This window comes from Microbacterium sp. (assembly GCF_046295495.1).
Lineage (GTDB): Bacteria > Actinomycetota > Actinomycetes > Actinomycetales > Microbacteriaceae > Microbacterium.
The window spans coordinates 1-54,520 of the sequence record NZ_JBKBNC010000015.1; the positions used below are offsets into that span (position 1 = coordinate 1).

Sequence of the window (54,520 nt, forward strand, 5' to 3'; positions counted from 1 at the left end):
CGCCCCACCCGCGCCCCGCTCCCAGCCCCCGCTCCGCAGGCCCGACCCCGCACACGGCAGGACGCGAAGGCACCAGAACAGGGGATCTCGCCAGGACAGGCCGATCCCCCGGCATATCGCCCTGTTCTCACCGGATCGCCTGTTCTCGGCGCACCCGGCCCTACCGCCGCCGCGGGTCGGAAAACGCCGAACGCGGCGACTCCGTGGAGAGTCGCCGCGTTCGCGTCGTTCGGGATCAGCCGTCGTAACCGACGGCCACCGGCTCGTCGTCATCGCTGACGATGGGGATGGCCGTGGTGACGATGGGCACCGAGGCCGACAGCAGCGAGCCGTCCTCCCGCACCGAGCCCTCGAGCTGGCGGATCGAGGGGCGACCGGGGCGCACGGGGCCCTGGCCGTGCAGGGTCACCCGCACGGTCTCGCCGGGCTCGACGGTGTACTCGACGTCGCGGACGGAGAAGGTCACGGCGGAGCCCTCCGCGCCGGCGCGCAGCGTGAGCGCGCCGGTGGTGAGGGTGACCTCGAGTCGCGTGCCGTGCCAGTGCAGCACGTACGACAGCTCCGGCCAGTCCGCCGGGAGGCGCGGGTCGAAGGTGAGCCGACCGAAGTGGTCGCGCATGCCGCCGAAGCCGCTGACGAGCGCCGTCCACACGCCGCCGGCCGAGGCGACGTGCACTCCGTCGGAGGCGTTGTGGTGCAGGTCGCCGAGGTCGACGAACGCGGCCTGACGGAAGTACTCCAGGGCGAGGTCCTGGTAGCCCACCTCGGCGGCGAGGATGGACTGCACGACGGCCGACAGCGTCGAGTCGCCGGTGGTCAGCGGGTCGTAGTACTCGAAGTCGGCGAGCTTCTCGGCATCCGTGAAGTGGTTGCCCTGCAGGAACAGCGCCAGCACCACGTCGGCCTGCTTGAGCACCTGGTAGCGGTAGATCACCAGCGGGTGGAAGTGCAGCAGGAGCGGGCGCTGGTCGGGCGGGGTGTTCTCGAGGTCCCAGATCTCGCGCTCCAGGAACACGGCGTCCTGGGGATGGATGCCGAGGGCCTCGCTGAACGGGATGTGCATCGCCTCGGCGGCGCGCTCCCACCGCTCCGGCTCCGCGGGGTCGAGGTTCATGCGGTCGGCCATGTGGGCGTACGCGTCGGGGTCGTTCTCGGCGAGGTCGCGGACCGTGCGCGCGGCGAAGCGTAGGTTGAAGCGCGCCATGACGTTGGTGAAGAGGTTGTCGTTGACGACGGTGGTGTACTCGTCGGGCCCGGTGACGCCGTGGATGTGGAAGGAGTCGCGTTCCCCGCCGTCGGCCGCGTCGCTCGAACGCCAGAAACCGAGCGTCGACCACAGGCGTGCGGTGTCGACCGCGATGTCCACGCCCTCCCGGGCGAGGAACTCCTCGTCGCCGGTGGCACGCACGTACTTCGCCAGCGCGAAGGCGACGTCGGCGTTGATGTGGTACTGCGCGGTACCGGCGGCGTAGTAGGCCGAGGCCTCCTCGCCGCTGATCGTGCGCCACGGGAACAGGGCGCCCGCCTCGTTGAGCTGGTGGGCGCGCTTGCGGGCCGCGGGCAGCATCAGGTACCGCATGCGCAGCGCGTTGCGAGCCCAGAGCGGCGAGGTGTACGCCAGGAACGGCAGCACGTACACCTCGGTGTCCCAGAAGTAGTGGCCGCTGTAGCCGGAGCCCGTCACGCCCTTGGCCGGGACGCCCTGCCCGTCGGCGCGGGCGGCGGCCTGCGCCAGCTGGAACAGGCACCAGCGGGTGGCCTGCTGCAGGTCGCCGTGACCGCCGATGCGCACGTCGGAGCGCTCCCAGAAGTCGGCGTACCAGGCGATCTGCTCCTCGACGAGGCGGTCGACGCCCTTCTCGCGGGCGCGGTCGATCGTGCGACGGCAGCGGTCGAGCAACTCGCCCGTGGGCACCCCGCGCGAGGTGTGGTAGCTGACGAGCTTGGTGATCGTCGTGGGGACGCCGGCGCGCGCGTGCACGCGGTAGACGTTCTTCGCGATGTCGGGCTCGATGAGCTGGCGCGGCGTGTACTCGTTCTGCGTGTCGACGAGGTGGTCGGCGATCACGCCGAGGGTCATGCCCGACTCGCTCACCTCGTAGCTCAGCGCGGAGCGGTCGCCGTCCTGCCAGTACTCGCGGGGCTGCAGCACGCGGTCGCTGAGCTTCTCGGTCTTGCGGGGGTCGAAACCGGACTGCTTGGATGCCATCGGCGAGCCGCCGTAGATGCCTTCGCCGTCCTGCCGGTTCAACAGCTGACTGCTCACGGTCACCGGAGCATCGGCGTCGAGCACGGTCACCGTCAGGCGCAGCACGGCGAGGTGCTTCTCGTCGAACGAGACGAAGCGCTCGTCCTCGATGCGCACGCGCTTGCCCGACGGCGTGACCCACAGGAGGTTGCGGCGCAGGATCCCCTGGCGCATGTCGAGCACGCGCTCGTACTCGCGCACGTCGGCGACGTCGAGCGAGAGGGGCTCGTCGTCGACGTAGACGCGCATGACCTTGGCGTCGGGCGCGTTGATGATCGTCTGGCCGACCTCGGCGAAGCCGTAGGCCTGCTCGGCGTGACGGATCGGGAACGTCTCGTGGAACCCGTTGATGAACGTGCCCTGCTCGAGGGCGAAGCGACCCTCGATCGAGTTGCCCCGCAGGCCCAGGTAGCCGTTGCCCACGGCGAACAGGGTCTCGGTGACACCCACGTCGTCGAGCGAGAACTCGGTTTCGACGAGGCGCCACTCGTCGATGGGGAAACGATCGCGATCGATCATCACGGGCCTTCCGGGCAAGGGTGCGGGGCCGCGGGGGCGCGGCGGATCGGGTGCGTCGCGCGCAGGCGACGGCTCAGTCTACGAACGCGGCGAGGTCGTCGACGACCACGGTGGCCCCGGCGGCCGTGAGGTCGTCGGCGCCGACGCCCCGATCGACCCCCACCACGACCCCGTAGCCGGCGGCCGCGGCGGAGCGCACGCCGCTCAGCGCGTCTTCGACGGCGACCGAGCGCGCCGGGTCGACGCCGAGCAGACGGGCGGCCTCGGCGAACACGTCGGGGGCGGGCTTGGATGCCAGGTGGTCTCGCTCGGCGATGACACCGTCCATCACGACCGGGAAGCGGTCGCGGATGCCGGCGGCCTCGAGCACCTCGACGGCGTTCTTCGAGCTCGACACCACGGCGATGGGGGTGCCGGCCTTCTGCAGCACGTCGAGCAGCGCGACCGAGCCCGGGTAGGGCTGGATGCCCTCGCTGCGCAGGATGCGGGAGAACACGACGTTCTTGCGATTGCCGACGCCGCAGACGGTGTCTTCGGACGGGTCGTCGCCGGGGTCGCCCCAGGGCACCTCCACGTCGCGGCTGCGCAGCAGGCTCGCGACGCCGTCGTAGCGCTTCTTGCCGTCGACGTACTCGAAGTAGTCGCGATCGGTGTACGCCGGCTCGATCTTCCACGCGGCGAACAGCTCGTCGAACATCGTCTTCCACGCCCGCATGTGCACCTCGGCGGTGGGGGTCAGCACGCCGTCGAGGTCGAACAGCACTCCATCGAACGATGAGAGGTCGGGAAGGTCGGCGGTGTCGGTCACGGCGGGCTCCAGATCGGGTGGGGCGGCTCGGGTGTGGCGCTCGGACGGGGTGGTTGAGGTGCCCGGGCGTCCGACTCGGTGCGATGGCGCCGCGGTGATGAGCGTAGTGCGGGGAGGTGTCTCAGGAGGTGACCGACAGCGTCTGCCGTGCGATCTCGAGCTCCTCGTCGGTGGGCACCACGAGCACCTCGACGCGGGAGGCGTCAGTGGAGATGCGACGGATGCCGCGCTCTCGCGCGGCGTTGCGCTCCGGGTCGATCTCGACGCCGGCGAAGCCGAGGGTGGCCATCGCCTCTTCTCGGACGCTCGCGGCGTTCTCGCCCACCCCCGCGGTGAACGAGATGACGTCGACGCCGTCGAGCTGCGCGAGGTAGGCCCCCGCGTAGGCGCGGAGGCGGTGGATGTAGACGTCGAACGCGAGCTGCGCCGCGGGGTCGCCGGCCTCCCGCCGCTCGCCGATGTCGCGCATGTCGGACACGCCCGCCAGGCCCAGCAGGCCGGAGCGCTTGTTGAGCAGCGTGTCGAGATCGGCGATCGACATGTCGGCGCGACGGGCCAGCTGCAGCAGCACCGCGGGGTCGAGGTCGCCGGAGCGCGTGCCCATGACGAGGCCCTCGAGCGGTGTGAGTCCCATCGAGGTGTCGACCGAGCGACCGCCCTCGATCGCGGCGACGGAAGCGCCGTTGCCGAGGTGGAACACGATCTGCTTGAGCTCGCCGAGAGGGCGACCCACGAACGCGGCGGCGGCCTCGCTGACGAACTTGTGACTCGTGCCGTGGAAGCCGTAGCGGCGGATGCGGTGGGCCTCGGCGACCTCGCGGTCGATCGCGTAGGTGTAGGCCTCGGGCGCGAGCGACTGGTGGAAGGCGGTGTCGAACACCGCGACGTGCGCGACGTCGGGGAAGGCCTTCTTCGCCGCGACGATCCCGGCGAGGTTCGCGGGGTTGTGCAGGGGCGCGAGCACCGAGAGCTCGTCGATGTTGATCTCGACCAGCGGCGTCACCACGGTGGGGGCGAAGAAACGCGCCCCGCCGTGCACGACGCGGTGACCGACGGCCACCGGCGCGTACCGCTCGAGCGACGGCCCGTGCGCGGCGAAGGCCTCGAGCATGACGCCGAAGCCCGCGGTGTGGTCGGGGATCTCGCGTTCGATCGTGGACGTGGCATCCGTCACCGCGGGAGCGGGGCCGTCGGCGGGCGCCAGGACCGCCGCCTTCACCGTGTGGCGGGCGATGCCGACGGGCTCGCCGATGCGCTCGACGAGGCCCGAGGCGAGGACCTGCTCGCGGGTCATGTCGAGCAGCTGGTACTTGAACGATGACGATCCGCTGTTGACGACGAGGACGACGCTCACTGGGCACTCCCCTGCGCCTGGATGGCGGTGATGGCGATGGTGTTGACGATGTCGTCGACGAGGGCGCCGCGCGACAGGTCGTTGATGGGCTTGTTCAGGCCCTGCAGCACCGGCCCGATGGCCACGGCCCCGGCCGAGCGCTGCACGGCCTTGTAGGTGTTGTTGCCCGTGTTCAGGTCGGGGAAAACGAACACCGTTGCGCGACCCGCGACCTCGGAGCCGGGCATCTTGGCCTTGGCCACCGCGGCGTCGGCGGCGGCGTCGTACTGGATCGGTCCCTCCACCAGCAGCTCGGGAGCGCGTTCGCGCACGAGCGCCGTGGCCGTGCGCACCTTCTCGACGTCGGCGCCGGTGCCCGACTCCCCCGTGGAGTACGACAGCATCGCCACGCGCGGCTCGATGCCGAACTGCTCGGCCGTGGCGGCCGACGACACGGCGATGTCGGCGAGCTGCTCGCTGGTGGGGTCGGGGATGACGGCGCAGTCGCCGTAGACCAGCACGCGGTCGGCGAGGGCCATGAGGAAGACGCTCGAGACGACCGAGACGCCGGGTGCGGTCTTGATGATCTCGAACGCGGGGCGGATGGTGTGCGCCGTCGTGTGAGCGGCACCCGAGACCATGCCGTCGGCCAGGCCCAGGTGCACCATGAGGGTGCCGAAGTACGACACGTCGGTGACGGTGTCGGCGGCCTGCGCGTAGGTGACGCCCTTGTGGGCGCGGAGGCGCGCGTACTCGGTGGCGAACTTGTCGACGTGCACGGCGTCGAACGGGCTGAGCACCTCGGCGTCGCGGATGTCGATACCCAGCTCGATCGCGCGGCCGCGCACCTCGATGGGCTCGCCGAGGATCGTGAGGTCGGCGATGCCGCGCGAGAGCACGGTGGCGGCGGCGCGCAGCACGCGGTCGTCGGTGCCCTCGGGCAGCACGATGCGACGGCGGTCGCTGCGCGCGCGGTCGACGAGGCCGTACTCGAACATCAGCGGGGTGACGACGCTGGGACGCGCCACACCGAGTTCGCGCGTGAGCAGCTCGGTGTCGACGTGGCGCTCGAACATCGCCAGCGCGGTGTCGTAGCGACGCTGCGAGTCGGCGGCCAAGCGCCCGCGGGTGTTCATGATGCGCACCGCGGTGTCGTAGGTGCCGAGGTCGGTGGCGATGATGGGCAGCGACGAACCGAGGCCGTCGATGAGGCGCACGATGGCGTCGGGCAGTTCGAACCCGCCGTTGAGGACCACGCCGGCCAGCGACGGGAAGGTGCCCGACGCGTTCGCCAGCAGCGTCGCCAGCAGCACCTCGGTGCGGTCGGCGGGGATGACGATCACCGCGGACTCCTTCAGTCGCGGCAGCACGTTGACCATCGACATCCCGGCGACCACGACCCCCAGCACCTCGCGGGTGAGCAGCTCCGGGTCGCCCTTGACGAGCTCGCCCTCGACCGAGCGGAGCACCCCGCGCATGGAGGGGGCGATGAGGAAGCGGTCTTCGGGCAGCGCCCACACGGGGACCGCCCGGCGCTCGCCCGTCGTGCGCACGGGCGCGGCGTCGATGATGTGGCGCACGGATGCCACGACCTCGTCGAGCTGATCGGGATCGGCGCGGTTGACGATCGCGGCGAAGACCTCGGCGCGCTCGTGCAGCAGCTCGGACACGGCGAGGGTGGCGATCTGCCCGACCTCCTGCGGCGTGCGGGCGACCGAGAGCCCCAGGGTCTCGCCCTGGCCCTGCTGGGCGCGGCCGCCGAGCACGAGGAGCACCGGGGCGCCGAGGTTCGCCGCGATCCTCGCGTTGTACGCGAGTTCGGCGGGGCTGCCGACGTCGGTGTAGTCGCTGCCGATGACGACCACCGCGTCGCACTGCGCCTCGACGGCCTTGTACCGCTCGACGATGCGCCCGAGGGCGGCATCGGCGTCGTCGCGGACGTCGTCGTAGGTCACGCCCACGCACTCGTCGTAGTCGAGGTCGACGCCGTCGTGATCGAGCAGCATCTCGAGCACGTAGTCGCGCTCGGCGGTGGACCGCGAGATCGGGCGGAAGACGCCCACGCGCGGCGTGACCCGACTCAGGGCGTCGAGGACGCCCAGGGCCACGGTGGACTTGCCCGAATGACCTTCGGCCGACGTGATGTAGATGCTCTGCGTCACGCGTTCAGCCTATTGCGGGGCTCCGACATCGCTCCGGGGTTGCTTCGGCGTCGAGTGATCAGGAGTGATCCGCGTTTCACCGGGGGCCGCCGCCCGGGGGCGGCGAGGGTCGACGCCGCGTCGCCGCGGGCAGCAGCCGGGCCCCGGCGGCGCGCAACTCCTCGGCCAGCGGAGCGGCCGGATCGAGGTCGGCGACCACGCCGGTCACGGCCTCGAGCGGCAGGATGCCGAAGCGGGAGGCCGCGCCCAGCTTCTCGTCGCTCGCGAGCACGTACGTCTCCGCGGCCCGGGCGGCGAGCGCGCGCTTCATCGCCGCCTCCTCGGCATCCCCCGTGGTCAGGCCGGTGGCGGGATGCACGCCCGTGACGCCGAGGAAGAAGACGTCGGCGCGCACGTTCTGCGCGGCTTCGACGGCCGCAGCTCCGCACGCGACCGCGGAGTGCTTGAACAGGCGCCCGCCGATGACGATGACCTCGGCGTCGTGGTGCAGCAGCGCGGCGGCGATCGTCGGCGAGTGGGTGATCACCGTCCCCGCGAACGACCGGGGCAGGGCCTCGACGAGCGCGAGAGTGGTGGTGCCGCCGTCGAGCAGCACCGTCGATCCGGGTTCAATCAGCGCGAGGGCGGCGGCGGCGACGCGTCGCTTGCTGGCCTGGGCGACCTCGCCGCGCGCGGCGTAGTCGGCCACGGCGGGCGACGCCGGCAGAGCGCCCCCGTAGACGCGCACGGCGAGGCCGGCGGCATCCAGATCTCTCAGGTCGCGTCGGATGCTGTCCTCGGAGAGGCCCAGCTCGGCGGCGACGTCTTTGACGACGAGGCGTCCGTCGCGCCGGAGTCGATCGAGGAGGGCGTCTTTCCGGGCGGCGGCGAGCATCATGCTTCGCATTCTTGCACGTTTCTGCCTTATTGTTCCGACTATGACCGACACCCCCTCTCGCCCGGGCACCACCTCGCCCGACCATCGCGGCCGCACCGGCCTCCACCTCACCGGACGCGACCTCGACCGCAATCCCCGCGTGCGCGTGGACGACGTCGACCTCCTCGCGGCGGGGTGGCACGTCCTGCGCGCGACGACGTTCCGGTACCGCGGAGACGACGGGACGTGGACGACTCAGACGCGCGAGACCTACGACCGCGGCAACGGCGCGACGATCCTGCTGTACGACCCGGTGCGACGCACCGTGCTGCTCACGCGGCAGTTCCGCTACCCGGTCTACGTCAACGATCACCCCGACGGCATGCTGATCGAGACGGCCGCGGGGCTGCTCGACGACGACGACCCCGTCACCGCGATCCGTCGCGAGGCCGAGGAGGAGACGGGCGTGCGGGTCGACGAGGTGCAGCACGTGTTCGACGCGTACATGAGCCCCGGATCCGTGACCGAGCGCCTGCACTTCTTCTCCGCCGCCTACGACGGATCGGCGGGCGTGGGCGAGCGGGGAGGCCTGGCCGAGGAGGACGAGGAGATCGAGATCCTCGAGTACCCCGTCGACGAGGCTGTGGCCATGATCCGCGACGGATCGATCCAGGATGCCAAGACCATCATGCTGCTGCAGTGGGCGGTGCTCGACGGGCCCTTCGCCCGCGGCTGAGGGGCGGCCTCGGGGTTTCCGGGCAAAGAAAAGACCCTCCGCGCACCCGGTAGAGCCTGGTTACCCTTGCTACGTTTCCGTCCTGGGGGAGTTGGCCGGGATACCGCCACGCGGAGAGCCGTGTACAGCTTACCGGACGCGCGCGCGGGGGCCGACCGGGGTCAGCCCACGAGGGGGGCGAGGGCCCGCGCCGCGGGGTCGAGCAGGCGGATCACCTCGGCGGGGTCGTCGACGCGGTGACGCGCGCCGGAGAAGCCCAGCGCCCCGACGGTGCCGCCGGTGTCATCGCGCAGCGGGAGCGCGAGGCATCCCGTCGTCGCCGTCACCTCGCCGCTCTGGCGCGTGACGCCGAGCCGTCGATAGTCGGCCGCGACGCGCGCATCGACGCCGTCGCCGCGCGTCACGAGCCACAGGCGCCCCAGCGCGTAGCGCGCGGGCTCGCGCACCATCCGGGCCTCGTCGGAGAACGGGAAGTCGGGGTCGGCGTCGACCACCACGAAGCGGTGGTCGGGGAAGAGCACCACGTGGACGCCCCCGCGGACCGCGCGACGGGCGTCGGCGAGCACCGCGCGGGCGGCCGACGGCAGCCGCACGGGCGCCGCGACCACCCCGGCGAGGTGTGCGACGCGCGCCCCGAGGGCGAAACCGGTGAGGTCGGGCGTGCGCACGAGGTACTCGTCCTCGACCAGGAGATTGAGCAGGCGGTACGTCGTCGCGCGGGCAAGCCCCAGCTCGGTCGAGATGCGCTGCGCGCTGACGCCGGCGCCCAGGTGCGCGACGGCCTCCAGCACCGCCAACGCCGACCGGACCGCACCGGGTTGGCGTGCCGCGAGCCCCGCGCGCTCAGTCACCGCTCCCCCGTTCCGGCGGCGAGATCCCCCCGAGCACCTGCGCCGCGACGGGCTCGTCGTACGCCCCGAGAGCGAGCGGGCGCCGGCGACGCCCGACCAGGACGACCACCACCGTCGCGACGAGGGTCACCCCCGCGACGCTCAGGAGCCCGGCGCGGTCGGAACCGACCGTGAGGAAGGCGATGAGGGCCGCGGCCAGGGCCAGGGCCGACACGACCGCGGTGACCGCGGGCCACAGGGTGAACTCCCCGATACGCCGCAGGAACACGGGGGCGGCGACGCACACGAGCACGTAGGCGACGATGTAGCCCGTGGCCCCGACCGCCAGGGTGATCTGCATCCCCTCCCGCGGGTCGATCCCCCCGATCGACATCAGCACGGGTACGCCCCCGATGACCGGCAGCGCGGCCGCGGTCGCGGCGACCGGCGTGCGCCACCGCGCGTGCGTGCGTCCGAGCCGGGCGGGGAGCACGCCGTCGCGGCTCATCGCGAAGAGCACCCGGGTGAGCGCCGTGAGGGATCCGATCGCGCACGCGAGGAACGAGGCGGCGATGCCCACGTCGGCCACGACGCCCCACGGCCCCCACCCGAACGCACCCGCGAGGTCGTTCACCGGAGAGGCGCTGTCGGCGAGGTCGAGACCGAGAGCGTGGAAGCCGGAGACCTGGGTGAGCGCAGCGAGCACGTAGACCGCCCCGGAGAGCACGACCGTGCCCGTGATCGCGCGGGGGACGTTGCGAAGCGGCGCGACGGACTCCACTCCCAGCGTCGCCGCCGACTCGAAGCCGACGAAGGCCGTGAGCGCGACGACGGCACCGGCCGCCAACGCGACCGGATCGACCCGACCGGGGGTCACCGCCGCGACGACGTCGACCGGGCCGATGAACACCAGCAGCACCCCCAGCAGGGCCACGATGAGGGCCACCGAGACGGCCTCGACCACGAGCGCCACACGCGCCGAGAGACGGATGCCGGCCACCAGCACCGCCGCGACCGCCACGGCCTCGGCGACCAGCGCCACCGTGACCGTCGTCCCGCGATCGAGAGCGGGCCACAGCCCCCCGAGCAGGTACGAGAGGTAGTAGGCGCAGCCGAGCAGGGCGAACATCGCGATGGCCCCGTACCCGACCACGATGGCGGCCCCCGCCGCCAGCCCGGCGCGGGCGCCCAGCCCCCGCGCGGTGTAGGTGTACAGCGCGCCGGCGGCGGCGAAACGGCGGGCGAACTGCGACATCGTCCGCGCGACGCCGAGGCTGAGCACCGCGGCCGCGATGATCGCGGCGACCGTGGCATCCGGGGCGACCCCGCTGACCAGCAGCACGACGGTCGTCGCCGCCGCGGCGGGCGCGACGGCGGCGACCGACTGCGCGGCCACGTCGACGAGGCCGATGGAACGGCGCTCCAGGCCGTGCAGCGGCGATCGCGCGCCGAAACCGGCGACGGGTGTGGGCCGGGCGATGGCGCGGGCAAGTGCGGTCATGGTGCTCCCCGTGGACTCGGTGCGACCGTACGCCGCGACCGTTGCACCGCCGCGACACCGATGTTTCGCGCGCGTATCCGCGACTGGGACACCCCGCGTCGGCCCTGTCTCAGTCGGCGTGCGGGCACTTTCACCTGCGTCACATCGCGGGGCAACGCCGCGGGAGCAGTCTCGGTCGCACACCCGCAACCGAAAGGCTCCGACATGACCCAGCTCGAATCGAAGGGGACCGCGGCCGCCCCCTCGCGGACACTCCGCGGCTCCCTGGGCGTCACGGCGATCGTCTTCATGGTGGTCGCCGCCGCCTCCCCCCTCACCGTCGTCGGCGGGGCCGCGCCGCTCGGCATCCTGATCGGCAACGGCGTGGGGTACCCCGCCCTGTACGCCGTCAGCGCCGTCATCCTGCTCCTGTTCGCGGTGGGCCTGGCGGCCATGACGCGCCACGTGCCCCGCCCCGGCGCGTTCTTCACCTACATCGGCTACGGCCTGGGGCGCCCGTCGGGTCTCGCCGCCGCGTGGACCGCGATGCTGACGTACACGACCATCCAGGTCGCCGTCTACGGCTACATCGGCTACCTGCTGGGCATCACGGTCGTCTCGGTCGGCGGACCCGATCTGCCGTGGTGGCTCTACGCCCTGGCCGCCGTCGCGCTCGTGGGCGTGCTGGGTTACCGGCACATCGACCTGTCGAGCAAGGTGCTCGGCGTGCTGTTGATCGCCGAGGTGGCGATCGTGCTCGTGCTCGTGGCCGCCGTCGTCGTCGACGGCGGGCCCGAGGGCCTGAGCCTCGCCCCGTTCGAGCCGAGCAACGTGATCAGCGGCTCACCGGGGGTGGGCCTCATGTTCGCGATCGCGGCCTTCATCGGGTTCGAGGCCACCGCGATCTTCCGCGACGAAGCGCGCGACCCCGACCGCACGATCCCCCGCGCCACCTACGGAGCGGTCATCGGCATCGGCGTCTTCTACACGCTGTCGGCCTGGGGGCTGATCATGGCCTGGGGGCCGGCGGGGATCATGGATGCCGCCGCCGAGAACCCCGGGACGCTCATGCTCCGCACGGTCGCGATCTACTTGGGCGCGGTGGGCGAGGTGCTCGTGAACGTGCTGCTGCTGACGTCGATGTTCGCGTGCGTGCTGTCGTTCCACAACGTGCTCACCCGCTACCAGCACGCCATGTCGGCCGCGGGCGTGCTGCCCGACCGCCTGTCGGGCGTGCACGCGCGTCACCTCTCCCCGCACGTGTCCTCGATCGTGCAGACCGCGACCGCGGGCGTGCTCCTCGCCGTGTTCGCGGTGCTCGGGCTCGACCCGCTGCTGCAGGTGTTCACCTGGTTCTCGGGAGTCGCGACCGTGGCGATCGTGGCCCTCATGGCCGTCACCTCCATCGCGGTGATCGTCTACTTCGCGCGCAACCGCGCCGATCGCCGGGCGTGGAACACCGTCGTGGCGCCCGCCCTCGGCTTCGCCGGCCTGGCCGCCTGCGCCGTCGTGATCGTGGCGTACTTCCCGGTCATGGTCGGCGACGTCGACGCCGACGGCGCCCCGGTCTTCGGCGCCGTGACCTGGTCGCTGCTGGCGCTGGCCGTCGTCGTCCCGGCGTTCGGGTACGTCCAGGGCGCCTGGATCCGCCGCCGACGACCCGCCGCGTACGCCAAGCTCACCGACGCGATCGCCGGCTGACCTCCCCCTCCCCACCCGTTCCACCCAGGAAAGACACCATGACCCTCACCGATCCCACCGTCTCCGACTTCACCGCCCCCGCCGCGCCGGCCCACCCGCTCGCCTCCCTCACCCCGTCCGAGATCACCGCCGTCCGCGCGATCGTCGCCGGCCTCGAGGGCGTCGACGAGGCGACCCGATTCGCCTACGTCGGCCTGGAGGAGGCGCCCAAGGGCGACGTCCTCGCCTGGGAACGCGGCGAGACCGCCGCACCTGAGCGTCGTGCCCGCGTGCAGCTGCTGAACCTGCGCACCGCGCACTCGCTCGACCTCGTCGTCTCGCTCGCGACCGGGGCCGTGCTGCGAGCGACCGAGCTCGACGGCTCCGACGGGCAGTTGCCGATCCTCGACGCGGAGTTCGAGGAGGTCGGGGTGATCGCCGGCGACAGCGCCGAGTGGGTGGCCGCCCTCGCCGCGCGCGGCCTCACCACCGCCGACGTCGTGCTCGTGCCGCTGTCGGCCGGTCACTACGGATACGAGAACGAGGTGGGCCGTCGCGTGCTGCGCACCTTCGCCTTCCGGCAGGACCACCCCGCCGACCACCCCTGGGCGCACCCGGTCGACGGCCTCACCGCCTACATCGACGTCGCCGACCGCCGCATCATCGAGATCGTCGACACCCCCGGCTTCGCCGTGCCCGAGACCAGCGGCAACTTCGACGACCCCGCCCTGCAGGGACCACCCCTCGAGGGACTGAAGCCGATCGTCATCACGCAGCCCGAGGGGTCGAGCTTCACCGTCGACGGCGAACACGTCACGTGGGGCGAGTGGGACCTGCGCATCGGCTTCGACACCCGCGAGGGGCTCATCCTGCGCCAGCTGTCGTTCGCGGGCCGCCCCGTGATGTATCGCGGCTCGATCAGCGAGATGGTCGTGCCCTACGCCGACCCCGCCCCCAACCGGTTCTGGCAGAACTACTTCGACACGGGCGAGTACCTCTTCGGCCGCTACACGAACGAGCTCGAACTCGGATGCGACTGCGTCGGCGACATCACCTACGTCGACGCCGTGCTGGCCGACGAGAACGGGATGCCGCGCACCATCCGCAACGCGGTCTGCATGCACGAGGAGGACTTCGGCTCCCTGTGGAAGCACACCGACATCTTCACCGGCTCCAGCGAGGTCCGCCGCGCCCGCCGGCTCGTGATCTCGTTCTTCACCACGGTCGGGAACTACGACTACGGCTTCTACTGGTACCTCTACCTCGACGGCACGATCGAGTGCGAGGCCAAGCTCACCGGCATCCTGTTCACCTCCGCCTATCCGGGCGAGGGGTATCCCTTCGCGTCCGAGGTCGCCCCGGGCCTGGGCGCGCCGTACCACCAGCACCTCTTCTCGGCGCGGCTGGACATGACCGTCGACGGCGTCGCCAACGTCGTCAACGAGATCGACGCGGTGCGGATGCCGATCTCGGCCACCAACCCCGCCGGCAATGCCTTCACCAAGAAGGTGACGCCGATCACGTCGGAGAAGGTGTCGGGACGCATCGCCGACGGCGCCGTGAACCGGGTCTGGCAGATCGCGTCGACCGAGAAGACCACCGAGCGCGGGCAGGCGACCTCGTACGTCCTGTTCCCGACCGAGACGCCCGTGCTCCTCGCCGACGACTCCTCCTCCATCGCGGCGCGCGCCGCCTTCGCGACGAAGAACCTCTTCGTCACCAAGTACGACCCCGACGAGCGGTACGCGGCCGGGGACTTCGTCAACCAGCACCCCGGCGGCGCCGGAATCCCCGCGTTCATCGCGGGAGACGAGCACCTCGTGGGCGAGGACGTGGTGCTCTGGCACACGTTCGGCCTCACGCACTTCCCGCGCAACGAGGACTGGCCCGTCATGCCGATGGACTACGCGAAGTTCACGCTCAAGCCGTACAACTTCTTCGAGCGCAGCCCCGTGCTGAACGTCCCTGCGCCGGCGGACACGCACTGCGCTCCGGCACCCGGCGCACACGGTCACGACGGTGGCGCGCACGGTCACGACGGGCACGGCGCCGGGCACCACTGCTGACCCGATGAGCGAGATCCTCCACGCTGCCGCGGTCGCCCCCGCCGCGGTCGGTGCCTGCTGTCTGGCCGCCGACCGCGCGCGGGTGCGACCGCCCGAGGTCATGGCATCCGTGCTCATGCTGCTGGCGATGCTCGATGCGGGACTCCTCGGCGCGATCGCCCCGGTGTGGTGGACCGCACTGCTGCTCGGGGCGGCGGTGATCCTGGCGTTCTGGCGACGCCCGCGCCAGCGGCGCCTGCCGCAGGTGCCGCCGCTCATGACGCTGCACACGACGCTCGGCATGGTCGTGATGGCCGCGCTGCAGCTCGGCATGGGCGGTCACGCCGCGGGGGCCGCGCACGCGCACGGCGTGGGCCTGGCGCCCGTGCTGGTGGGCGCGGTGGTCGGTCACGCGGCCGTGTCGATCTTCGCCCTGCGTCGCATGCCGGCTCCCCTGGACCGCGCGCAGATCATCGCGATGACGGTGTCGGTGGTGCTGATGGCGGCCGCCGCGCTCCCGCTCGCGTGACCGCCGGTCGACGCCGGACGCTCCCTGCGCTCACGCCCGAAGGGCCAGGGCCGCGGCGCCGAGCAGGGGACCGTCGCCGTCGAGACCGGACCCGACGACGCGGCAGCGCCGTGCGTAGGCGTGCAGGGACGCCGCCTGTGCGGCGGCGCGCACCTGGTCGATGTAGTCGGGGGCGACCTGCGAGAAGCCGCCGGCGATGGCGACCGCCTCGAGGTCGCAAAGGGTCGCGGCGGCGGCGATGGCCTGCCCGACCGCGGTGGCCGAGCGGGTGACGGCCGCGATCGCGATCGGGTCTCCGGCCGCGTGCGAGGCGGCGAGGTCGAGGCCCGTCTCGCCCTCCCATCCCTGCGCGCGAGCCCATGCCACGGTGCCGGGGCCCGCGGCGACGGCCTCGAGGGTGGATGCCGCGACCTCGTCGCCCTCGATCGTGCGCACGAAGATCTGGCCCAGGTGCCCCGCGTTACCGCTGGCGCCCGAGACGGGGTGGCCGCCCATCACGAAGCCGCCGCCCACGCCCGTCGAGACGACGATGGCCAGGGCGTCGTCGCAGCCCACCAGGGCGCCGCGCCAGTGCTCGGCGAGGGCGATGCAGGTGCCGTCGAGGGCCAGGTGGATCGGGCCGTCGACGAGGCCTCCCAGCACATCGTCGATCGGCAGGCCCGCGGCCAGCGGGAGGTTCAGCGGCGACACCGAGCGCGACGGCAGGTCGACCGGCCCGGCGCTGCCCACCCCGATCGCGCCGACGCGGGCCCCGGGCGCGGCGGCGAGCGCGGCCTGGGCGGCCCCGCGCACGTTGCGGGCGATCTCGTCGCGACCGGCCTCGCGCCCGGTGGGGCGGCGCGTCACGCTGGAGCGGACGACCTCGCCCTCGAGGGACACCACCGCCGCATCCACCTTCGTGCCGCCGATGTCGACGGCGAGCACGTGCGTGAAGGCGGGAAGGGACAGGGGGGCATCGGACATGCGCGGGCTCCTCGGGTGGACCAACGCTCCCCGATCCTAGGGCGGACGCACACGACCCGAGCGACGCCTGTGCACCGGGCGGTTTCCGGCCCCCGCGCCCGCGGCGCAGGTTACGATCGGGTCACGGCGGCGACGATGCGCCTCCACCCCGCGACTCAAGGGATGCCATGGACGAGACGGTCACGCCCGAGGCGGCATCACGGATGCGCCGCACCGACACCGCCCGCCCGGCGGCCGACGCCGCCCTCGACGAGGCGTCGTTCGCACGGTTGACCGGCGACATCCTGGCATCCGTGTCGCGCGTGATCGACGGCAAGCCCGAGGCGGTCGAGAGCGCCCTGATCGCCCTCCTGGCCGAGGGGCACCTGCTCATCGAAGACGTGCCGGGCGTGGGCAAGACCATGCTGGCGCGGGCGCTCGCCGCCACGATCGACGCCGACGTGCGCCGCATCCAGTTCACCCCCGATCTGCTGCCCGGCGACATCACGGGCGTGTCGGTGTTCAACCCGGTGCAGCGGCAGTTCGAGTTCACCCCGGGAGCGGTGTTCGCGCACATCGTCATCGCCGACGAGATCAACCGCTCCTCGCCCAAGACGCAGTCCTCGCTGCTCGAGGCGATGGAGGAGCGTCAGGTCACCGTCGACGGCCGCACCCACGTGCTGCCCTCGCCGTTCCTCGTCGTGGCGACGCAGAACCCTCTCGAGATGGAGGGCACGTACGCGCTCCCCGAAGCCCAGCGCGACCGGTTCCTGATGCGCGTGTCGATGGGATACCCGGATGCCGCCGCCGAGGCGCTCATGCTCCGTCAGCGCGACACGGTGAATCCGCTCGACGCTCTGACGCCGGTCGTCACCGCGCGTCAGGTCACCGCCATGATCGCCTGGGCCCGCGGCGTCCACGTCGCGCCCGCTCTCGAGGAGTACGTCGTCGCCCTCGCCCGGGCGACGCGCAGCCACCCCGACATCCGCCTCGGTGCCAGCCCGCGCGCGACGTTGCAGCTCGTGCGCGCCGCGAAGGTGCGGGCCTCGCTCGACGGCCGCTCCTACGTGATCCCCGACGACATCACCGCGCTGCTCTCACCCGTGTTCGCCCACCGTCTGATCGCCAACCGGTCCGCCGCGGGAGGTCGGGCCGGAGCCGCCGTGGTGGTCGACGCCCTCGAGCGCATCGCCGCGAGCGTGCGGGTGCCCCTCGCCTCCCGCGCGTGAGGTCGGGCGTGAGACGCGGACGCCGAGCCGCCGGTGAGCGCCGGAGCACGGCCGGAGTGACGGCCCTGTGGCCGTTCACCCTGCGCGGGACGGGGGCCGTGCTGCTGGCGGCCGCGTCGTTCCTGATCGCCCAGCGAGCCGGCATCCCCGAGCTGCTCTACTTCGGCACGTTGCTGGTGGCCCTGCTGGGGGCGTCCGCCGTCGTGCTGCTGCTCACCCGCGCCGCGGGGGCGGTGACCCGGGTCGTCTCACCCGACGTGCCCGAGGTGGGGGGACCGGCCACCGTCGTCGTGCGGGCGGGGATACGCAGCGCTCTGCCGACCGCCCCCGGCCGGTGGCGCGACATCCTCCCCGCGGGCCTCTCGGGCCACGCGGAGGGCGTCTCGCCGGCGGCGGCGGCCTCGCTCACGGGCACCGGAGGCGCGATCGAGGTGCGGTACGACGTCGTCGGCGCTTCGCGCGGCATCCACGCCCTGGGGCCCTTCGAGGTCACCACGACCGACCCGTTCGGCCTGCTGCGCCGACGCATCGCCCTCGGGCGCACGACGAGCGTCACGGTCGCGCCGACGGTCCGCGAGCTGACCGCCCTGCCCCCCGCGTCGGGCGAGGCCGGTGGCACCCGCCAGACCACCACGCTGCAGCTCGGTCAAGGCGCCGACAACCTCGTCGCCCGCCCGTACGCGCCCGGCGATTCCATGCGCCGCATCCACTGGAGGGCAAGCGCGCATCGCGACATGCTGATGGTGCGCCAGGAGGAGCAGGAATCGAGCCCCGCGGCCACCGTCGTGCTCGACCGCGCCGTCTCGCGCTGGTCGCCGATGGCCACCCACGCCGCCGGCAGCGACCCGGCGTTCGAGACGGCCGTCACGGCCTGCGTCTCGGCGATGGCGCGGCTCGTGCACGAGGGCTACACCGTCGACGTGATCGACAGCGACGGAAGCCTCCTCGCCGATCCCGTCGCGGGCGGAGACGACGTGGAGGCTCGCGCGACCGCCGCGGGCTTCGCGGCCCTGCGCGCCCGCCCCGACGACGAGTCCCGACGGATCGTGCCGGCCTCGGCCTCGGCGCTGATGGGGCCCGTCGTGGTGATCACGGGTGGGCTGCAGGCCGATGACCGCGCGTCGCTCGGGGCGGTCGCGCAACGCTCCGCCCTTCCCGTCCTGCTGGTGGTGGCCGACGACGTCGAGCTCGGCCGGCTGCGTGCCGGGGGCTGGCGCGCGGGGCACGTCGTCCCGGGCGGCGACATCGCCGCTGCCTGGGATGACGCGATCGAGGGAGGGTACGCGCGTGTCGACCGGTGATGTGACGCAGCTGCGCACGCCCCGACGTCGGCGCGACGCGACACTGCTGACGGGGGGACTCTACGTCGCGATCATCGCGGCGCTCCTCCCGGCGTTCTCGGTGATCGCCCCCGGCCCCTGGGTGGCGGGCGCGGCGGGCCTGGCCGCGGCCGTGCTGGCCGCGGGCCTGTTCGTGCGGCTCGCGCGCCTGCCCGCGCTGGTGGCGAGCGTCGTCGAGGCGGTCGTCTGGGTCGCCGTGCTCACCGCGCTGTTCGGTCGCTCGACGGCCCTGCTCGGCGTCATCCCCACACCCGCCACCTTCGCCGCGGTTCCGGGACTGTTCGCCGGGGCGTCGGAGGAGATCCGGCTCGGCATCGCCCCCGTTGCGCCCGACACGGGGTTGGCGTTCCTGCTCGTCGCCGCCGTGGGCGCCCTGGCGCTGGTGCTCGATCACGTCGTGCTGACGGCGCGGATGCCGCTGCTGGCCGGCGTGGGGCTGGTCGCGGTCTCGCTGATCCCCACGATCGCGATCCCCTCCGACGTCGACATCGTCGGGTTCGTGCTGCTGGCCGCGGCCCTGCTCTTCCTGTTGCGCATCGACACGCGGGCACGGGCGGCCACCCGGGGCCACCGGGTGCCGTCGCGGCGCACCGGTGCCTCGGTGACGGCCCTCGCCGTGGCGGTGGTGGCGGTCATCGTCGCGGTGGTCGCCACTCCCCTCCTGCCGCAACCGGGCCTGCGCTTCGCCACGGGCGGGTCGGGCGGCAGCGGCACCACGATCAACCCCAACCTCGAGCTCGGCAACGACCTCCGCCAGCCGCGCGAGGTCGACGTCCTCACCGTCCGCACGACCGCCGCCACCGCGCCGTACCTGCGCGCCGTGACGCTTTCGCGTTTCGACGGCGCGGTGTGGTCGCCCGACAGCTCCGACACCGTGCCCGTCCCCGCCGACGCGCCCGTGTTCGGTCCGGTCGGCGCCGACGGCGACGTCGCGCTGGCCGACGCGACCACCGATGTCACCGTCCTCGACCTCGACAGCCCCTGGCTGCCCGTGCCCTACCCGGCCTCCACCGTCACCGGGCTCGACGGCGACTGGCTCGGTATGCCGCAGAACCGCACGATCGTCACGCGCGCGGGGTCGACGCGCGATCAGCAGTACGAGGTGCAGGCGAGCGTGCCCCGGCCCACGCTGGAACAGATCCGCAGCCGCCCCGTGGGCGACCCCGGTCTGGGCGCCGACGTCACGGCCCTCCCGGCCGACGTCCCCGCGGTGATCGGCGACACCGCGAGAGAGGTGACCGCGGGCACCACCTCGCCTTACGACGCCCTCCTCGCCCTGCAGACGTGGTTCCGTAGCAGCGCGTTCCGCTACTCGCTGGACGCCCCCGTCGACGCCGGATTCGACGGAGCGGGACTGGATGCCGTGGCCCAGTTCCTGCAGGTGCGGTCGGGGTACTGCGTGCACTACGCCTCCGCGTTCGCCGTGATGGCGCGATCGCTCGGGATGCCCGCCCGCATCGTCGTCGGCTATCTGCCCGGCTCCGCCTCGCGGATCGCCCAGCAGGGCGGCACCGAGTACACCGTCACCTCCAGCCAACTGCACGCGTGGCCCGAGGTGTATTTCCAGGGCGTCGGGTGGGTGCCGTTCGAGCCCACGAACAGTCTCGGCGTGCCCACGAACTTCGCCTCGGGCTCGACCTCGGGAGGCAGCACGACCCCGACCACTCCCGAAGAGGATGCCGCCGCCCCCGAGGCGCAGCCGTCGGCGGCGCCCTCGCAGGCCGATCGCGGCGACCCCGACGCCCCGCAGGCCACGGGCGTCGGCGGGAGCGGCCGCGGCGCGACGGCCTGGATCCCGGCGCTGCTCGCCGTGCTCGCCCTGCTGTCCATCACCGGCGCCCCCGCCGTCGTTCGGCTCGTGCTCCGCCGTCGACGTCTGCGCGCCGCAAGCGGCGGGGATGCGGTGGCGGCCTGGACGGCGATGCAGGAGGACGCGGTGGATCTCGGCATCCCCGCTCCCGGCGCCGAGTCGCCGCGCGCGTTCGCCGCGCGCCTGGTCGCGGAGCACGGCGCCCCCGCCGACGACGTGGACCTGCTGCGTGTCGACCTCGAGCGCGTCAGCTACGCCGGGGACGCCCTCGACCCGCAGCGGGGCCCGGCCCTCGTGGCGGCCGTGGAGCGCGTGCGCACGCGCCTGTCCTCCGGTGTGCGCCCGGTGCGTCGCGTGATCTCGCGGGTGCTCCCCCGTTCGCTCGTGGTGCGCCCCGGCGCGGGGGACAGCACTCGCGAACGCGAGCCGGTGGGCTGAACCGCGAAGAGCGCCACCCTGTCGGGTGACGCTCTTCGTGTGGCGGAAGTGACAGGATTTGAACCTGCGAGGCGAGTTACCCCGCCTACATGGATTCCAGCCATGCTCCTTAGGCCGCTCGGACACACTTCCAACAGACGATCTTACACGGCGCAGGCCGCTCCCCCGCCGCGGCCGCCGCGGGGCGGTTCCGACGGCGCCGAGGTGTTCACTCGCTCAGGCGCCGCTCGAGACCCGCGCGCACCGCGGGCCACTCCTCGCGAAGGATCGAGAAGTACAGGGTGTCGCCCACCGAGCCGTCCGGGGCGATGCGGTGCCGGCGCAGGCATCCCTCGCGCGTCGCGCCGAGGCGCTCGATGGCTCGCGCGCTGCGCTCGTTGCGCGCATCGCACCGCAACGCCACGCGGTTCACGCTCCACACGTCGAACGCGTGCGCGAGCAGCAGCAGCTTCGCCGCGGGGTTCGTGCGGCCGCCCTGGAACGCCCGGCCGTACCAGGTCGTGCCGATCTCCACGCGCTTCTGCGCGGGCACGTGCTCGGAGAACGTCGTCGACCCGCGCACCTCCCCTGTGGCGGCATCCCGGACCGTGAACGCGTACAGACCCGGCGTCTGCCGCTGCTGCGCGACGCGCGCGGCGTAGGCTTCGACGGACTCCGCCCAGGGCGTGGTCATCCAGCGCCACAGCTCGGCGTCGGTGAGCGGCCAGGCCGCGGGCGCGTCGGCGGGATCGGCCGGGGCGAGACGGATGCCGAAACCCTCGAGCGAGAGGTCGTGCGCGGTCATCGCGCTGCCAGCTGCGCGACGAACTCGTCGGCCGCCTCGAGTTTGCGCCGCAGGTCGTCGCGGCGCTGGTGCGCCTCGTCGCGGATCTCGGCGAGGCGGGCGCGCAGCGCCTCGTCTGCGGGGTGCGCGGTGAGCCCGTCCACGACGGTGAGCAGCTCGCCCATCTGTTCCAGCGTGTAGCCGAGCGGCTTCATCCGGCGGATGAGCAGCAGGCGGGACTCGTCGTCGCGCGTGTAGAGGCGGAAGCCGCCCTCGGTGCGGGCCGAGGGGCGCAGCAGGCCGATCTCGTCGTAGTGGCGCAGCGTGCGGATGGACAGGCCCGTCCGTTCCGCGAGCTCGCCGATCTGCATCGATCGCTCCTCTGTCATGGCATCCCCCGAATCCCGCAACCCTCTCGTTACGGTAGAGTGTGAACATCGGTCGCTGGTGCGACCCCCCATTCTCCCCCGACGAGCGTCGGGTTCCCCCTCCCCCTAGGAGCACCGTCATGACAGACGTCTTCGCGCGCCCGCGCCCCGAACCCACCGTGCTGCAGGCCCTGCGCTCACCACGCCTTCTCACCCGCGAGGCCCTCGCCGGCCTCGTCGTCGCCATCGCCCTGATTCCCGAGGCGATCGCGTTCTCGATCATCGCGGGGGTCGACCCGCGCCTGGGCCTGTTCTCGTCGTTCATCATGGCGGTGTCCATCGCCTTCCTCGGCGGGCGCCCGGCGATGATCACCGCCGCCACCGGGGCGATCGCGCTGGTCATCGCCCCCGTCGCCCGCGAGCACGGCGTCGACTACTTCCTCGCCACCGTGATCCTCGGTGGCATCCTGCAGGTGGTGCTGGGCCTGCTCGGGGTGGCCAAGCTCATGCGCTACATCCCGCGCAGCGTCATGGTCGGGTTCGTCAACGCCCTCGCGATCCTCATCTTCACCGCGCAGGTCCCGCAGCTGATCGGCGTCCCGTGGGCGGTCTATCCGATCGCCGCGGCGGGCCTGGCGATCATGTACCTGCTCCCGCGGGTCACCAAGGTCGTCCCCGCGCCGCTCGTGGCGATCGTGCTGCTCACCGGCGCCGCCGTGGTGTTCGGCATCACCGTTCCGACCGTCGGCGACCAGGGCGCCCTCCCGGAGAGCCTGCCCGCGCTGCTACTGCCGAACGTGCCGCTCACGCTCGACACGCTCGGCATCATCTTCCCGTTCGCGATCGCCATGGCGATCGTGGGCCTGCTCGAATCGCTCATGACCGCGGCGCTGGTCGACGACATCACCGACACCCCCTCGTCGAAGACCCGCGAGTCGCTGGGCCAGGGGGCGGCGAACGTGCTGTCGGGCCTGTTCGGCGGCATGGGCGGCTGCGCGATGATCGGCCAGACCATGATCAACGTGAAGGCGTCGGGTGCCCGCACCCGCATCTCGACGTTCCTCGCGGGCGTCTTCCTGCTCGTGCTCGTGCTGGCGTTCGGCGACGTGGTCGCGATCATCCCCATGGCGGTGCTCGTCGCCGTGATGATCGTGGTCTCGATCGCCACCTTCGATTGGCACAGCATCCGCCCCTCGACCCTGCGTCGGATGCCGCTGAGCGAGACCGTCGTCATGGTCCTGACCGTCGCGGTGACGGTGTGGACCCACAATCTCGCGATCGGCGTGGGGGTGGGCGTGGTCGCCGCCGCGGTGCTGTTCGCGCGCCGCGTGGCGACGCTGACCAGCGTCACGCGCACGGTCGAGGGCGACCTCGCCCGGTACGTGGTGGAGGGCGAGCTGTTCTTCGCCTCGAGCAACGACCTGACCACGAAGTTCGCGTACCACCACGACCCGGCGCGGGTGGTCATCGACCTGTCGCGCTCGCACGTGTGGGACGCCTCGACGGTCGCGGCACTGGATGCCGTGCGCACCAAGTACGCGCACCTGGGTACGACCGTCGAGCTCGAGGGACTCAACCCCGCCGCCGCGCGTTTCCACGAACGCCTCAGCGGAGGACTCGGCGCGGGACACTAGGAACCGTCCGCGCCGAGTGGGTCGGGCGACGCCGGCACGAGCTGGCGTCGGAGGGGGGTCCCGGACGGGAGGAGGCCGCGACGCCGGTCGCTCCTTCCAGCAGCGGATCACCTCCGCTCGCGCGGCATCCCGAGTCAGGAGCGCAGCGTCGTCGAGGGCGTCTCGCCGAACTCCCCGCGGTACATCGCGGCGAAGCGCCCCAGGTTCGAGAAGCCCCAGCGCGCGGCGATGGCGGCCACCGTCTCGGTCGACGGATCCGCGCTGCGCAGCTCCGCGCGCGCGGCGTCGAGCCGGACGCGACGCAGGTACTGCATCGGGGTCCGTCCCGTCGCCGCACGGAAGGCGTACTGCAGTCCCCGCGGAGACAGGCGCGCGGCCTGGGCGATGTCGGAGAGCACGACCGGCTCGGCGGCGTGGGCCTCGACGTAGGCCTTGGCCCGGCGCACGGGGGCCGGAAGCGGCCGTGAAGGCCGACCCGCGGCGAGCGCGTCGGTGAGGGTCGTCGGGAAGGTCAGCAGCGACGCCTCCAGCATGAGCGTGCGGGCCTGATGCTGAACGAGCGGCGTGCGTTCGGGGGACCGCAGCAGCACATCGCGCGTGTACTCCCAGGTTCGCGACCAGTAGCGCATGCGCTGTTCGCTCACCGGCGCGTACCCCGTCGGGCGGACCCGGAGTCCGTCGTCTCCCGACAGACGACGCGCGGCGTCGTCGAAGTCGGAGCGCGCGAACGACACGGCCGTCCCCGCGATGCGCCCCGTGAAGGCGACCTCGAGAGGACGGTCCACCACCATGAAGGGCACCGCGGTGTCGATGCGCTCGCGACGGTAGGTGCCGGACACGCGAGGTCCTGCGATGCGGCCCACCACCACCTGGTCGAGGGGGTCGGATTCGACGAGCATCGTCGAACCGATCGTGTAGTCGCAGAAAGCGAAACCACTCTCCGCGGCCGCGTGCCAGGTGAGAGCCGGCTGGATGGCGTCTGCGCGCGAGATGCGCGCCCCGGGCACGACGGTCTGCCACAGGTGCTCCACCGTCTCGGCGTCGCGCGTCTCGATGTTCGTATGCTCCACGTAGGTTTCCTAAATCGTCCCGAATTGTGCGGCAAGACCGTTGCGCCTCGCCCGGACAGCGGATATGGGATCGCTCTCATGTCGTCGACGACACGTGGGATCCCTCCCGGATGGATGCCCCCCACCCAAATTCACCGTAACCGGCGAGGCGTGGAAAGTGCGCAATCCGGCGCTGTCGGCCGCGGCGCGCGCTCGGTTGGCCGGAACGCGAAGATCCCCCGCCCCGCGCCGGCTCGCTGCGCGCCCGACGCGACCGTCCCGGTGCGGCGCATCCGCGCGGCCGGTCAGCGCCCCGGCTCTGCGATGCGGCGGTCGACGGCGATGACCCGGTCGGCGGGTCTTCTCGTCGCACCGGGTCGCCGCTCGGACCGCCATAATGGGAGCGGTCGCCGTCCGGCGCCGGTCTGTCGAGGGGATGCCGATGCCGTTTCGCACGATGACCACGCTGCGAACGTGGATCGACGAGTTCCGCGCCTCGGGCTATGACGACGCCGAGATGCTCCGCGTCATCCCGCAGGACGAAGAGGACGGAGAGGACGCCGGGCTGGTGGCCGCGAAGCTGCGCAGCGTGTCCACGACGTTCTACATCGCTCCCGGGGCGGAGCAGGGGTCCACCGAGTGGGCCGTCACCTTCGAACCCCGCGAGAACGCCGCCCCGCTGCCGGCGGGGCGGGTCATGGCGCTGTCCGGGGAGCTCGCGACCCTGGCAGCCCTGTGCTCGTTCCTGCAGGCCCGGTCCGAGGCGTTCGTCGCCGCCGGCGCGCACGACCACGACTGACCCGTCTCACCCCGAGCCCGACCGACGCCCGGAAAGCCGGACGCGTGATCTGACGCCGCGGACAGCGCGCGGCGGTCAGCGCGCGGCGGTCAGCGCGCGGTGTCGACGAGGTGCTCGAGAAGGGCCGTCATCCTCTGGGCGTCGGCGGAGTCGAGCTCGGCCGCGGCCGCGTCGATGCGGGCGTCGAACTCGCGAAGGAGCGACCACGGCGGGGCGTCGAGGTCGACGATCGCGGTGATGTGATTGACCCGGCGGTCTTCGTCGTCGAGGTCGCGGCGCACGGCACCCCGCTGCACCAGCCGGTCGATGAGGGTCGTGACGCCCGCGGACGTGATCCCCAGATGGTCGCGGACGTGCGAGGGACGGGCGCCCGGGTTGTCGGCCACGAACAGCAGCGCACGGGCGTCGAGCTCGTTCAGCGCCAGTTCGCGACGGGCCTCGAAGGCCGCGACCCGGCGCGCCTCGCTGTAGGCCAGCAGAGCGCGACCCAGCGCCGTCCCCGGCACGGGGGTCGACGGGAGCTCGGAAGAGGTCTGCACGAGCCACGATCGTACTCAGTTCTGCGCCCCCGTCGGGACGCCGGCATCGCGCGTCGCCGTCGCCACGGCCCGGAGGGCGCACCAGCGCTTTCGCGATGGCGCGCGTTGCACGCCGACGGCGGCGGCGCAAGGCCCGATGCAGACCCGCCTTCGCGCACCTAGACCTGACCTTCCAACGGACGGAAGGAGCGAACATGTCGCAGTCCACCACGTCGCACGACGAGGGAAATGGCGTAGCCGCCAAAGCGGGGAGCGCCGCCCACGAGGCGTCGGCCACGGCGAAGACCGCCGGAGAGGCGGCCCACGGGGTCGCGGAGACCGGCGCACACGAGGCCGCCGCGGTCGCGAGCGAGGCGAAAGCCCAGCTCGGGGATCTCGTCGCGCAGTCGGGCCGGGAGCTCTCGGATCAGGCGTCGACCCAGCAGCAGCGTCTCGCCGAGGGCTTGAACTCGATGGGCTCGGACCTCAGCCGCATGGCCGACGCCGATGAGAACGGTGGCATGGCGGGCGACCTCGTCCGACGCGCCGCCGGTCACGTGTCCACCATCGGATCGTGGCTCGGCGACCGCGACCCGCAGCAGTTGCTGAAGGACGTCTCGTCGTTCGCTCGTCGACGCCCCGGCACGTTCATCGCCGTCGCCGCGATCGCCGGCGTCGTCGTCGGTCGACTCAGCCGTGCCATCGCCGCGGGTGCCACATCCGCTTCACCCGCGTCGAGCGGATCGTCTCAGCCGCGCGGACCCCTGTACGCCGAGGCGGACGCGGCGGTCAGAGACGCCGCGACCCCCGTGCCGACCCCGGTTCCCACGACCGCCCCCGCTTTCCCGGGCGGCACCCCGGGCGGAATGCCCGCAGCCGACCTCGATTCACCGCTCTACACCGAATCGGCCGCGCGCCTGGACGGTACTCGGGAGGAGGGCTCGCATGACCGACCCGACACCCTCTGAGCAACGAGCGGCGACGACCTCGCTCGGCGAGCTCGTCGGCGAGGTCACGCGCGACATGTCGACCTTGATGCGGCAGGAGCTGGCCCTCGCCAAGGCGGAGCTCACCGACTCCGCGTCGAAGTCGGCGAAGGGAGCCGGGCTGCTCGGCGGGGCGGGATACGCGGGCGGAATGGTCCTGCTCTTCCTGTCGCTCGCCCTTTGGGCGGCGCTGGCCCTGCTGGTCGGGTGGGCCTGGTCCGCGGTCATCGTGGCCGTCGTCTGGGCCATCGTCGCGGCGATCCTGTTCGCCCTCGGTCGCACCCAGTTGAAGAAGGTGCAGGGCGCCCCGCAGACCGCGGCGACCCTGCAGGAGATCCCGGAAGCATTCACCAGGAACGAGGAGAACCGATGACCGATTCACCGGAAGCAATCCGCGCCGACATCGAGCGCACGCGCGCCGAGCTGGGCTCCGACGTCGACGCCCTCGCCGACAAGGTGTCCCCCTCGAAGATCGTCGACCGGCAGAAGAGCAAGCTGCACGGGGCCGTCCGCGGAGTTCGCGAGCGCCTGATGGGCGTCGCCGAAGACACGGGCTCGGCGGCATCGTCGATGGCGCATCGAGCCGGGGACGCCGCGCACGGGGCCACCGACTCGGCGAAGGGCAACCCGCTCGCCATCGGACTCGTCGCCTTCGGCGCCGGACTCGTGCTGGCCTCGCTGATCCCCGCCTCCCGCGCCGAGCGCGATGCGGCCGCGAGCGCGAAGGACAAGGCCGCTCCGCTCATCGACGAGGCCAAGGACGTCGCGCGTGACATCGTCGGCGACCTCAAGGAGCCCGCCGGAGAGGCCGCCACCGCCATCAAGGACCGCGCCACCGAAGCCGTCCAGCACGTCAAGGACGACTCCACGGAGGCCGTCTCGACCGTGCGCGACCGCGCCCAGGGCGCAGGGGACGCCGTCCGCGACGCATGAGGACACCGCGGGACGGAGCACCGGGCTCGTTCCGTCCCGCGGTCAGGTCGACCCACCGGGCTCCCCTCCCCCGACGCGCATCGCGTCGGATCTGTCAAGAGGGTCTCGCACCGCCCGCCGGCGGTCTATCACTGTGATCAGGACACCCCGTCGGGAGACGGGGTCGGTCCCGTCGGGAGACGGGAGTGAGGAGAAGACCATGATCTACGGACAGCAGAGCGGACAGCAGGCGGGCTCGGTGTGGAGCATCGCGATGTCGACCGCCATGGGCAACGGCATCGTGCCGCGTTCGACCGAGGAGGCTCCGGCACGCATCGCGCCGCGCTGGCCCTGGTCGCGTCCGCGCGAGACCGGCGAGGCGATGGTGGCTGCGCCCCGCGCCTGACCCACCGCCCCTTCACCCGACGCGTCGGCTCCTTCCCCCGGGGGCCGGCGCGTCGGCTGTACGGCCGCGGGTCTCGGGTCGATCCGGTCGCCGTTTCCGGCGCCCGCAACCCGTGCCCGGGCGTTCACACGATGGTCTTTCCGACGTAACCCATCGCGCGGGGTCGAGCCTCCAGCATGGGACGACCGCATCCGCGGTGAACGATCCCCGCCCGGAAAGCGACCCCGATGACTCGACCCATCCGTGTGCTCTCCCTCTACGAGGGCTTCTTCGCCGGGGGTGCGCGCATCCTGCACTCCGACGTCGTGGCGGGCCTCTCGCTCGACGGATCGCAGCAGCACCGCGTGCTCTCGCTCACCTCATCCGCGCGTCGCGATGCGTCGCTGCAGTTCGCGCGAGACGACACGCGCTTCCGCCGGCTGCACGCGGCGGGCGTGGCGATCGACACCTTCGACCGGGTCGCCGGCGACGTCCCCCTCGCGCCCGAGCACTTCACCGCCGCAGAACTCGACCGGGCCGCCGGCCTCTTCGCGGACGCCGACGTCGTGCTGTCGCTCAAGGAGCAGCCGCTGAGCCTCGTCGTCGCGCTGCAGCGTGCGGGGATGCTCCCCGACCGTCCGGTCGCCGCGTGCCTGCACCGCTCGGATCCCTCCCATTCCGGGCCCGCGCTCGGCTGGTTGACGGATGCCGCCGCCTCGGGCGCGGTGACGGCGACGATCGCGTGCGCCGAGTCGACGTCCGACGCCTACGCCCGCGCGGGGGTGTCGGCCGCGGAGGCGTGGGTCATCGACAACGGCATCGACACGCGTCGCTTCCGCCCGGGTACGCGCGCCGAGCGACGCCGGATCCGCGCCCGCCTCGGCATCCCCGAGTCGGCCCCGGTCGTGCTCCTGGCCGCGCGCTTCGACGCGATGAAGGATCCGGGCCTGTTCCTGCGGGCCGCCGCACTGCACGCGCGGCGCTCCCCCGGAACGCACGTGGTGGTGTGCGGGTCGGGCATGACACGGTCCAACCCCGCGTTCGTCGACCTCCTCGCCGACAGCGGCGTGGGGGCCGAGGTCGCGCTCCACGCGCTGGGACTTCGAGAAGACATGCCCGAGCTGTACCGCATCGCCGACGTGGTCGCGCTCACGAGTGCCTTCGGCGAGGCCTCGCCGCTCTGCCTCGTCGAGGGAGCGGCATCCGGGGCGGTCCCGGTGACCACCGACGTGGGCGATGCCGCCCGCATGATCGACGGCTTCGGGCTCGTCACCGCTCGGACCCCCGAGTCGATCGTCGAGGCGTGGGGCGACGCCTTGGCGCTCCGACCGGCTCTGCGATCCGCGGCCCTCGCGGCCCGAGGGCGCCTCGACCGACGGCGCATGATCGACGACTATCGCGGTGCGATCACGGGCCTGCTGCTGGCGGACGCCCTCGCCGCCTGACACCGGCCGACCACGCGCTGAGCCGCGCGGCTCAGCCCATCGGCATCCAGGCGGCGATCGCGATGATCACGATCACGATCAGGGCGACCGCCGCCTGGACGCACATCAGCACGGCGAACAGGTAGCCCTGGTACGACGAGCGGCGTCCCGTCAGGCCGTTGGCCAGGAGGGCCGCGAAGATCGCGACCTGGAACGCGATGCCGATCCACGCCCAGGCCGCGACGATCGGGACGGAGAACGCGAACAGGACGATCGCGATCGCGGCGAGGATTCCGGATGCCAGGATCCACACGCGGGCGTTCGGCTCGCGTACGGCCTTCTGGTCGGTGACGCGGGTGGGGTCGAGCGGACGGTGACCGGTCATGGCGCATTCCTTGGAGTCGGGGAGCCGCCACCGTAGGCGGCCCGCCGGGGGACGTCGGCCGGGGTTGACAGACCCGTCGGCCCACCGAGAGCGGGCTGGACCGCGGTCACGGCACCATAGACGCCGTGCGCGCCGGGCACCATCCCCGCGCCGGCGCCGTCGAACCGTGCCTACAGTGAGGCATGACCGCCCGTATCGTGTCGATCGGCACGGCCCTGCCCGACACCCGCGTCACCCAATCGGCACTTCGCGACCTGTTCGCCGCGCAGCCCGGATTCGACCGGAAGAGCCAACGCCTCGTCGGCGCCGCCTTCGACGCGGCCGCGATCGACACCCGCCACACCGTGCTCCCCCAGCTCGCCGGCACCGCGGTCGACGGCCTCCCGGTCCGTGACGGCGACACGCTCCTCATGCCCCCGACGGGAGCGCGCAACGACGAATACCGCCGTACGGCTCCCACCCTGTTCGCCGAGGCCTCGCGGGCCGCCCTCGCCGGATCCGGCTACCGCGCGGATGCCGTGACGCACGTCGTGACCGTCTCGTGCACGGGCATGTTCGCCCCCGGTCCCGACTACCACCTCGTGCGCGACCTCGACCTCTCCCCCACGGTCGAGCGCTACCACCTCGGCTTCATCGGCTGCGCGGCGGCGGTTCCGGCCCTGCGACTCGCGGCACGGATCGTGGGCGACGACCCCACGGCGGTCGTGCTGGTCGCGTGCACCGAGTTGTGCTCCCTGCACTGGCAGACCTCGTCGCACACCGACCAGATCGTGGCCGCCTCGGTGTTCGCCGACGGCGCGGGCGCCGCGATCGTGGCATCCGCGGACGCGTCGCACGACGGACTCGACCTCGACGGCTTCGCCACGCACGTGCTCGACGACGGCGAGGAGGACATGGCCTGGACCGTCGGCGACTCGGGTTTCGAGATGACGTTGACGCCCGAGGTGCCGCGGATCATCGGTCGGGAGATCGCCGCGATCGCCGCCGACGTGCTGGGTGATCTGGCCGACATCGACGCGTGGGCGGTGCACCCGGGCGGGCGCAGCATCCTCGATCGCGTCGAGAACGCGCTCGACCTCGACCCCTCGGCTCTCGTCCCCTCGCGGGAGGTGCTGCGGCAGTACGGCAACATGTCGAGTGCCACGCTGCTGTTCATCCTGCGCGACCTGCTCGCCGACTCCGCGCGGGCGGAGGGCGACCAGGTCGCGGCGCTCGCCTTCGGGCCGGGGCTGACCGTGGAGGCGGCGAGGATCACCGTGCGCCGCCCGGCGGCGTGAGCGGGCGATCCGGCGTCCCCGACCGCCGCGTGTCGCGCACCGGCGGGCCGGTCGGGCTCGCTCGGCGCGACACGCAGCTGACGGAGTTGATGGACGACCCCGACTGCGACCCCCGTGCGCTCGCCGCCACCTACCGGCGCTTCGACCTGGTGAACCGCCTCGTCTCGGCGTGGGGGCACGTGTACCGCACGCGCGTGCGACCCGAGCTGCGCGCGCTGGGTCGCCCCGCCCGCGTGCTGGATCTGGGTTCCGGCGGCGGCGACGTCGTCGCCCGCCTGGCCGCGCTGGCCGCGCGCGACGGCCTCGACGTCGAGTGGGTGGGCGCCGACCCCGACCCCCGAGCGCACGAGGCCGCGCGCGAGCGCGCCCGGCCCGGGGTGCGGTTCGTCGCGCAGGGGTCGCGGGAGCTGCTGGCCGCCGGGGAGAGATTCGACCTCGTGCTGTCGAACCACGTGCTGCACCATCTCGACGACGACGCACTGCGATCGTTCACCGCCGATTCGGTTCTTCTCTCGAGGGGTGCCGTGCTGCACGCCGACATCGCGCGGGGGCGTCTCGCCTACGGCCTGTACGCCGCCGGCATCACGCCGCTGTCGGCGGGGACGTTCCTGCGCGTCGACGGGCTCCGCTCGATCCGACGCAGCTACCGCGCACCCGAGTTGGCCGCGGCCCTGGGCGCGCCGTGGCGGGTGGAGACGCCCGCCCCCTTCCGGGTGCTCGCGGTCGCGAGGGGGCGCGCCGATGCCTGAGGTGCTCGTCGTCGGAGCGGGGCCCGTAGGTCTGGCGCTGGCCGCGGACCTGCGGGCCCGCGGTGTCGGGGTCGAGGTCGTCGAACGGCGCGTCGACGCGGGTGCGGGCACGCGGGCGATCGGCATCCACTCCCCCGCGCTGTCGCTCCTGGAGCGCTCGGGCGCCACCGACGGCATCCGGTCACGGGCGGTGCGCATCTCGCGCGGCGAGGCGCGCGCCGACGGGCGGATGCTGGCCGAGATCCGCTTCGATCGGCTGCGGGCGCGGCATCCCTACGTGGCGGCCCTGCCCCAGTCCGACACGATCGAGGTGCTGTCCGCGCTCGCGCCGACCGTGCGGCGGGGTCTGACCGTGCGCGCGCTCCGCCAGGACGGCACGGGCGTGCGTGCGCGGGTCGACGGTCCCGCGGGCACGGAGGAGATCCACGCCGCGGTGGTCGTCGTGGCCTCCGGATGGGCGGGTCGCGATCTGGTCTATCGCGAGGGCGCGGTGCGCACGCACCACTATCCGGACCGCTACGTGATGGCCGACGTCGTGGCTCCGGGTGGGCCCGTGGCGCGCGTGCACCTCGAACGCGACGGGGTGGTGGAATCGTTCCCCCTGCCGGGCGGGCGCCGACGACTCGTCGCCTGGGCCGGCACGCAGGACGTGGCGGATGCCGACGGCTTCCTGCGCGAGGCGGTCGCGTCGCGCACCGGTGTCGACGTCGAGATCGCGCGCGCGTCGACGTTCCGGGTGCGCCGGGCGGTCGCCCCGGCACTGCGGCGGGGACGGATCGTGGTCGTGGGCGACGCGGCGCACGAGGTGAGTCCGATCGGCGGGCAGGGCATGAATCTCGGCCTGCTCGACGCCCTGACGCTCGCACCGCTGCTCGCGCCCTGGGTGCGCGCCGACGACGACACGGGACTGGACCGGTGGGAGCGGAACCGCCTGGCCTCGGCCCGGCACGCGGCGCGCCTGGCATTCCTCAACACGCTGCTCGGCCGGGCGGCGGGACCGGCGACGCACGCGGCCCGATCGGCGGCGTTGCGCCCGGTGCTGCGGGGGCCCGGGGGTGCGGCCTTCTCGCGGGCCTACGCGATGCGCTTCGATCGCGCGGCCCGTCCGGGCGGCTGAGCCGGCGGAGTCGGGCGGGCCGGCGACGCGCGTCTCAGGCGACGACGAGCTGAGCGGCCAGCAGCAGGGCCGCGAGCATCGTCAGCCGGAACACGGCGCGGCCGGGCGGGCGCACGAGCACCCACACCGCCGTCGCGAGCGCCACCGCCACCACGGCCGCGAAGAACACCGCGCCCACCCCCTCCCCGCCCGAGCCGGGGCCGAGGAGCACCGCGACGGCGCCGACCACGATCCCCGCCGCGGCGACCAGCACAGAGGCCCGGGCGCCGAACCGGTGCGGGAGGCCGCGCACGCCGGTCTCGCGATCGTCGTCGAGGTCGCGCACGACGTTCGTGAGATGCACGGCAGCTCCCAGGGCCGCTCCCGCGAGACCGGCCCAGGGCGCGGCGAGCGCGGGAGCGGTGAGCGACAGGGTCGGGAACGAGGGGAACAGTCCGAAGCTGAGCAGGAAGGGCACGATCGAGAACGGCGTGGACTTCAGGCCGGCGTTGTAGGCCCAGGCCGAAGCGAGCGCGATCGCGTGCGCGGCGAGCAGCCCCGGGCCGAGGGGCGCCGACAGCCCGAGGGCGATGACGACGGCGCCGACGGCGACGGCCAGCGCGCGCTCGGGCGCGATCGCGCCGCCGGCGATGGGTTTGTCGGTGCGACCGACTGCGGCGTCGCGGGCGCCGTCGATCGCGTCGTTGGAGAGTCCCACCGACACCTGGCCGGCGAAGACCGCGACCACGAGCAGCGCGAGGCGGGCGGGGTCGAGTCCCGCCGCGAGCCCGAGCGCGAGCGCGAGCACCGTGACCACCAGAGTGGGACCCGGGTGGGTCGCGCCCCACAGCGCGCGCGGGAGAGACGGCGTTGTCGCGGCATCCATCACTCCACGACGCTACCGCGGTGCGGTGCCGGCGGTCGCGCCGCGCCGGCGCGCGCGCGACGATGCGTCACCGGAGCAGGCGCCGCACGAGGGCGATCCCGCCCGCCGCGGCGACGATCCACGGTCCGACGACGATCAGCGGGTCGATCCAGTGGTGTCGTGCGTCGACGCGGCCGCGACGGTCCGCGAGGGGCGACCAGCGGCGCTCGGCGAGGATGCCGGTCTCGGCGATCAGGTCGTCGGGATGCCGGGACACCAGCGAGCGCACGTGGGCTCCCCCGGCATCCACCCGGTCGGCCGCGAGCAGCAGCAGCCAGTGCGCTGCGCGCGCCTCGCTGAAGCGCGCGTAGGCGTACCGGCGGATCACGCCGGAGACGCCGTGCAGTGGCTGGGCCGTGCCGAAGACGGGGGTGAGCCCGGCGTGCTCGATCGAGCGCTCGCGACCTCCCGCCGGTTCGGGCTGCTGCTCCGGCAGCGTCCAGGGGACGTGGATGTCGAGCCGCTGCTCCTTCGGGACGGAGGGGCGGTCGGCCGGGTCGAGGTCGGCCCCCCATCCGGGGATCCGGGCGCGCAGGTCGTCTGCGGACGGCGGCGGGGTCGGCTTGTCGGCGGTGGATGCCATGACGATTCTCCTTCTCACGCGGCCGGGGGCAGGATGACGGCCTTGACGAGGCCGTCGATCTTCGCCGAGACCATGTGGTAGCCCTCGGCGATGTCCTCGAGGGGGATGCGGTGGGTGATCATCTCGCGGGGGGAGATCCGGCCCTCGCGGATGTGCTCCAGCAGGCGCGGCCACTGCCGCGCGACCGGGGCCTGGTTGGTGCGGATCGTGAGGCCCTTGTTCATGGCGTCACCGAACTTCACGGCGGTGAACAGCGGTCCGTACGCCCCCATCACCGAGACGTTCCCGCCCTTGCGGACGGAGTCGATCGCCCAGTTCAAGGCGACCGGTGAGCCCGCCTGCAGTTTGAGCTTGGCGCCGGTGAGGTGCTGGAGGAAGTGGCCGTCGGCCTCGGCGCCGACCGCGTCGATCACGACGTCGGCGCCGAGGTGGTCGGTCTGCTTCTTCAGCTCGACCACGATGTCGCGGTACTCCCGGTAGTCGAGGGTCTCGGCGAAGGCGAAGGTGCGGGCCATCTCGAGGCGCTCGGACAGCTGATCGACCACGAGGACGCGACCGGCGCCCATCAACCAGGCCGAGCGGGCGGCGGCGAGACCCACCGGCCCGGCACCGAACACCACGACGGTGTCGCCCTCGACGATGTCGCCGAGCTGCGCGCCGAAGTATCCGGTCGAGAACGCGTCGGTGAGCAGCAGTGCGTCCTCGTCGTGCAGCCAATCGGGGATCACCCGCGGGCCGACGTCGGCGAAGGGCACGCGCACCATCTCGGCCTGGCCGCCGTCGTACCCGCCGGCGGTGTGCGAGTAGCCGTAGATGCCGCCCATGGCCGTGGCGTTCGCGTTGACGTTGTGGCAGTTGCTCAGCAGCCCCCGGGCGCAGAAGAAACAGGTCCCGCAGGAGATGTTGAACGGCACCATCACCCGGTCGCCGACCGAGAGGTTCTGCACCGACGAGCCGACCTCCTCCACGCGGCCGATGAACTCGTGTCCGAACGTGTGGCCGACGCGGGTGTCGGGGATCAGGCCGTGGTACAGGTGCAGGTCCGACCCGCAGATCGCCGCCCGTTCGACGCGCACGATCGCGTCGTTCGGGTGGACGATGCGGGGGTCGGGCTTGTCCTCGACGCGCACCTTGTAGGGGCCTCGGTAGGTCATCGCTCTCATGCGTGTTCTCCTCGTGCGTTCGGTGCGCTCATCGGCGGGGCGGGGCGGTGGGGGTCCGGGCGTCGCCGGTGCGTGCTCTCGTCAGTGGGCGCCGGTCGCCCGCGCCTCGGCGACAGCGAGGTCGACACCCCGCGTCCAGGCCTCCCCGTGCCCGGGGAGCAGTGTCGAGGCCGCGGTGGCGGTGAGCTCGGCCAGCACGGCCAGGGCGGCGCGGCTGTCGGCGGTCGCCGCTCGCGCCACGATCTGCGGGCCGACCCGGCCGGTGTACGGGTCGACGGTGACGAGGGCGTCACCGGTGAACAGCACATCGCGGTCGGGAAGGTGCAGGGCCAGATGGCCGTAGGTGTGGCCCGGGGTGGCGACGGGCACGAGGCCCCCGAGGACTGCCACCCCGGGCACCAGATCGCCCCGCGCGTCGACGCCGCGCACGCCCAGCGCGCCCGCGATCGCCATACGGGCCAGGAGCGGGATGCCGCCGGGATGCGAGAGCGGGTAGAGCCCCCGCGAGGACTCCCGGTCGTAGCGGTACGGATGCCGCACGAGCGGGACGTCCGCCTCGTGCACGTGGAGGGGGACGCGATGGCGGCGCTGCAGACGGCGAAGCGTTCCGACGTGGTCGAAGTGGCCGTGGGTGAGGTACACCGCCGCGATGTCGTCGGGAGAGCCGCCCACCGCCTCGAGGGCCCGGCACAGCAGCGGCCAGCTGCGCGGCAGACCGGCGTCGACGAGCACGAGTCCGTCGTCGGTGACGACGAGGTAGCTGTTGGTCACGGCGCGCGTGATCATCAGCACGCCGTCGGCCACCTCGCGCACGCCGTCGCGTGAGCCGGCGAGGTCCGTCCGCTCGATGCCTGTCATGCGGGCCACCCTCCGCGCGGTCACCGCCGCCCGCACACGGGGTTGCGGCGGGCCCGACGGAGGGGTATCGACATGCCGCGCGGACGCGGATCGGCACGGCGACCGCTCACGACGCCGCGGCGGTGACCGACCGCTCCGGCCGCACCGCCCGGGGTCCGCCCTCGCGCCCCGCACGTCAACCCCCGCGGTATCCGGCGGCGCGCCGCCTAGCGTGCGATCCATCCCGTCTCGCGTCGCGCCGGCGGAGCATCGCGTCACCGGAGGGAACCGCATGAGCCAGGTCGTCGTCGTCACCGGAGGATCCCGCGGCATCGGGCGTGCGACCGCGCTCCGCTTCGCCCGGCGAGGGGCGCGCCTGGTGCTCGTCGCGCGCGACGAGGTCGCCCTCGCCTCCGCCGCGGCGGACTGCCGCGCCCTCGGTGCGGAGGTGCAGACGCTCTCCATCGACCTGGCACTGCCCGACGGCCCCGCGCGCGCGGCCGACGGCGCGGTCGCCCGCTTCGGCCGCATCGACGTGTGGGTGGGCTCGGCATCCGTGTTCTCGTACGGGTCGGTGGAGGACACCCCCGACGCCGTGCGCGACCGCGTCGTCGAGACGAACCTGCTCGGCCACATGCGCGCGGCGCGCGCGGTGATCCCGCACTTCCGGGCCGGTGGCGGCGGAACGATCGTGTTCGTCGGCTCGCTGTACTCGCAGGTGGCCGGTCCGTACGTGTCGTCCTACGTCGCGGCCAAACACGGCCTGCTCGGCTTCAGCCGGTCGCTGCGTCAGGAGATGCTCGCCCACCGCGGCATCCGCGTGAAGATCGTGCTCCCCGCCAGCATCGACACGCCGATCTACCAGCGTGCGGCCAACGCGACCGGGCGCACGCCGTTCCCGTTGCCCCCGGTGGTCTCGGCGGACCGCGTGGCCCGGGCGATCGTGCGGGTGACGCGCGGGCCACGACACGAGGTCGGCGTCGGCGCCGCCCAGTTCGTGACCCGGCCCCTGCAGTTCCTGGTGCCGCGCGTCTACGACCGCTTCATCCGCACCCTGCAGCACCTGCTCGGGCTGCGCCGCCGCCCCGCGGCATCCACCACCGGCGCGGTGCTGCACGCGCAGCACGACCCCGGCGCGGTCAGCGGCGGCTGGGCCCGCGTGCCGTTCCGGCGGCCGCGCTGACGAGCGCCGGAGGCTCGATCGCGCGCAGCGGTGGCCTGCGCGCACCGACGGCGGTCGCACCGATGGACCCCGGATGCCACGGCATCCGGGGTCCGGATCGGCTCACGCGGTCTCGAAGCCCTCGCGCTGCGTGTTCTCGTCGGCCACGCGCACGCCCCAGCGGTACGCCAGCTTCCCCCCGAGCCAGCCCGAGACGCTCAGGCCGGCGGAGGCGATCAGGCTGAGCGCCACGGCCACGCCGGGGATGCGACCGAGGTCGAGCAGCCGGACGACGAGTCCCAGCGAGAAGAGCACCATCGCGGTGACGTTCAGCACCAGGTGGACCACGGCGGTCCGGCGTGCGGGCGTTCCCTTCGGGATACGGGAGTAGTCGAGCAGACCGAGCACGGAGGCCCCGACCGCCCCGCCGAGACCGATCGCGATCAACCACCGCGAGCCGGTCGCGAACGAGCGGGGGTCGTCGGCCGCGAGCCCGAGCAGATCGAACACCAGGCTCGACGACCATGCCCCGATGGGGATCGTCACGGCGACCGGGTGGAAGGGATGCCCGTAGGGTCCGGCCACGATCGACCGGGGGGCCTTGGCACTGCGCATCGCCGGGAAGCTCGCGCCGGTGTGCGACCCCCGACCGGGGCCGGGGGTCGCGACGTCGACGCCGCTCATTCCTTGTGCAGCGCGTCCTGGGCGCGCCCGGCCAGCTTCTCGACGACGTTGGGAAGCTCGGTCGTGCCGTAGAAGCGCGCGTCGGGGTGCGTGGGCGGGGGCATCGGCACGCCGGCGGGCGGCTCGGGCAGGTACGAGAATTCGCCCTTGCCGTCGGGGGTCGGCCCGGAGGCCCAGCTGCCCTCGCCGGCGGCGGCGCCGTTGGAGAAGTTGATGTACTGGTACGACACGTCGCGCTCCTCCTTCTCGAGCGGGAAGTTGCTCGGCACGGGAAGCTTCTCGAGGCCCTCGGCCTGCAGCTCGGCGGCCGCGGCCATCCACTGGTTCTGGTGCATGGTGTCGCGCGCCAGCAGGAACGCGAGCAGATCCTTCACCCCGTGGTCGTCGGTCTGGTGGTACAGCCGCGCGACCTGCACGCGGCCCTGCATCTCGGCGTTGGCGTTGGCGGTGAAGTCCGCGAGGAGGTTGCCGCTGGCGGTGATGAAGCTGCCCTGCCAGGGGTTGCCGTTCGAGTCGACCGGACGGGCGCCCGCGCCGGCCACGATGCCGTGCTGGATGTCGGTGCCGCCGATGACCGCGGCCACCGTCGGATCGTTCTGCACGGCGTCCTCGGTGATGCCGAGCGGTGCCTTCTCGAGCAGCTGCGCGATCATGATCGCGAGCATCTCGACGTGGCCCATCTCCTCCGCGCCGATGCCGAAGACGAGGTCGCGGTACTTCCCGGGAATGTGCATGTTCCAGGCCTGGAATTGATACTGCAGCGCGACGGTGATCTCACCGTACTGACCGCCCAGCACCTCCTGGAGTTTGCGCGCGTAGACGGCATCCGGCTTCTCGGGAGTGGCCGTGTGCTGGAGTTCCTGCCGGTGGAAATACATCGTCGCTCCTTTTCGCGCCGACGGGGGATGGAGCGGTCGACTGACCGCGACCGACGCGTGTGGGCCACGGAACGGCCTCCGCGCCCGTGTGGCACGGGGGTTGTGGGGCGGCCCGGGGTGAGGCACAATCGCGCGGCGATGTGCTTGGCACTCTCACCCCTCGAGTGCTAATCTGGCCTCAGGTTGAGCGTCCTCGACTCAACTTCTCAGAACTCCGGATGCCACGTCCGGACCGATCGAAAAGGAGAACGACCATGGCCACCCACGACCCCTTCCGCGACCTCGACCGCCTCGCGTCGACGCTCCTCGACGTCCGGCGCGGCGGCGGTCCGCGCCGCATGCCGATGGACCTCTACCGCGACGGCGACCACTACGTGCTCGCGGCCGACCTCCCCGGCGTCGACCCCGGTTCGGTGGACATCGACGTCGACGGTCAGCTCCTCACGATCCGCGCCGAGCGCACCCTCGCCTCGGGCGACGACGTGAAGTGGATCACGCGGGAGCGCGAGACGGCGTCCTTCGTCCGCCAGCTCAACCTCGGCCAGGGCATCGACACCGAGCGCATTAGCGCCTCTTACCGCAACGGTGTGCTGTCGGTGACGATCCCCGTCAGCGAGAAGGCCAAGCCCCGACGCATCGAGGTCACCACCGACGACGGCGAGGGCGTGATCGAGGCGCACGAGAGCGCCCCGCAGCTCATCGAGCAGTAACGCGGCGCCGTAGGCGAGGGAGCGGTCCCACTCGGGCCGCTCCCTCGTCACGCGGGCGCCCGTTGTCAAGGGTCTCGGCGAACGACCCTTCCCTGACGCACAGTGCGATCGTGCCCCCCACTGCGTCTTCTCCCCCCGCGCCCGTCACGATCGAGGACGTCACCGTCGAGGACGACGCCGGCGTCGGGCCCGACCTCGGAGACGACGTCGCCGCCCTCCCGTTCGGACCGCGCGGTCCCGTCAGCGCGGCCGTCATCCGGCACCTCGTCGACGGCCTCGCCACGGAGCACACGGCCCTCGCCGAGGCGGCCGTCTCTGCGTGCGCCGACATCGAACGCGACGACGATCTGCAGCTGGCCCTGTTCGTGCTCTACGCCTCGTCGTACGGATCCTTCCCCGCCCTGCGCGCCGATCTCGAGTGGGACCCGACGCTGATCGCGACCCGCCGGGTGCTCGAGGCGGCCTTCGAAGCGTCGCTGCGCCGCACCGTCGAGGTCCCCGCTCTGCCGATCGCGAACGCGGATGCCGTGGCCCGTGCGCTCTTCGCCCTCACCGGTGCGGAGGGCGGGCCGAGCCTGTCCCGCCACCTCGCGCGCAAGGCCACCCGGGAGCAGGCGCACGAGTTCCTCGTGCACCGCACGATCTACACCCTGCGCGAGGCCGACCCGCACTCGTGGGCGATCCCGCGGCTGACCGGGCGCGCCAAAGCGGCCCTCGTGGAGATCCAGTCCGATGAATACGGCGGTGGCCGCCCCGACCGCGTGCACGCGACCCTCTTCGCGCGCGCGGTACGCGCGGCCGGCCTCACCGACGCGTACGGCGCCTACCTCGACGACGTGCCCGCGGTGACCCTCGCCTCGCACAACACCATGTCGATGTTCGGTGTGCAGCGGCGCCTTCTCGGCGCGATCGTCGGACACCTGGCCGCCTTCGAGATGACCTCTTCGATTCCCAACCGCCTGTACGCGGAAGGGCTGCGTCGCCTCGGGTTCGGCGACGACGTGTGCGAGTACTTCGACGAGCACGTGGAGGCCGACGCCGTGCACGAACAGATCGCGGCGCACGACATGGCCGGGGCCCTCGCCGAGGATCGCCCCGACCTGCTCCCCGACATCCTGTTCGGAGCGGCGGCCTGCCTCATGATCGACGACCGAGTGGGCCGGCACATGCTCGACGCGTGGGCCGACGGCGCCTCCTCGCTGCGCGGAGAGGACGAGCGGTGACCGCCCGCCCACTGCGCGGCGCCTCATCGCGATACCGCGCCGCCCGCGAGGAGGACGCGCGATGACCGACGACCGCGTCACGATCACCGCCTACCCCGACGGTCCGCTCCTGGTGCGCGGAGACGTGCGCCTGCAGACGAGCGACGGGCGCGAGCTGCCCCGCACGCGCCGGACCCTGGCCCTGTGCCGCTGCGGCCTGTCGACGATCAAGCCGTTGTGCGACGGAACCCACAAGGCGTCGGGCTTCCGCACCGACGACTGATGGCGGCCTTCACCTGCTCGCGTCGCGGCGCGGGCCGGACAGGCGCACCCGCTGCGCGGGTCCGCGCAACGCGACGCCCCGGCGGCCACGACGGCGTCCGGGGCGTCGCGGATGCCTCAGTAGTCCTCGGGAGCGAGGTCGCCCTGACCCTCTTCGCCGAGCTCGACCACGCCGGGGTCTTCCCCCTGCGAGTCGGTGCCGGTGGACTGGGGGTGGATGTCCTCGAGCGGGATGTCGCTGTCGTCGGCGGCGATCTCGGCCGGGTCGGCCCCCGTCGCGGTGGCCGGGTTGATGTCCTCGGGGTCGACGCCCTCGTCGAGCGCGGTCGTCGCGTCCCACTCGGCCTGGGCGGGGTCGAGCGCCGGGTCGGGCTCGATGGAGGTGTCTCCATCGCGCAGGGGCTGCACGCCCGCGATACCCACCTCGGTGGCGGGGTTCGTCTCGTCGGGGGTCGGGTCGATCGAAGCGTCGCTCATGGGGGGTCCTTCCGTCGGACGGGGGTCACCGCCGGGATCAGCGGTCGTTCCATCCAACGGGGACGACCGGGTGCCGGCCCGCCCCTTGACACGCGTCACCGCCGCTCCGTAGGGGCGGCCGCGCGGCGACGGCGCGGCGACGCGGTGCGCACCGGCCACGGCGGGCCCGCGCCCCGGCATCCCGGACGCGCGCGCGGCGACGAGACCCCTCCCGGACGCGCCGCCGTGTGCACGTACCCCGTGCGACGCAGATCCTCGACAGACGGCGAGCCGCGCCAGGACGCGGCGGAAGGAACACCATGGGTCAGATTCTGACGGTCCGATCACGCGGGATCGACGACGTCGAGCGCGTCTGGCGCCAGTTCGTGCCGGGCGCGCGACTGGAGCGCGCCGACCCGCGCGACATCTCGTTCTCGTGGAGCTCGATCGAGATGCCGCATCTGTCCGTCGTGTCGTACGAGCTCGGGGCGTCCGTGCACTCCTCCGTCCACGTCGACGAGCAGTTGATGGCCTGCCGCGTGGTCGGCGACGACCTGCGCATCGAGGCCGGCGGGCGATCGATCGACCCGCGGCGCCCCTGGGCGGCGAGCGACAGCACCACCGAGGCGCACTGGACGGGGTCGGCTCGCGTGCGCGCCCTCGTGTTCGACCGCAGCGACGCCGAGCGCGTGGCACGCATCGCGACCGGCGACGACCGCCTGGTCCTGCGCCGACTCGATCCGGCCCCGCGCGATCGCGACGCCGCCACGCAATGGGAACGCAGTTTCGCGCACGTCTCGTCGTCGCTCGCGACCGTGCACGACGACGAGATCCTCGCCGCCGAGCTGCACCGGCACGCGCTCCTCACGACGCTCTCGACGTTCTCGACGCCCTATCTCGACGCGGTGGAGCGCGCACGTCAGCGTACGGCCGCGCCGCGCACGGTCCGTCGCGCGATCGCCTTCATGGAGGAGCACGCCCGCGAGCCCCTCACCCTCGAGGACATCGCCGCGGCGTCCGGGATCTCCTCGCGGGGGCTGCAGCACGCGTTCCGCCGCGCGTTGGACACCACCCCCACCGAGTACCTGCGACGCGTGCGCCTGAGCGGAGCGCACCACGAACTGCGCGTGGGCACCGCCGTGTCGGTCGCGGACGTGGCGCGGCGATGGGGCTTCTCGAGCGCCTCACGGTTCGCGCGATACCACCGCGATCACTACGGACAGAACCCCGCACAGGTGGCGCGGATGTTCTGACCCCGACCCACCGACGACGCGTTCGGTCTCGACGTTGCGCGAGACGTGCCGCGCGGGAGCCGACGACGCACAGCGATTGCACAGTGAAAGACGGGCACCGAGCCCGCAGGAGGAAGACGTGGGCAAGTTCATCTACGAGGGCGGCGTTCGAAACGACTTCGAGGACCGTCTCCTCGCGCACCTGCAGGTGGTCGTCGGCAACAAGCTGCGCCGCGGCGAGCCGTTCTACTTCGTGTGGAAGGACGACATCAGCACCGGCGGCGGCCGCACCTCGGTGTGGGTGCACCCGCGCGCGAACATCGTCTTCAAGTTCAACGGCGGACGTCCCCCCACGCTGAACCGCGCCTGGCTGGAGGCACTCATGTCGACGGCGAACTCGCCCACGGGCCTGTACGTCGTGCCGGAGCCGGCCGACGACACCGCCCCGCCGGAGTCGTTCGCCTGACTTCGGCTGTCAAGGCGCTGGCGCCGGCGGGGCGCGGAGGCCACCGTGAAGGGGACGAGAGGATCCCCCCACATGAACGACCCCCGCTCGACCGCGCCCCCGCGCATCGTCGTGATCGGCGGCGGCAACGCCGGCCTGTCGGTCGCCGGCCGTCTGCAGCGTGCCCGCTTCCGGGACATCACCGTGATCGAACCGCGCGAGACGCACGTCTTCGCCCCGCTGCAGTCGCACATCGCCGGCGGCGCGGCCCGGGCGTCGGAGGCGGTGCGGCGGCAGGCCGACGTCATCCCGCCCGGGGTGCGCTGGGTGCGCGACGAAGCCTTCACGGTGGATGCCGAGGCCCGACGCGTGCACCTCGTGTCGGGCGGGCACCTCGACTACGACCAGCTCGTCGTGTGCGCGGGTATGCGCATGGCGTGGGAGAGCGTGCCGGGCCTGCCCGAGGCGATGGCGTCGCCCGCGGGGGTGTCGAACTACGACTTCGACCTGGCCGCCAAGGCCTCCCCCGTGCTCCGCGACCTGCGCGGGGGCACGGTGGTGTTCACGCAGCCGCCGGAGCCGGCCTCGTGCGGAGCCGCCGCGCAGAAGCCCATGTACCTCGCGTGCGACTGGTGGCGGGCCATCGGTGTGCGCGACGACATCCGTGTCATCTTCGTGTGCCCCGATCCGGTGCCCTTCGGCATCCCCGCCATCGACCGCGAGCTCCAGCGCAAGCTCGATGAGTACGGCATCGAGGTCCGCTACAGCCGCGAGCTCAGATCCGTGGATGCCACCGCCCGCACGCTCACGATCGGACACGGCGACGCGGAGGAGACGGTGGACTACGACGTGCTGCACGCGGTGCCCCCGCAGCGGGCGCCGGAGTGGATCGCGGGCAGCGGGCTCGCGGCATCCGACGATCCGCACGGGTTCGTCGACGTCGACCCGGAGACCTTCCAGCACAGCCGTTACCCCGAGATCTGGGCGGTCGGGGATGCCGCGACGGTCGCCACACGTCGTTCCGGCGGCGCGATCCGGCAGCAGGCCAAGGCCCTGGTGAAGAACATGACCGCGGCCCTCGACGGGGGCGCGCCGTCCGCGAAGTACAACGGCTACAGCGTCGTCCCCTTCACCGTGTCGCGCGGCACGGTGGTGTTCGCGGAGTTCGACCGGCAGGGCCGTCTGCAGCCGTCCGTCCCGTTCTGGCGGTCGCTGTACCGCGAGCGCCGCCTGTCGTGGATCGCCGACCGCCGCATCCTGCCCTGGGTCTACTGGCACCTGATCCTGCGCGGCCGCGCCTGACCGGCATCCCGCGCGGCGGGCGTGGCGTCCCGCGCCGCGGCGTCGAGCGGGTCGTCCCGCGTCCGCGGCGCATTCCGCACCGCGGCGCATGCCGCACCGCGGCGCAGCCATAAACGCGATCCGCGCGCGTAAACGCGCTCTCATCGCGTTTATAGGCGCTGAGGGCGTTTATGCGTGGAGTCCGGGCACCGTCCCGCCCTCACACCGTCCCGCCCCGCACCGCACCGCGCACCTCACCGAGCACGGCGCAGCGCAACGTGCGCGGCTGTGCCGCGAATCGGTGTCGCGCAGCCATAAACGCATTCCGCGCGCGTAAACACGCTCTCACCGCGTTTATAGGCGCTAAGCGCGTTTATGCATGACGTTCCGACGCCGCCCCACCCCCACGCCGCACCGCGCACCACGCCGGACACCACGCCGGACATTGCGCCGCGCGCGCCGAGCGCCGAGCGCCGAGCGCGCCGCAGCGGCACAACGCGCGGCGGTACCGCACCGCCATAAACGCAATCCGCGCGCGGAAACACGCTCTCACCGCGTTTATAGGCGCTAAGGGCGTTTATGCGTCACCTTCCGACGCCGTCCCGCCCCCACGCCGCACCGCGCACCACACCGAGCATTGCGCCGGGCATTGCGCCGCGCGCGCCGAGCGCCGAGCGCCGAGCGCGCCGCACAGCGGGGCCGCGCGCGGCTGCGGCGCAGCCATAAACGCGATCCGCGCGCGGAAACGCGCTCTCACCGCGTTTATGCGCGCTGAGGGCGTTTATGCGTGGGAAGCGAGCGACCCACGCCCGTATAGGGCACGGACGGCGATCCCTCAACCCCGGGGGCGTGTCGACTGCGACGCGTTGAGACTGAGATCAGCCCCGGAAGACACGAGAAAGAGGACACCATGGCACAGGTCATCGAAACCATCGACGTCGACGTTCCCGTCCGCGTCGCCTACAACCAGTGGACCCAGTTCGAGGAGTTCCCGCACTTCATGAGCTTCGTGGAGTCCATCACGCAGAAGAGCGACACCCTCACGCACTGGAAGGTCAAGATCGCCGGTGCCGAGCGCGAGTTCGACGCCGAGATCACCGAGCAGCACCCCGACGAGCGCGTCGCGTGGAACAGCGTGGGCGGCGACGAGAACCACGCCGGTGTCGTGACGTTCCACCGCCTCTCCGACGCCGAGACGCGCGTCACCGTCCAGATCGACTGGGAGCCCACCGGTCTGCTCGAGAAGGCCGGTGCCGCTCTCGGCGCCGACGACCACTCGGTCAAGAAGGACCTCGAGAACTTCAAGAAGTTCATCGAGTCGCGCGGCGCCGAGTCCGGCGCCTGGCGCGGCGACGTCAGCTGACGTCCCCTCAGACCAAGAGCCGGGCCCGTCCTCACGGACGGGCCCGGCTTTCGTCATGCGCGGGTCACCACTGCGGGTGGATCTCGGCGCGCAAGCGGCGATCGTAGACATCTCGCACGAGCGCGTCGAACGCCTCGAGGTCGAAACCGCCCTCGATGAGGTCGGCCGCGGCGGCGTTGGCCGTGGCCTGCTGCACGGAACGCGCCCCCGGGATGACCGAGGTCACGCCCTCGCGCGACGCGATCCACGCCAGGGTCGCCGCGGGCAGCGTGACGCCCTCGGGGAGGGACGCCTTGAGCTCGTCGGCGGCGGCGACGCCCTCGTCGAAGGGCACGCCCGAGAAGGTCTCGCCCTTGTCGAAGGCCTCGCCGTTGCGGTTGTAGGTGCGGTGGTCGTCCTTGTCGAACGTCGTGTCGTGCGTGTACTTGCCCGACAGCAGCCCGCTCGCGAGCGGCACCCGGGCGAGCACGGCCACGTTCTTCTCGGCCGCGAGCGGAAGCACCTCGTCGAGGGGCTTGAGGCGGAAGGGGTTGAAGATGATCTGCAGGTTCGTCAGGTGGGGGCGGCGAAGCGCGGAGAGCGCCTGCTCCATCGTCTCGACCGACGCGCCGTAAGCGGCGATGACCCCTTCCGCCACCAGCAGGTCGAGGGCGTCGTAGGTGGCGTCGTCGTCGATCACGGCCGACGGCGGGCAGTGCAGCTGCACGAGGTCGAGCGTCTCGGTGCCGAGCAGGCGGCGCGAGCGGTCGAGCCATCCCCGGAAGTTCTCGATCGTGTAGTTCTCGGGCACCTGGTCTTCGCGCCGGCCCATCTTGGTCGCGACGGTGATGCCCGTGGCATCCGCGCTCTTCAGGAAGGTGCCGATGATCTGCTCCGACCGGCCGTCACCGTAGACGTCGGCGGTGTCGAAGAGGGTGACCCCGGCGTCGGCCGAGGCCCGGAGCACCGCGAGCGCGTCGTCTTCGCTCACCCCGCCCCAGTCGGGGCCGAGCTGCCAGGTGCCGAGGCCGATCGCCGAGACCTCGCGGCCGGTACGAGAGAGGGGACGCTGCTGCATTGCGGTTCCTTTCGAAGCTGTGTCGAGCCTATCCAGCCCCTCCGACACCGGGGCCGCGCCCCGCAGGCGACTCGCGACGCGGATGCCGGGACCGGGACGCGGTCGCGTCAACCCCGGTCCCCGTCCCCCCGGCCGCGCCTAGCGTGGCGACACACCCACGGAAGGATCACCATGGACACCCCCGCAGACCGCATGCCCGGCGCCGACGAAGAGAACATCGTCGCCGAATCCGACGGAGCGCCCGCCGATATCCCCGCCGGTGCCGCGGGCGCCGACTCGGGTGCCGTCGGCACCGCCCGCATCGACCCCGACGACGAGGCGCGCATCCAGAACGTCTCGAGCCAGAACGATCTGCCCGGCGTCGGCACGCGCGCCGCCGACGGCATGACCGAGCGCGACGACACCGGCGGCCCCGGTTCGACCTCGCGCCACACCGAGGACACCGCACGCGAGGAGGATGCCGACGACCTCACCCGCGAGGAGGCCCCCGACGAGGTCGTCAAGACCCCTGCCTCCCCCGCCCCCGATGGCGACGGCGGCGAGCCGCACGTGGACGCCGACGACCCGATCGCGCGCTTCCAGCCCGGCGTCGGCCGCGACTCCGCGGCGTCCAGCCGGATCGCGCAGGGGCTGCCCGATCCCGACGACGCCTGATCACCCCGCGGGGGTCCCGACCCGGTGGACGGGCTCAGGGACCTCCGTCCGGTGAACGGGTGACCCCGCCCCGCGGGCGTCCCGGTGCGGTCGACGGGCTCGGACCCCGGCGGCACTCCGGGACCCGACGACCGTGAGGATCCCCGTCAGCGCGTCAGTCGCAGCGCGTCCTCCGCGAGGTGGAAGAAGCTCGGCATCGCCGCCGACACCGCCTCCGCGTCCGGGTCGGCCATCAGCAGCACCACCGTCGCCTCGCCCGCGTCGTCACGCACGAACCAGCTGCCCGTCAGCACGCCCCGGCTCGAGCCGCCCTTGAACCCCACGTAGGGCCACGAGCCCACGTCGAGCCCTTGACCGGGGTTCTCGCTCAGGATGCCGAGCACCTCGGCATCCTGCGTCTGCTGCAGCGCGCGGTGCACCGCGGCGACGTCGGCCGCCGACGCGAACCAGTCGATGCCGTCCTGCCACTGCGACGTGGTCACGTTCGCACCGTCGACGGCGAGGGGAGCCGCGTCGATGCGGTCCAGGAGCGCCCTCTTGCCCGCGTCGTCGGCGGCGTCCCACTCCGCGCGCACCGCGGGGTCGCCCCACCCGAGCGTGAACAGCTCCTTCGTGGAGAGGAACGGCGCCAGTGCCGACGGATCGGCGTGGCCGCTGCGCACCACCGCCGCTTCGACGCGCTCGCGCCCGAGGCGCTCGATCAGCAGGTCGGTGGCGGTGTTGTCGCTGATGCGGATCATCGCCGACGCGGCCTCGCGCACCGACACCTTGGTGCCGGCGGGGGCGTCCTGCAGCTCGCCGGAGGGCAGGCTCCGGTCGGCGTCGTCGAGCACGAGCGTCTCGTCCCACGCGAGATCCCCGGATGCCACGGCCTCGGCCGCCGCGAGCAGCACGTACAGCTTGAACACGGAGGCCAGGGGCGCCGAGCGCTCGGGGTCGATCGCGATCACGTCGTCGTCACCGCGGCGGACGAGCGCACTCACCTCACCCGGAAGCTCCCGAAGGCGCTGCTCGACCTCCTCGAGCGAGGCGGACGGCTCCCACGGGGTGGCGACGGGCCCGAAGACCATCCCCGTGACGCGGTCCGAGGAGTCGATCGACAGCGACAGGTCGAAGGGATCGCCCACGGCGCCGGCGAGGGTGGCGACCGCCTGGGTCTCGGCGCCGCTGTAGGCGGTCACGGTGAAGGGCGCGGCGGGACGGATCTGCCGGTTGATCAGCTCGGCGACCTGCTCGGCCGGAACCTGCTTCTGGAAGTCCTCGTGCAGCACCCGCGTCCACTCCCCCGGGGTCGTGTCGGCGTCGGCCTCGAGCACGCCCAGGATCCACGTCATCCGTTCCCCCACCGGAGTGGTCGGAACCTCGACGGACGCGGCGGGGGTCGCGGGCGTGTCGGGGGACGCCGTCGCCGTGCACGCGGTGAGCGCGGCGGCGGCGAGGAGTGAGAGGGCGGCGGCGAGGCGACGGGCGAGAGTCACGAGGGTCCTTCCGGGGGGTGGAATCCCACGCTACGAGGGTCCTCCACCGTCCGCCTCCCTCGCTCGACGGAGATGCGCGGACCGGCGTCGGGCGCGGCCCGGGACGGGGGGAGATCCGCCGACGGGAAGGGGTCCCGCCCCGAAGCACCCCCCGCTCCCGAAAACCCCTCCCGTCACGGGATCAGCGTGCGGCGTGCCCGGAACGCGCGCGCGATCCCGCACGCACGTCGACCACGACGAACGCCGCCAGCGGGGGTGCGATCTCGACGTCGCCCACGGGCGCCGTGACCGCGCGCGTCCGAACCGGCATGGATAGCATCGACCGACGACAGGAGCGACAGTGACCGATGCGCCGGCAGACCGCGATGGTGGTTCCCGATCCGCACCGCGCCCCCGCGTGGTCGTCGCGGGTGCCCGTGGCTTCGTCGGAAAGGCCCTGGTGCGCGCGTTCGCCGACGACGGGTACGACGTCGTCACCGTCGGGCGCGCCGGCACCGCCGTCTGGGGTGACGCCGAGGCGATCGCCCGTCTCGTCGACGGGGCCGACGTGCTCGTCAACCTCGCCGGCAAGATCGTGTCGTGTCGGTACACCGACGCGAACCGCGACGAGATCCTCCGCTCGCGCGTCGACACCACCCGCGACCTGCACGCGGCCGTCGTCGCGGCGACCCGGCCGCCACGCGTATGGATGAACGCCTCGACCGCCACGATCTACCGCCACGAGACCGTGAGCGGCAACGACGAGGTCGACGGCATCCTCGGCGACGGGTTCTCCGTCGACGTCGCGACCAGCTGGGAACGGGCGTTCTTCGCCGACGACCTGCCCGCCACGCGGCGGGTGGCCCTTCGCATGGCGATCGTGCTGGGCGACGGCCCCGCCACGCGCATGCTCCTCGCGCTGGGGCGGCTGGGCCTGGGCGGCCCGCAGATCGACAGCTGGTGGTTTCCGCACCGGCGCTACCGCGGCATCGGCGCCCGGCCCACCGGGCCGGTCCGCTCGAGCTGGCACCGCACCTCGGGCCGGCAGCGCTTCAGCTGGATCCACATCGACGACGTCGTGGCATCCGTCCGCTTCCTCCGCGACCGCGATGACCTGGAGGGCCCGGTCAACCTGTCGGCCCCGGGGGTGAGCGACAACCGCACACTCATGCGCGAGGTGCGCCGGGTCGCCCGGATGCCGTTCGGACTCCCGGCCTTCCGCTGGATGCTGGATCCGGCGATGGCCGTGCTGCGCAACGAGCCGGAGCTCGTGCTGAAGAGCCGGTGGGCGGTGCCGCGCGTGCTCTCCGACGCCGGCTTCGTCTTCGCCCATGCCGAGCTCGGGCCGGCACTCGACGCGGTGGCCGCCACGCGCCGGCCGCGGGCGCGCGACCTCTTCTCGGCCTAGGACGCCGCACGCGAAACGCCGCCCCGCGCGTCCTCGCGCGAGGCGAGTCGTGTGCGGGGCGGCGTCGAGGGCCGTCGCGACGATGGGCGCCGCGCGGCGGGTCAGACCTGTCGGCGGATGAAGCGCATGAGCGCCGCGATGATGCCGATGATGAGGATGATGATGCCGATCCACAGCAGGAATTTCACGGCCTCGACGAAGATGCCGAGGAAGAGGAGCACGAGGCCCACGATGACGAGGATGATGGCGAGAGCTGGCATACCCCCACTCTGCCGTCCCCTCCTTCTCGCCGCGGTGGCCTTGACACGTCCCGCCCCGCACTGCGACGCCCCTGTCAAGAGCGCTGCGCGCCCGCCGTGCGGGGTCTAGCGTCGGGGGCACCACGATCCGAGGAGGCGGCCATGGCCGAGCGCGACGTCAACCGACACGGGACCGAGAACGATGGGGGCGAATACACCGACGTGCAGCTGCCCGATGGGACCGCGGACCGCGGCAGCGGCGACCTGCCCGGCGAGTACGTCGATCGCGAGAACGCCGACGGCACCGAGGCGCGCCCCCGCAGCGACGAGGCGGGCGCCTACACCGACGTCGAGCAGCCGAGCGGCCACGAGTCGCGTGAGGATCTCGACGATCCGGGCGAATACACCGACCGCGACCGCTGAGCGCTCAGCGATCGAGCGTCTGTTGCGGTGCGACGCGGTAGCTCTCCCGATACGCCACGGAGAAGGCATCGACGTCGGCGAAGCCCCATCGGGCGGCGATGTCGACCACCGAGACGACACCCGGATCGGCCGCGACGAGGTCGGCGTGCGCGGCGCTCAGACGGGCCGCCGCGAGATACGCCTCCGGGGTCGAGGCGATCTGCCCGTTCGCGACGAAGGCGCGGCGCAGGCCCCGCGCAGACGTGTTCACGGCTCGGGCCGCGTCGTCGACCGTGATCGGCAGCGAGACGTGGTCGTCGATCCAGGTCGCCGCGGCGGCGTAGACGGACGCCTGTTCCAGGGCCGACGCCCGACGCTCCCGCGGATCACCGGCGAGCGGGAACGCCTCGAACGTCGCGGCGACCAGAGCCCGACGCACGTGCGCGCGGACCAGGGGCTCCGACATGAGCGGAACCTGGGTGAGGGCCCAGCGCACGGTCTGCAACCAGTAGTCGCGCAGGCGCCGCGACACCGGGCCGACACCGTCGAATCGGGCCGTGAGGGTCTCGTCGCCGTAGATCGTGCGGGCCGCCTCCGTCAACCACTCCGCGTCGAACGCGACCAGTTGCACGTCCGTGCGATCGGGGCGACCGACCAGTTCGTGACCGGGCTGGACGATCCCGGGTTCGACGCTGTAATCGCCCGACTGCGATCCGATGCGCCAGGCGTAGCCGGGCGTGGACGTGGCGAAGAAGAAGCGATCCGCTTCGTAGACCACCTTCGCTCGGCAATCCCACGTGAGGTGTCGGAGCGCGAAAACCGCATCACCCACGGCGTGCTCTGCGATCGCCGCCCGATCGGCGAGGACGTCGACCCGCCCGTACTGCGCGCGCAGCCAGGCCATCGTGTCGGACGCGTCATCGGTGCGGACGCGCGAGTCGAAGAAATCGTTCATGGGAGAGGGCGTCGACCGCCGGAATCCCGGGACGCGCATGCCCATGATAGTTAACCCGCAACCTCGTAACCCCGGAGGAGACGACGATGGCCGACTCGCCCACCATCCGCCCCATCACCAGCGATGACGCCGGAGAGGTGCTGACGATCCAGCGCGCCGCCTTCGCGAGCGAGGCGCTCATCTACGGCGACCCCGACATGCCGCCGCTGACGCAGACGCTCGAGGAGCTGTCCGCCGAGCTGGTCGAGAACCTGGGATGCGTCGCCGTGACCGGCGGCCGCCTCGTCGGAGCCGTACGCGCCCGCCTCGACGGCGATCTGCTGCTGATCGGTCGCCTCGCCATCGCGCCCGACCAGCAGGGAGAGGGTCTGGGCACGCTGCTCCTCGCTGCGGTCGAGGACCGCGGACGCGACGCGGGAGCGACGCAGGCCGAGCTGTTCACCGGCGCGCTGAGCGAAGCCAACCAGCGCCTCTACGAGCGCGAGGGGTACCGGCGCACCGAGACCACGGACGACGGCGAGATCTTCTACCGCAAGGCGCTGGTCGACTGACGACGGCCCGCACGCGCCCGCGCACCCCGGTACCGCCCGCCCCGAGCACCGCCCGACGCGGCGCGAAGCCCCATCCGCATCCTCGACCCCACCGGCATCCCGCGACGAGGCCGACCGCGGGGACCGCACCCCGAGACGCAGGAGGGGCCGCCGTCCACACGGACGACGGCCCCTCCTCATGGGGAGGCGCTTACGGCGTGGGCATACCGCCGTTGACGTTCAGCGTCTCGCCGATCACGTAGCTCGACTCCGCCGACGCGAGGTAGACGAACGCCGGCGCGAGCTCGGCGGGCTGTCCCATGCGACCGAGCGGGGTCTCTTCGCCGAACTCGTCGACCTTCTCGTCGGGCTGACCGTCGGTCACCTGCAGCGGCGTCCAGATCGGGCCCGGGGCGACCGCGTTCACACGGATGCCCTTCGGTGCGAGCTGCTGGCCGAGGGCCTTGGTGAAGGTGTTGATGGTGGCCTTGGTCGACGCGTAGTCGACGAGGATCGGCGCCGGCGAGTACGCCTGGATCGACGTGGTGTTGATGATCGTCGAGCCGGGCTTCAGGTGCGGCACCGCCTCCTTGCAGATCCAGAACATCGCGTACACGTTGGTCTTGAACGTGTCGTCGAACTGCTCGTCGGACAGGGTCGTGACGTCTTCGTTGAAGATCTGCTTGCCGCCGTTGTTCACGACGATGTCGAGGCCGCCGAGACCTTCGACCGCTTCCTTCACGAGCGTGCGGGCGTACTCGCGCTCGCGCAGGTCGCCGGGGATCTGGACGACGGTCGCGCCGGCTTCGCGCAGGATGCCGGCGATGCGGTCGGCATCCACCTTCTCCTCGGGCAGGTACGACATCGCCACCGACGCGCCCTCGCGGGCGAAGGCGATCGCGGTGGCCGCACCGATGCCGGAGTCGGCGCCGGTGATGAGGGCCTTGCGCCCCTTCAGGCGCTCGCTGCCCACGTAGGTGTCCTCGCCGAGTGCGGCCTTGGGCGTGAGCTCGGCGTCGAGCCCGGGCTCGGTCGCCTCCTGCGCCTTCGGGTCGATGTCGGCGTAGAGCTTCGTGGGATCGGTGAACGTGTACTGCGTGGTCATGGCGAGTCCTTTCGGGGGGATGCCGGGGCGGTTCGGCTCCGGCGGGTGGTCGGTCGGTCGGTCGGTCGGATCAGCGTCCGCCGAGAGCGTCGTCGTCGACGAGCTCGCGGATGACGAGAGCGGCGTTGATGAGGGCGAGGTGGCTGAGGGCCTGTGGGAGGTTCCCCCAGAAGGCGCCGT

56 protein-coding genes, 1 tRNA gene and 1 other RNA gene (1 of these 58 cut by a window edge) are annotated in these 54,520 nt (G+C 72.6%); 29 read left to right on the forward strand and 29 right to left on the reverse strand.

Annotation, left to right across the window (positions count from 1 at the left end; genetic code table 11):
• Positions 1–235: 235 nt before the first annotated feature.
• The 5 genes from ACK4LS_RS07765 to ACK4LS_RS07785 form a co-directional block, all read right to left on the reverse strand.
• Complete coding sequence (locus tag ACK4LS_RS07765; protein WP_409715630.1) at positions 236–2,767, reverse strand: glycoside hydrolase family 65 protein; 2,532 nt, start codon at positions 2,765–2,767, stop codon at positions 236–238.
• Between the two features lie 73 nt (positions 2,768–2,840).
• Entirely contained in the window at positions 2,841–3,575 is a 735-nt protein-coding gene (locus tag ACK4LS_RS07770; protein WP_409715633.1) for an HAD family hydrolase, read from the reverse strand.
• A 121-nt stretch (positions 3,576–3,696) separates the two neighbouring features.
• Positions 3,697–4,929, reverse strand: coding sequence for an acetate/propionate family kinase (locus ACK4LS_RS07775; RefSeq protein WP_409715636.1), 1,233 nt, complete (start codon positions 4,927–4,929; stop codon positions 3,697–3,699).
• Positions 4,926–7,070: a phosphate acetyltransferase gene (gene pta, locus ACK4LS_RS07780; protein WP_409715639.1), complete on the reverse strand. Its 2,145-nt coding sequence runs from the start codon at positions 7,068–7,070 to the stop codon at positions 4,926–4,928. Before pta ends, ACK4LS_RS07775 begins: the two co-directional genes overlap by 4 nt.
• A gap of 76 nt (positions 7,071–7,146) precedes the next feature.
• On the reverse strand, positions 7,147–7,947 hold the full coding sequence (locus ACK4LS_RS07785; protein ID WP_409715642.1) for a DeoR/GlpR family DNA-binding transcription regulator: 801 nt from the start codon (positions 7,945–7,947) through the stop codon (positions 7,147–7,149).
• A gap of 40 nt (positions 7,948–7,987) precedes the next feature.
• On the opposite strand from ACK4LS_RS07785, the gene ACK4LS_RS07790 reads away from it, so the two are divergent.
• Entirely contained in the window at positions 7,988–8,662 is a 675-nt protein-coding gene (locus tag ACK4LS_RS07790; protein ID WP_409715645.1) for an NUDIX domain-containing protein, read from the forward strand.
• A 26-nt stretch (positions 8,663–8,688) separates the two neighbouring features.
• Here ACK4LS_RS07790 and ffs read toward each other — a convergent pair.
• The 3 genes from ffs to ACK4LS_RS07805 form a co-directional block, all read right to left on the reverse strand.
• An RNA gene (gene ffs / locus ACK4LS_RS07795) (signal recognition particle sRNA small type) lies at positions 8,689–8,785 on the reverse strand.
• A gap of 38 nt (positions 8,786–8,823) precedes the next feature.
• Positions 8,824–9,513 carry a helix-turn-helix domain-containing protein gene (locus tag ACK4LS_RS07800; RefSeq protein ID WP_409715648.1) on the reverse strand — a complete coding sequence of 230 codons (690 nt, stop codon included), beginning with the start codon at positions 9,511–9,513 and terminating at the stop codon, positions 8,824–8,826.
• Positions 9,506–10,993 carry an APC family permease gene (locus ACK4LS_RS07805; RefSeq protein ID WP_409715651.1) on the reverse strand — a complete coding sequence of 496 codons (1,488 nt, stop codon included), beginning with the start codon at positions 10,991–10,993 and terminating at the stop codon, positions 9,506–9,508. Before ACK4LS_RS07805 ends, ACK4LS_RS07800 begins: the two co-directional genes overlap by 8 nt.
• A 204-nt stretch (positions 10,994–11,197) precedes the next feature.
• Between ACK4LS_RS07805 and ACK4LS_RS07810 the strand changes: the two genes are divergently transcribed.
• The 3 genes from ACK4LS_RS07810 to ACK4LS_RS07820 are packed head-to-tail and all read left to right on the forward strand — an operon-like array spanning position 11,198 to position 15,226.
• A complete protein-coding gene (locus ACK4LS_RS07810) occupies positions 11,198–12,673 on the forward strand; it encodes an APC family permease (protein ID WP_409715654.1) in 1,476 nt (491 codons plus the stop codon).
• Positions 12,674–12,711: 38 nt separating this feature from the next.
• Positions 12,712–14,718: a primary-amine oxidase gene (locus ACK4LS_RS07815; RefSeq protein ID WP_409715657.1), complete on the forward strand. Its 2,007-nt coding sequence runs from the start codon at positions 12,712–12,714 to the stop codon at positions 14,716–14,718.
• 4 nt (positions 14,719–14,722) lie between these two features.
• Positions 14,723–15,226, forward strand: a complete 504-nt coding sequence (locus ACK4LS_RS07820; RefSeq protein WP_409715660.1) for a hypothetical protein — start codon at positions 14,723–14,725, stop codon at positions 15,224–15,226.
• 30 nt (positions 15,227–15,256) lie between these two features.
• On the opposite strand, the gene ACK4LS_RS07825 is transcribed toward ACK4LS_RS07820, so the two are convergent.
• Positions 15,257–16,189: an ROK family protein gene (locus tag ACK4LS_RS07825; protein ID WP_409715663.1), complete on the reverse strand. Its 933-nt coding sequence runs from the start codon at positions 16,187–16,189 to the stop codon at positions 15,257–15,259.
• A gap of 203 nt (positions 16,190–16,392) precedes the next feature.
• On the opposite strand from ACK4LS_RS07825, the gene ACK4LS_RS07830 reads away from it, so the two are divergent.
• From ACK4LS_RS07830 to ACK4LS_RS07840, 3 genes are read left to right on the forward strand one after another with little or no spacing between them, the layout of a single operon-like run.
• Complete coding sequence (locus tag ACK4LS_RS07830) at positions 16,393–17,397, forward strand: AAA family ATPase (RefSeq protein ID WP_409715842.1); 1,005 nt, start codon at positions 16,393–16,395, stop codon at positions 17,395–17,397.
• 56 nt (positions 17,398–17,453) lie between these two features.
• Entirely contained in the window at positions 17,454–18,698 is a 1,245-nt protein-coding gene (locus ACK4LS_RS07835) for a DUF58 domain-containing protein (protein ID WP_409715666.1), read from the forward strand.
• A complete protein-coding gene (locus ACK4LS_RS07840; protein ID WP_409715669.1) occupies positions 18,685–20,985 on the forward strand; it encodes a DUF3488 and DUF4129 domain-containing transglutaminase family protein in 2,301 nt (766 codons plus the stop codon). The genes ACK4LS_RS07835 and ACK4LS_RS07840 overlap by 14 nt, the downstream gene beginning before the upstream one ends.
• A gap of 40 nt (positions 20,986–21,025) precedes the next feature.
• Here the strand turns inward: ACK4LS_RS07840 and ACK4LS_RS07845 are convergent.
• The 3 genes from ACK4LS_RS07845 to ACK4LS_RS07855 form a co-directional block, all read right to left on the reverse strand.
• A tRNA-Ser gene (locus tag ACK4LS_RS07845) sits at positions 21,026–21,117 on the reverse strand.
• A gap of 76 nt (positions 21,118–21,193) precedes the next feature.
• The gene (locus ACK4LS_RS07850; RefSeq protein WP_409715672.1) at positions 21,194–21,769 is read right to left on the reverse strand and encodes a GNAT family N-acetyltransferase; all 576 of its coding nucleotides are present in this window, start codon (positions 21,767–21,769) and stop codon (positions 21,194–21,196) included.
• Complete coding sequence (locus ACK4LS_RS07855) at positions 21,766–22,137, reverse strand: MerR family transcriptional regulator (RefSeq protein WP_409715675.1); 372 nt, start codon at positions 22,135–22,137, stop codon at positions 21,766–21,768. Before ACK4LS_RS07855 ends, ACK4LS_RS07850 begins: the two co-directional genes overlap by 4 nt.
• A gap of 119 nt (positions 22,138–22,256) precedes the next feature.
• Here ACK4LS_RS07855 and ACK4LS_RS07860 point away from each other — a divergent pair, with 119 nt between their 5' ends.
• Positions 22,257–23,750 (forward strand): SulP family inorganic anion transporter, encoded by a 1,494-nt coding sequence (locus tag ACK4LS_RS07860; protein ID WP_409715678.1) that lies wholly within the window; start codon positions 22,257–22,259, stop codon positions 23,748–23,750.
• Positions 23,751–23,884: 134 nt separating this feature from the next.
• On the opposite strand, the gene ACK4LS_RS07865 is transcribed toward ACK4LS_RS07860, so the two are convergent.
• Positions 23,885–24,820, reverse strand: a complete 936-nt coding sequence (locus tag ACK4LS_RS07865) for a helix-turn-helix domain-containing protein (protein ID WP_409715681.1) — start codon at positions 24,818–24,820, stop codon at positions 23,885–23,887.
• 421 nt (positions 24,821–25,241) lie between these two features.
• Here ACK4LS_RS07865 and ACK4LS_RS07870 point away from each other — a divergent pair, with 421 nt between their 5' ends.
• Positions 25,242–25,598, forward strand: coding sequence for a hypothetical protein (locus ACK4LS_RS07870; RefSeq protein WP_409715684.1), 357 nt, complete (start codon positions 25,242–25,244; stop codon positions 25,596–25,598).
• An 89-nt stretch (positions 25,599–25,687) separates the two neighbouring features.
• Here the strand turns inward: ACK4LS_RS07870 and ACK4LS_RS07875 are convergent, their stop codons facing one another.
• Positions 25,688–26,137: a MarR family transcriptional regulator gene (locus ACK4LS_RS07875; RefSeq protein ID WP_409715687.1), complete on the reverse strand. Its 450-nt coding sequence runs from the start codon at positions 26,135–26,137 to the stop codon at positions 25,688–25,690.
• Positions 26,138–26,331: 194 nt separating this feature from the next.
• On the opposite strand from ACK4LS_RS07875, the gene ACK4LS_RS07880 reads away from it, so the two are divergent.
• From ACK4LS_RS07880 to ACK4LS_RS07900, 5 genes are all read left to right on the forward strand, one after another.
• Positions 26,332–27,084: a hypothetical protein gene (locus ACK4LS_RS07880; protein WP_409715690.1), complete on the forward strand. Its 753-nt coding sequence runs from the start codon at positions 26,332–26,334 to the stop codon at positions 27,082–27,084.
• Positions 27,062–27,475, forward strand: a complete 414-nt coding sequence (locus tag ACK4LS_RS07885) for a phage holin family protein (protein ID WP_409715693.1) — start codon at positions 27,062–27,064, stop codon at positions 27,473–27,475. Before ACK4LS_RS07880 ends, ACK4LS_RS07885 begins: the two co-directional genes overlap by 23 nt.
• Positions 27,472–28,035, forward strand: a complete 564-nt coding sequence (locus tag ACK4LS_RS07890; protein ID WP_409715696.1) for a DUF3618 domain-containing protein — start codon at positions 27,472–27,474, stop codon at positions 28,033–28,035. The genes ACK4LS_RS07885 and ACK4LS_RS07890 overlap by 4 nt, the downstream gene beginning before the upstream one ends.
• A 199-nt stretch (positions 28,036–28,234) precedes the next feature.
• On the forward strand, positions 28,235–28,420 hold the full coding sequence (locus ACK4LS_RS07895; protein WP_409715699.1) for a hypothetical protein: 186 nt from the start codon (positions 28,235–28,237) through the stop codon (positions 28,418–28,420).
• Between the two features lie 227 nt (positions 28,421–28,647).
• Positions 28,648–29,844: a glycosyltransferase gene (locus ACK4LS_RS07900; RefSeq protein ID WP_409715702.1), complete on the forward strand. Its 1,197-nt coding sequence runs from the start codon at positions 28,648–28,650 to the stop codon at positions 29,842–29,844.
• 31 nt (positions 29,845–29,875) lie between these two features.
• Here ACK4LS_RS07900 and ACK4LS_RS07905 read toward each other — a convergent pair whose 3' ends face one another.
• Positions 29,876–30,208 carry a hypothetical protein gene (locus ACK4LS_RS07905; RefSeq protein WP_409715705.1) on the reverse strand — a complete coding sequence of 111 codons (333 nt, stop codon included), beginning with the start codon at positions 30,206–30,208 and terminating at the stop codon, positions 29,876–29,878.
• Positions 30,209–30,390: 182 nt separating this feature from the next.
• Here ACK4LS_RS07905 and ACK4LS_RS07910 point away from each other — a divergent pair, with 182 nt between their 5' ends.
• The 3 genes from ACK4LS_RS07910 to ACK4LS_RS07920 all read left to right on the forward strand — a co-directional run bounded on the left by ACK4LS_RS07910 (position 30,391) and on the right by ACK4LS_RS07920 (position 33,351).
• Positions 30,391–31,485, forward strand: coding sequence for a type III polyketide synthase (locus ACK4LS_RS07910; RefSeq protein ID WP_409715707.1), 1,095 nt, complete (start codon positions 30,391–30,393; stop codon positions 31,483–31,485).
• Between the two features lie 89 nt (positions 31,486–31,574).
• Entirely contained in the window at positions 31,575–32,234 is a 660-nt protein-coding gene (locus ACK4LS_RS07915; RefSeq protein ID WP_409715845.1) for a methyltransferase domain-containing protein, read from the forward strand.
• Positions 32,227–33,351 carry an FAD-dependent oxidoreductase gene (locus tag ACK4LS_RS07920; protein ID WP_409715710.1) on the forward strand — a complete coding sequence of 375 codons (1,125 nt, stop codon included), beginning with the start codon at positions 32,227–32,229 and terminating at the stop codon, positions 33,349–33,351. Before ACK4LS_RS07915 ends, ACK4LS_RS07920 begins: the two co-directional genes overlap by 8 nt.
• Positions 33,352–33,385: 34 nt before the next feature.
• Here the strand turns inward: ACK4LS_RS07920 and ACK4LS_RS07925 are convergent, their stop codons facing one another.
• From ACK4LS_RS07925 to ACK4LS_RS07940, 4 genes are all read right to left on the reverse strand, one after another.
• The gene (locus ACK4LS_RS07925; RefSeq protein ID WP_409715713.1) at positions 33,386–34,216 is read right to left on the reverse strand and encodes a UbiA family prenyltransferase; all 831 of its coding nucleotides are present in this window, start codon (positions 34,214–34,216) and stop codon (positions 33,386–33,388) included.
• Positions 34,217–34,283: 67 nt separating this feature from the next.
• On the reverse strand, positions 34,284–34,838 hold the full coding sequence (locus ACK4LS_RS07930; protein WP_409715716.1) for a hypothetical protein: 555 nt from the start codon (positions 34,836–34,838) through the stop codon (positions 34,284–34,286).
• 14 nt (positions 34,839–34,852) lie between these two features.
• Entirely contained in the window at positions 34,853–36,001 is a 1,149-nt protein-coding gene (locus tag ACK4LS_RS07935) for a zinc-dependent alcohol dehydrogenase (RefSeq protein ID WP_409715719.1), read from the reverse strand.
• Between the two features lie 81 nt (positions 36,002–36,082).
• Positions 36,083–36,859, reverse strand: a complete 777-nt coding sequence (locus ACK4LS_RS07940) for an MBL fold metallo-hydrolase (protein ID WP_409715722.1) — start codon at positions 36,857–36,859, stop codon at positions 36,083–36,085.
• Between the two features lie 271 nt (positions 36,860–37,130).
• On the opposite strand from ACK4LS_RS07940, the gene ACK4LS_RS07945 reads away from it, so the two are divergent.
• A complete protein-coding gene (locus ACK4LS_RS07945; RefSeq protein ID WP_409715725.1) occupies positions 37,131–38,021 on the forward strand; it encodes an SDR family NAD(P)-dependent oxidoreductase in 891 nt (296 codons plus the stop codon).
• 102 nt (positions 38,022–38,123) lie between these two features.
• Here the strand turns inward: ACK4LS_RS07945 and ACK4LS_RS07950 are convergent, their stop codons facing one another.
• Positions 38,124–38,684 carry a DUF2231 domain-containing protein gene (locus tag ACK4LS_RS07950; RefSeq protein ID WP_409715728.1) on the reverse strand — a complete coding sequence of 187 codons (561 nt, stop codon included), beginning with the start codon at positions 38,682–38,684 and terminating at the stop codon, positions 38,124–38,126.
• A complete protein-coding gene (locus tag ACK4LS_RS07955) occupies positions 38,681–39,562 on the reverse strand; it encodes a manganese catalase family protein (protein WP_409715731.1) in 882 nt (293 codons plus the stop codon). Before ACK4LS_RS07955 ends, ACK4LS_RS07950 begins: the two co-directional genes overlap by 4 nt.
• Before the next feature lie 254 nt (positions 39,563–39,816).
• Between ACK4LS_RS07955 and ACK4LS_RS07960 the strand changes: the two genes are divergently transcribed.
• The 3 genes from ACK4LS_RS07960 to ACK4LS_RS07970 all read left to right on the forward strand — a co-directional run bounded on the left by ACK4LS_RS07960 (position 39,817) and on the right by ACK4LS_RS07970 (position 41,757).
• The gene (locus ACK4LS_RS07960) at positions 39,817–40,272 is read left to right on the forward strand and encodes an Hsp20/alpha crystallin family protein (protein ID WP_409715734.1); all 456 of its coding nucleotides are present in this window, start codon (positions 39,817–39,819) and stop codon (positions 40,270–40,272) included.
• A 254-nt stretch (positions 40,273–40,526) separates the two neighbouring features.
• A complete protein-coding gene (locus ACK4LS_RS07965; protein ID WP_409715848.1) occupies positions 40,527–41,495 on the forward strand; it encodes an iron-containing redox enzyme family protein in 969 nt (322 codons plus the stop codon).
• A gap of 61 nt (positions 41,496–41,556) precedes the next feature.
• Positions 41,557–41,757 carry a CDGSH iron-sulfur domain-containing protein gene (locus ACK4LS_RS07970; protein ID WP_409715737.1) on the forward strand — a complete coding sequence of 67 codons (201 nt, stop codon included), beginning with the start codon at positions 41,557–41,559 and terminating at the stop codon, positions 41,755–41,757.
• A gap of 116 nt (positions 41,758–41,873) precedes the next feature.
• Here ACK4LS_RS07970 and ACK4LS_RS07975 read toward each other — a convergent pair whose 3' ends face one another.
• Entirely contained in the window at positions 41,874–42,233 is a 360-nt protein-coding gene (locus ACK4LS_RS07975; protein ID WP_409715740.1) for a sugar ABC transporter ATPase, read from the reverse strand.
• A gap of 299 nt (positions 42,234–42,532) precedes the next feature.
• On the opposite strand from ACK4LS_RS07975, the gene ACK4LS_RS07980 reads away from it, so the two are divergent.
• The 4 genes from ACK4LS_RS07980 to ACK4LS_RS07995 all read left to right on the forward strand — a co-directional run bounded on the left by ACK4LS_RS07980 (position 42,533) and on the right by ACK4LS_RS07995 (position 46,533).
• Complete coding sequence (locus ACK4LS_RS07980) at positions 42,533–43,465, forward strand: helix-turn-helix domain-containing protein (RefSeq protein WP_409715743.1); 933 nt, start codon at positions 42,533–42,535, stop codon at positions 43,463–43,465.
• A 118-nt stretch (positions 43,466–43,583) separates the two neighbouring features.
• The gene (locus ACK4LS_RS07985; RefSeq protein WP_409715746.1) at positions 43,584–43,910 is read left to right on the forward strand and encodes an ATP-dependent DNA ligase; all 327 of its coding nucleotides are present in this window, start codon (positions 43,584–43,586) and stop codon (positions 43,908–43,910) included.
• Positions 43,911–43,982: 72 nt separating this feature from the next.
• Entirely contained in the window at positions 43,983–45,191 is a 1,209-nt protein-coding gene (locus ACK4LS_RS07990) for an NAD(P)/FAD-dependent oxidoreductase (RefSeq protein ID WP_409715749.1), read from the forward strand.
• Positions 45,192–46,080: 889 nt separating this feature from the next.
• Entirely contained in the window at positions 46,081–46,533 is a 453-nt protein-coding gene (locus ACK4LS_RS07995; RefSeq protein ID WP_409715752.1) for an SRPBCC family protein, read from the forward strand.
• Between the two features lie 64 nt (positions 46,534–46,597).
• Here ACK4LS_RS07995 and ACK4LS_RS08000 read toward each other — a convergent pair whose 3' ends face one another.
• The gene (locus ACK4LS_RS08000) at positions 46,598–47,590 is read right to left on the reverse strand and encodes an aldo/keto reductase (RefSeq protein ID WP_409715755.1); all 993 of its coding nucleotides are present in this window, start codon (positions 47,588–47,590) and stop codon (positions 46,598–46,600) included.
• Positions 47,591–47,761: 171 nt separating this feature from the next.
• On the opposite strand from ACK4LS_RS08000, the gene ACK4LS_RS08005 reads away from it, so the two are divergent.
• Entirely contained in the window at positions 47,762–48,244 is a 483-nt protein-coding gene (locus ACK4LS_RS08005; RefSeq protein WP_409715758.1) for a hypothetical protein, read from the forward strand.
• Positions 48,245–48,390: 146 nt separating this feature from the next.
• On the opposite strand, the gene ACK4LS_RS08010 is transcribed toward ACK4LS_RS08005, so the two are convergent.
• Together ACK4LS_RS08010 and ACK4LS_RS08015 are read right to left on the reverse strand one after the other, a co-directional pair.
• Entirely contained in the window at positions 48,391–49,722 is a 1,332-nt protein-coding gene (locus tag ACK4LS_RS08010) for a serine hydrolase (protein WP_409715761.1), read from the reverse strand.
• 181 nt (positions 49,723–49,903) lie between these two features.
• On the reverse strand, positions 49,904–50,032 hold the full coding sequence (locus ACK4LS_RS08015; protein WP_409715764.1) for a hypothetical protein: 129 nt from the start codon (positions 50,030–50,032) through the stop codon (positions 49,904–49,906).
• Between the two features lie 30 nt (positions 50,033–50,062).
• Between ACK4LS_RS08015 and ACK4LS_RS08020 the strand changes: the two genes are divergently transcribed.
• Complete coding sequence (locus tag ACK4LS_RS08020) at positions 50,063–51,109, forward strand: epimerase (RefSeq protein WP_409715766.1); 1,047 nt, start codon at positions 50,063–50,065, stop codon at positions 51,107–51,109.
• Positions 51,110–51,210: 101 nt separating this feature from the next.
• On the opposite strand, the gene ACK4LS_RS08025 is transcribed toward ACK4LS_RS08020, so the two are convergent.
• Positions 51,211–51,369 (reverse strand): hypothetical protein, encoded by a 159-nt coding sequence (locus tag ACK4LS_RS08025; protein ID WP_409715769.1) that lies wholly within the window; start codon positions 51,367–51,369, stop codon positions 51,211–51,213.
• Between the two features lie 141 nt (positions 51,370–51,510).
• Between ACK4LS_RS08025 and ACK4LS_RS08030 the strand changes: the two genes are divergently transcribed.
• Positions 51,511–51,771, forward strand: a complete 261-nt coding sequence (locus ACK4LS_RS08030) for a hypothetical protein (protein WP_409715772.1) — start codon at positions 51,511–51,513, stop codon at positions 51,769–51,771.
• Positions 51,772–51,775: 4 nt separating this feature from the next.
• Here ACK4LS_RS08030 and ACK4LS_RS08035 read toward each other — a convergent pair whose 3' ends face one another.
• Positions 51,776–52,705, reverse strand: a complete 930-nt coding sequence (locus ACK4LS_RS08035) for a helix-turn-helix domain-containing protein (protein ID WP_409715775.1) — start codon at positions 52,703–52,705, stop codon at positions 51,776–51,778.
• An 86-nt stretch (positions 52,706–52,791) separates the two neighbouring features.
• Between ACK4LS_RS08035 and ACK4LS_RS08040 the strand changes: the two genes are divergently transcribed.
• Positions 52,792–53,256 (forward strand): GNAT family N-acetyltransferase, encoded by a 465-nt coding sequence (locus tag ACK4LS_RS08040; RefSeq protein ID WP_409715778.1) that lies wholly within the window; start codon positions 52,792–52,794, stop codon positions 53,254–53,256.
• A 190-nt stretch (positions 53,257–53,446) separates the two neighbouring features.
• On the opposite strand, the gene ACK4LS_RS08045 is transcribed toward ACK4LS_RS08040, so the two are convergent.
• Together ACK4LS_RS08045 and ACK4LS_RS08050 are read right to left on the reverse strand one after the other, a co-directional pair.
• Positions 53,447–54,340, reverse strand: a complete 894-nt coding sequence (locus ACK4LS_RS08045; protein WP_409715781.1) for an SDR family oxidoreductase — start codon at positions 54,338–54,340, stop codon at positions 53,447–53,449.
• Between the two features lie 70 nt (positions 54,341–54,410).
• A protein-coding gene (locus ACK4LS_RS08050) for a glycoside hydrolase family 15 protein (protein ID WP_409715784.1) crosses the window boundary here: on the reverse strand, positions 54,411–54,520 show its 3' portion. The gene runs 1,699 nt beyond the window's last position; 110 of the gene's 1,809 nt are visible here — the last part of the coding sequence; the start codon falls outside the window, past its right edge; it ends in the stop codon at positions 54,411–54,413.

Excerpts from the sequence above, each read along its gene's own strand:
- ACK4LS_RS07880 (WP_409715690.1), top strand. The coding sequence starts at position 26,332 with ATGTCGCAGTCCACCACGTCGCACGACGAGGGAAATGGCGTAGCCGCC.
- ACK4LS_RS07870 (WP_409715684.1), top strand. The coding sequence starts at position 25,242 with ATGCCGTTTCGCACGATGACCACGCTGCGAACGTGGATCGACGAGTTC.
- ACK4LS_RS08025 (WP_409715769.1), bottom strand. The coding sequence starts at position 51,369 with ATGCCAGCTCTCGCCATCATCCTCGTCATCGTGGGCCTCGTGCTCCTC.
- ACK4LS_RS07925 (WP_409715713.1), bottom strand. The coding sequence starts at position 34,216 with ATGGATGCCGCGACAACGCCGTCTCTCCCGCGCGCGCTGTGGGGCGCG.
- ACK4LS_RS07990 (WP_409715749.1), top strand. The coding sequence starts at position 43,983 with ATGAACGACCCCCGCTCGACCGCGCCCCCGCGCATCGTCGTGATCGGC.
- ACK4LS_RS07825 (WP_409715663.1), bottom strand. The coding sequence starts at position 16,189 with ATGTCCGATGCCCCCCTGTCCCTTCCCGCCTTCACGCACGTGCTCGCC.
- ACK4LS_RS07850 (WP_409715672.1), bottom strand. The coding sequence starts at position 21,769 with ATGACCGCGCACGACCTCTCGCTCGAGGGTTTCGGCATCCGTCTCGCC.
- ACK4LS_RS07790 (WP_409715645.1), top strand. The coding sequence starts at position 7,988 with ATGACCGACACCCCCTCTCGCCCGGGCACCACCTCGCCCGACCATCGC.
- ACK4LS_RS07960 (WP_409715734.1), top strand. The coding sequence starts at position 39,817 with ATGGCCACCCACGACCCCTTCCGCGACCTCGACCGCCTCGCGTCGACG.
- ACK4LS_RS07885 (WP_409715693.1), top strand. The coding sequence starts at position 27,062 with ATGACCGACCCGACACCCTCTGAGCAACGAGCGGCGACGACCTCGCTC.
- ACK4LS_RS07940 (WP_409715722.1), bottom strand. The coding sequence starts at position 36,859 with ATGACAGGCATCGAGCGGACGGACCTCGCCGGCTCACGCGACGGCGTG.
- ACK4LS_RS08045 (WP_409715781.1), bottom strand. The coding sequence starts at position 54,340 with ATGACCACGCAGTACACGTTCACCGATCCCACGAAGCTCTACGCCGAC.
- ACK4LS_RS07915 (WP_409715845.1), top strand. The coding sequence starts at position 31,575 with ATGGACGACCCCGACTGCGACCCCCGTGCGCTCGCCGCCACCTACCGG.
- ACK4LS_RS07815 (WP_409715657.1), top strand. The coding sequence starts at position 12,712 with ATGACCCTCACCGATCCCACCGTCTCCGACTTCACCGCCCCCGCCGCG.
- ACK4LS_RS07905 (WP_409715705.1), bottom strand. The coding sequence starts at position 30,208 with ATGACCGGTCACCGTCCGCTCGACCCCACCCGCGTCACCGACCAGAAG.
- ACK4LS_RS07950 (WP_409715728.1), bottom strand. The coding sequence starts at position 38,684 with ATGAGCGGCGTCGACGTCGCGACCCCCGGCCCCGGTCGGGGGTCGCAC.
- ACK4LS_RS07930 (WP_409715716.1), bottom strand. The coding sequence starts at position 34,838 with ATGGCATCCACCGCCGACAAGCCGACCCCGCCGCCGTCCGCAGACGAC.
- ACK4LS_RS08030 (WP_409715772.1), top strand. The coding sequence starts at position 51,511 with ATGGCCGAGCGCGACGTCAACCGACACGGGACCGAGAACGATGGGGGC.
- ACK4LS_RS07980 (WP_409715743.1), top strand. The coding sequence starts at position 42,533 with ATGGGTCAGATTCTGACGGTCCGATCACGCGGGATCGACGACGTCGAG.
- ACK4LS_RS07785 (WP_409715642.1), bottom strand. The coding sequence starts at position 7,947 with ATGATGCTCGCCGCCGCCCGGAAAGACGCCCTCCTCGATCGACTCCGG.
- ACK4LS_RS08035 (WP_409715775.1), bottom strand. The coding sequence starts at position 52,705 with ATGAACGATTTCTTCGACTCGCGCGTCCGCACCGATGACGCGTCCGAC.
- ACK4LS_RS07970 (WP_409715737.1), top strand. The coding sequence starts at position 41,557 with ATGACCGACGACCGCGTCACGATCACCGCCTACCCCGACGGTCCGCTC.
- ACK4LS_RS08005 (WP_409715758.1), top strand. The coding sequence starts at position 47,762 with ATGGACACCCCCGCAGACCGCATGCCCGGCGCCGACGAAGAGAACATC.
- ACK4LS_RS07975 (WP_409715740.1), bottom strand. The coding sequence starts at position 42,233 with ATGAGCGACGCTTCGATCGACCCGACCCCCGACGAGACGAACCCCGCC.
- ACK4LS_RS07955 (WP_409715731.1), bottom strand. The coding sequence starts at position 39,562 with ATGTATTTCCACCGGCAGGAACTCCAGCACACGGCCACTCCCGAGAAG.
- ACK4LS_RS07890 (WP_409715696.1), top strand. The coding sequence starts at position 27,472 with ATGACCGATTCACCGGAAGCAATCCGCGCCGACATCGAGCGCACGCGC.
- ACK4LS_RS07900 (WP_409715702.1), top strand. The coding sequence starts at position 28,648 with ATGACTCGACCCATCCGTGTGCTCTCCCTCTACGAGGGCTTCTTCGCC.
- ACK4LS_RS07920 (WP_409715710.1), top strand. The coding sequence starts at position 32,227 with ATGCCTGAGGTGCTCGTCGTCGGAGCGGGGCCCGTAGGTCTGGCGCTG.
- ACK4LS_RS07935 (WP_409715719.1), bottom strand. The coding sequence starts at position 36,001 with ATGAGAGCGATGACCTACCGAGGCCCCTACAAGGTGCGCGTCGAGGAC.
- ACK4LS_RS07805 (WP_409715651.1), bottom strand. The coding sequence starts at position 10,993 with ATGACCGCACTTGCCCGCGCCATCGCCCGGCCCACACCCGTCGCCGGT.
- ACK4LS_RS07910 (WP_409715707.1), top strand. The coding sequence starts at position 30,391 with ATGACCGCCCGTATCGTGTCGATCGGCACGGCCCTGCCCGACACCCGC.
- ACK4LS_RS08040 (WP_409715778.1), top strand. The coding sequence starts at position 52,792 with ATGGCCGACTCGCCCACCATCCGCCCCATCACCAGCGATGACGCCGGA.
- ACK4LS_RS07810 (WP_409715654.1), top strand. The coding sequence starts at position 11,198 with ATGACCCAGCTCGAATCGAAGGGGACCGCGGCCGCCCCCTCGCGGACA.
- ACK4LS_RS07820 (WP_409715660.1), top strand. The coding sequence starts at position 14,723 with ATGAGCGAGATCCTCCACGCTGCCGCGGTCGCCCCCGCCGCGGTCGGT.
- ACK4LS_RS07995 (WP_409715752.1), top strand. The coding sequence starts at position 46,081 with ATGGCACAGGTCATCGAAACCATCGACGTCGACGTTCCCGTCCGCGTC.
- ACK4LS_RS08000 (WP_409715755.1), bottom strand. The coding sequence starts at position 47,590 with ATGCAGCAGCGTCCCCTCTCTCGTACCGGCCGCGAGGTCTCGGCGATC.
- ACK4LS_RS08015 (WP_409715764.1), bottom strand. The coding sequence starts at position 50,032 with ATGCCGGTTCGGACGCGCGCGGTCACGGCGCCCGTGGGCGACGTCGAG.
- ACK4LS_RS07855 (WP_409715675.1), bottom strand. The coding sequence starts at position 22,137 with ATGACAGAGGAGCGATCGATGCAGATCGGCGAGCTCGCGGAACGGACG.
- ACK4LS_RS07830 (WP_409715842.1), top strand. The coding sequence starts at position 16,393 with ATGCGCCGCACCGACACCGCCCGCCCGGCGGCCGACGCCGCCCTCGAC.
- ACK4LS_RS07895 (WP_409715699.1), top strand. The coding sequence starts at position 28,235 with ATGATCTACGGACAGCAGAGCGGACAGCAGGCGGGCTCGGTGTGGAGC.
- ACK4LS_RS07860 (WP_409715678.1), top strand. The coding sequence starts at position 22,257 with ATGACAGACGTCTTCGCGCGCCCGCGCCCCGAACCCACCGTGCTGCAG.
- ACK4LS_RS07945 (WP_409715725.1), top strand. The coding sequence starts at position 37,131 with ATGAGCCAGGTCGTCGTCGTCACCGGAGGATCCCGCGGCATCGGGCGT.
- ACK4LS_RS07765 (WP_409715630.1), bottom strand. The coding sequence starts at position 2,767 with ATGATCGATCGCGATCGTTTCCCCATCGACGAGTGGCGCCTCGTCGAA.